The sequence below is a fragment of the Serratia sp. PAMC26656 genome (assembly GCF_016469055.2).
GTDB classification, from domain to species: Bacteria; Pseudomonadota; Gammaproteobacteria; order Enterobacterales; family Enterobacteriaceae; genus Serratia; species Serratia plymuthica.
On the sequence record NZ_CP150486.1, the window covers coordinates 1,718,281 to 1,774,636 of the forward strand.

The 56,356-nt window shown below is 53.5% G+C and carries 59 protein-coding genes, 1 pseudogene and 1 other annotated feature (2 of these 61 running past the window's edge); of the genes and pseudogenes, 29 read left to right on the top strand and 31 right to left on the bottom strand.

Annotation, left to right across the window (positions count from 1 at the left end; genetic code table 11):
• The 5 genes from glf to gndA all read left to right on the top strand — a co-directional run.
• Window positions 1-369 carry the 3' end of a UDP-galactopyranose mutase gene (gene glf, locus JEM67_RS08745; protein ID WP_199635201.1) on the top strand. Its footprint begins 786 nt before the window's first position, so the window shows 369 of its 1,155 coding nt (coding positions 787-1,155); its start codon lies beyond the left edge, outside the window; the stop codon is at window positions 367-369.
• The gene (locus JEM67_RS08750) at window positions 366-1,262 is read left to right on the top strand and encodes a glycosyltransferase (protein ID WP_199635200.1); all 897 of its coding nucleotides are present in this window, start codon (window positions 366-368) and stop codon (window positions 1,260-1,262) included. The genes glf and JEM67_RS08750 overlap by 4 nt, the downstream gene beginning before the upstream one ends.
• 14 nt (window positions 1,263-1,276) lie before the next feature.
• Window positions 1,277-2,419: a glycosyltransferase family 4 protein gene (locus JEM67_RS08755; protein ID WP_199635199.1), complete on the top strand. Its 1,143-nt coding sequence runs from the start codon at window positions 1,277-1,279 to the stop codon at window positions 2,417-2,419.
• A 28-nt stretch (window positions 2,420-2,447) separates the two neighbouring features.
• Entirely contained in the window at window positions 2,448-3,635 is a 1,188-nt protein-coding gene (locus tag JEM67_RS08760) for a polysaccharide pyruvyl transferase family protein (protein ID WP_199635198.1), read from the top strand.
• Between the two features lie 137 nt (window positions 3,636-3,772).
• Window positions 3,773-5,179, top strand: coding sequence for an NADP-dependent phosphogluconate dehydrogenase (gene gndA / locus JEM67_RS08765; protein WP_199635197.1), 1,407 nt, complete (start codon window positions 3,773-3,775; stop codon window positions 5,177-5,179).
• A 65-nt stretch (window positions 5,180-5,244) separates the two neighbouring features.
• Here the strand turns inward: gndA and JEM67_RS08770 are convergent, their stop codons facing one another.
• Window positions 5,245-6,057, bottom strand: a complete 813-nt coding sequence (locus tag JEM67_RS08770) for a polysaccharide pyruvyl transferase family protein (RefSeq protein WP_199635196.1) — start codon at window positions 6,055-6,057, stop codon at window positions 5,245-5,247.
• Between the two features lie 178 nt (window positions 6,058-6,235).
• On the opposite strand from JEM67_RS08770, the gene JEM67_RS08775 reads away from it, so the two are divergent.
• Window positions 6,236-8,446 carry a glycosyltransferase gene (locus tag JEM67_RS08775; RefSeq protein WP_199635195.1) on the top strand — a complete coding sequence of 737 codons (2,211 nt, stop codon included), beginning with the start codon at window positions 6,236-6,238 and terminating at the stop codon, window positions 8,444-8,446.
• Between the two features lie 78 nt (window positions 8,447-8,524).
• Here JEM67_RS08775 and JEM67_RS08780 read toward each other — a convergent pair whose 3' ends face one another.
• From JEM67_RS08780 to hisL, 10 genes are all read right to left on the bottom strand, one after another.
• The gene (locus tag JEM67_RS08780) at window positions 8,525-9,178 is read right to left on the bottom strand and encodes a hypothetical protein (RefSeq protein ID WP_199635194.1); all 654 of its coding nucleotides are present in this window, start codon (window positions 9,176-9,178) and stop codon (window positions 8,525-8,527) included.
• A 175-nt stretch (window positions 9,179-9,353) separates the two neighbouring features.
• Window positions 9,354-9,968, bottom strand: coding sequence for a bifunctional phosphoribosyl-AMP cyclohydrolase/phosphoribosyl-ATP diphosphatase HisIE (gene hisIE, locus JEM67_RS08785; protein WP_004942439.1), 615 nt, complete (start codon window positions 9,966-9,968; stop codon window positions 9,354-9,356).
• Window positions 9,962-10,738: an imidazole glycerol phosphate synthase subunit HisF gene (hisF, locus tag JEM67_RS08790; RefSeq protein WP_004942441.1), complete on the bottom strand. Its 777-nt coding sequence runs from the start codon at window positions 10,736-10,738 to the stop codon at window positions 9,962-9,964. Before hisF ends, hisIE begins: the two co-directional genes overlap by 7 nt.
• Window positions 10,720-11,457 (bottom strand): 1-(5-phosphoribosyl)-5-[(5-phosphoribosylamino)methylideneamino]imidazole-4-carboxamide isomerase, encoded by a 738-nt coding sequence (gene hisA / locus JEM67_RS08795; protein WP_013812219.1) that lies wholly within the window; start codon window positions 11,455-11,457, stop codon window positions 10,720-10,722. The genes hisF and hisA overlap by 19 nt, the downstream gene beginning before the upstream one ends.
• Before the next feature lie 5 nt (window positions 11,458-11,462).
• Window positions 11,463-12,053, bottom strand: a complete 591-nt coding sequence (gene hisH, locus JEM67_RS08800) for an imidazole glycerol phosphate synthase subunit HisH (protein ID WP_004942445.1) — start codon at window positions 12,051-12,053, stop codon at window positions 11,463-11,465.
• On the bottom strand, window positions 12,053-13,120 hold the full coding sequence (gene hisB / locus JEM67_RS08805) for a bifunctional histidinol-phosphatase/imidazoleglycerol-phosphate dehydratase HisB (RefSeq protein ID WP_199635193.1): 1,068 nt from the start codon (window positions 13,118-13,120) through the stop codon (window positions 12,053-12,055). The genes hisH and hisB overlap by 1 nt, the downstream gene beginning before the upstream one ends.
• Entirely contained in the window at window positions 13,117-14,205 is a 1,089-nt protein-coding gene (hisC, locus tag JEM67_RS08810) for a histidinol-phosphate transaminase (protein ID WP_013812221.1), read from the bottom strand. The genes hisB and hisC overlap by 4 nt, the downstream gene beginning before the upstream one ends.
• Entirely contained in the window at window positions 14,202-15,509 is a 1,308-nt protein-coding gene (hisD, locus tag JEM67_RS08815; protein ID WP_199635192.1) for a histidinol dehydrogenase, read from the bottom strand. The genes hisC and hisD overlap by 4 nt, the downstream gene beginning before the upstream one ends.
• 4 nt (window positions 15,510-15,513) lie before the next feature.
• Window positions 15,514-16,413: an ATP phosphoribosyltransferase gene (gene hisG / locus JEM67_RS08820; protein ID WP_004942454.1), complete on the bottom strand. Its 900-nt coding sequence runs from the start codon at window positions 16,411-16,413 to the stop codon at window positions 15,514-15,516.
• 70 nt (window positions 16,414-16,483) lie between these two features.
• Window positions 16,484-16,610: a sequence feature (His leader region), on the bottom strand.
• Window positions 16,586-16,633, bottom strand: a complete 48-nt coding sequence (gene hisL / locus JEM67_RS08825) for a his operon leader peptide (RefSeq protein WP_110605893.1) — start codon at window positions 16,631-16,633, stop codon at window positions 16,586-16,588. It overlaps the preceding feature by 25 nt.
• A 229-nt stretch (window positions 16,634-16,862) precedes the next feature.
• Here hisL and JEM67_RS08830 point away from each other — a divergent pair, with 229 nt between their 5' ends.
• A complete protein-coding gene (locus JEM67_RS08830) occupies window positions 16,863-17,687 on the top strand; it encodes an SDR family oxidoreductase (RefSeq protein WP_199635191.1) in 825 nt (274 codons plus the stop codon).
• A gap of 32 nt (window positions 17,688-17,719) precedes the next feature.
• On the opposite strand, the gene JEM67_RS08835 is transcribed toward JEM67_RS08830, so the two are convergent.
• Window positions 17,720-18,700: a magnesium and cobalt transport protein CorA gene (locus tag JEM67_RS08835; protein WP_199635190.1), complete on the bottom strand. Its 981-nt coding sequence runs from the start codon at window positions 18,698-18,700 to the stop codon at window positions 17,720-17,722.
• A gap of 11 nt (window positions 18,701-18,711) precedes the next feature.
• Complete coding sequence (locus JEM67_RS08840; protein ID WP_013812227.1) at window positions 18,712-19,131, bottom strand: GNAT family N-acetyltransferase; 420 nt, start codon at window positions 19,129-19,131, stop codon at window positions 18,712-18,714.
• Between the two features lie 131 nt (window positions 19,132-19,262).
• Between JEM67_RS08840 and JEM67_RS08845 the strand changes: the two genes are divergently transcribed.
• Entirely contained in the window at window positions 19,263-20,372 is a 1,110-nt protein-coding gene (locus JEM67_RS08845) for a PQQ-dependent sugar dehydrogenase (RefSeq protein WP_199635189.1), read from the top strand.
• A gap of 23 nt (window positions 20,373-20,395) precedes the next feature.
• Here the strand turns inward: JEM67_RS08845 and JEM67_RS08850 are convergent, their stop codons facing one another.
• Together JEM67_RS08850 and JEM67_RS08855 are read right to left on the bottom strand one after the other, a co-directional pair.
• A complete protein-coding gene (locus JEM67_RS08850) occupies window positions 20,396-21,016 on the bottom strand; it encodes a glutathione S-transferase family protein (RefSeq protein WP_199635188.1) in 621 nt (206 codons plus the stop codon).
• A gap of 101 nt (window positions 21,017-21,117) precedes the next feature.
• Window positions 21,118-21,774, bottom strand: a complete 657-nt coding sequence (locus JEM67_RS08855) for an HAD family hydrolase (protein ID WP_013812230.1) — start codon at window positions 21,772-21,774, stop codon at window positions 21,118-21,120.
• A 295-nt stretch (window positions 21,775-22,069) separates the two neighbouring features.
• Between JEM67_RS08855 and JEM67_RS08860 the strand changes: the two genes are divergently transcribed.
• Window positions 22,070-23,092, top strand: coding sequence for an isopenicillin N synthase family dioxygenase (locus JEM67_RS08860; RefSeq protein ID WP_199635187.1), 1,023 nt, complete (start codon window positions 22,070-22,072; stop codon window positions 23,090-23,092).
• Between the two features lie 64 nt (window positions 23,093-23,156).
• Here JEM67_RS08860 and JEM67_RS08865 read toward each other — a convergent pair whose 3' ends face one another.
• Window positions 23,157-24,302 (bottom strand): trans-sulfuration enzyme family protein, encoded by a 1,146-nt coding sequence (locus JEM67_RS08865; RefSeq protein WP_199635186.1) that lies wholly within the window; start codon window positions 24,300-24,302, stop codon window positions 23,157-23,159.
• Between the two features lie 13 nt (window positions 24,303-24,315).
• On the bottom strand, window positions 24,316-25,683 hold the full coding sequence (locus JEM67_RS08870; RefSeq protein ID WP_199635185.1) for a pyridoxal-phosphate dependent enzyme: 1,368 nt from the start codon (window positions 25,681-25,683) through the stop codon (window positions 24,316-24,318).
• 466 nt (window positions 25,684-26,149) lie between these two features.
• Between JEM67_RS08870 and JEM67_RS08875 the strand changes: the two genes are divergently transcribed.
• The gene (locus JEM67_RS08875; RefSeq protein WP_199635184.1) at window positions 26,150-27,355 is read left to right on the top strand and encodes a serine hydrolase; all 1,206 of its coding nucleotides are present in this window, start codon (window positions 26,150-26,152) and stop codon (window positions 27,353-27,355) included.
• Window positions 27,356-27,408: 53 nt separating this feature from the next.
• Here JEM67_RS08875 and JEM67_RS08880 read toward each other — a convergent pair whose 3' ends face one another.
• From JEM67_RS08880 to deoC, 4 genes are all read right to left on the bottom strand, one after another.
• Window positions 27,409-28,776: an L-serine ammonia-lyase gene (locus JEM67_RS08880; protein WP_199635183.1), complete on the bottom strand. Its 1,368-nt coding sequence runs from the start codon at window positions 28,774-28,776 to the stop codon at window positions 27,409-27,411.
• Window positions 28,777-28,990: 214 nt separating this feature from the next.
• Entirely contained in the window at window positions 28,991-30,286 is a 1,296-nt protein-coding gene (locus JEM67_RS08885) for an HAAAP family serine/threonine permease (protein ID WP_013812237.1), read from the bottom strand.
• Window positions 30,287-31,253: 967 nt separating this feature from the next.
• Window positions 31,254-32,018 (bottom strand): DNA-binding transcriptional repressor DeoR, encoded by a 765-nt coding sequence (gene deoR, locus JEM67_RS08890; RefSeq protein ID WP_013812238.1) that lies wholly within the window; start codon window positions 32,016-32,018, stop codon window positions 31,254-31,256.
• A 146-nt stretch (window positions 32,019-32,164) separates the two neighbouring features.
• Window positions 32,165-32,845 (bottom strand): deoxyribose-phosphate aldolase, encoded by a 681-nt coding sequence (gene deoC, locus JEM67_RS08895; RefSeq protein WP_004942500.1) that lies wholly within the window; start codon window positions 32,843-32,845, stop codon window positions 32,165-32,167.
• A 226-nt stretch (window positions 32,846-33,071) separates the two neighbouring features.
• Between deoC and JEM67_RS08900 the strand changes: the two genes are divergently transcribed.
• Window positions 33,072-33,905, top strand: coding sequence for a hypothetical protein (locus JEM67_RS08900; RefSeq protein WP_199635557.1), 834 nt, complete (start codon window positions 33,072-33,074; stop codon window positions 33,903-33,905).
• A gap of 36 nt (window positions 33,906-33,941) precedes the next feature.
• Here JEM67_RS08900 and ybjG read toward each other — a convergent pair whose 3' ends face one another.
• Complete coding sequence (ybjG, locus tag JEM67_RS08905; RefSeq protein WP_013812240.1) at window positions 33,942-34,547, bottom strand: undecaprenyl-diphosphate phosphatase; 606 nt, start codon at window positions 34,545-34,547, stop codon at window positions 33,942-33,944.
• A 5-nt stretch (window positions 34,548-34,552) separates the two neighbouring features.
• Window positions 34,553-35,287, bottom strand: a complete 735-nt coding sequence (locus JEM67_RS08910; RefSeq protein ID WP_013812241.1) for a phosphatase PAP2 family protein — start codon at window positions 35,285-35,287, stop codon at window positions 34,553-34,555.
• 152 nt (window positions 35,288-35,439) lie between these two features.
• On the opposite strand from JEM67_RS08910, the gene JEM67_RS08915 reads away from it, so the two are divergent.
• The 8 genes from JEM67_RS08915 (at window position 35,440) to JEM67_RS08950 (ending at window position 41,474) form a co-directional block, all read left to right on the top strand.
• Window positions 35,440-36,288: a 5'-methylthioadenosine/S-adenosylhomocysteine nucleosidase gene (locus JEM67_RS08915; protein ID WP_199635182.1), complete on the top strand. Its 849-nt coding sequence runs from the start codon at window positions 35,440-35,442 to the stop codon at window positions 36,286-36,288.
• A 140-nt stretch (window positions 36,289-36,428) separates the two neighbouring features.
• Window positions 36,429-36,941 carry a serine protease inhibitor ecotin gene (gene eco, locus JEM67_RS08920; RefSeq protein ID WP_013812243.1) on the top strand — a complete coding sequence of 171 codons (513 nt, stop codon included), beginning with the start codon at window positions 36,429-36,431 and terminating at the stop codon, window positions 36,939-36,941.
• 198 nt (window positions 36,942-37,139) lie between these two features.
• Entirely contained in the window at window positions 37,140-38,108 is a 969-nt protein-coding gene (locus JEM67_RS08925) for a threonine ammonia-lyase (RefSeq protein WP_199635181.1), read from the top strand.
• Between the two features lie 246 nt (window positions 38,109-38,354).
• Window positions 38,355-38,918 (top strand): DUF2975 domain-containing protein, encoded by a 564-nt coding sequence (locus JEM67_RS08930; RefSeq protein ID WP_013812245.1) that lies wholly within the window; start codon window positions 38,355-38,357, stop codon window positions 38,916-38,918.
• A 12-nt stretch (window positions 38,919-38,930) separates the two neighbouring features.
• Window positions 38,931-39,161, top strand: a complete 231-nt coding sequence (locus JEM67_RS08935) for a helix-turn-helix domain-containing protein (protein ID WP_006324462.1) — start codon at window positions 38,931-38,933, stop codon at window positions 39,159-39,161.
• A gap of 554 nt (window positions 39,162-39,715) precedes the next feature.
• Complete coding sequence (locus JEM67_RS08940; protein ID WP_199635180.1) at window positions 39,716-40,774, top strand: fucose-binding lectin II; 1,059 nt, start codon at window positions 39,716-39,718, stop codon at window positions 40,772-40,774.
• Between the two features lie 392 nt (window positions 40,775-41,166).
• Window positions 41,167-41,289, top strand: coding sequence for a toxin-antitoxin system HicB family antitoxin (locus JEM67_RS08945; protein ID WP_239440987.1), 123 nt, complete (start codon window positions 41,167-41,169; stop codon window positions 41,287-41,289).
• Window positions 41,290-41,348: 59 nt separating this feature from the next.
• Window positions 41,349-41,474 (top strand): hypothetical protein, encoded by a 126-nt coding sequence (locus tag JEM67_RS08950; RefSeq protein ID WP_255519931.1) that lies wholly within the window; start codon window positions 41,349-41,351, stop codon window positions 41,472-41,474.
• Between the two features lie 138 nt (window positions 41,475-41,612).
• On the opposite strand, the pseudogene JEM67_RS08955 reads toward JEM67_RS08950, so the two are convergent.
• Together JEM67_RS08955 and JEM67_RS08960 are read right to left on the bottom strand one after the other, a co-directional pair.
• Window positions 41,613-41,771 (bottom strand): annotated as a pseudogene (locus JEM67_RS08955) (phage portal protein); the annotation flags it as partial.
• A gap of 426 nt (window positions 41,772-42,197) precedes the next feature.
• The gene (locus JEM67_RS08960) at window positions 42,198-43,886 is read right to left on the bottom strand and encodes an aspartate:alanine antiporter (protein WP_006320902.1); all 1,689 of its coding nucleotides are present in this window, start codon (window positions 43,884-43,886) and stop codon (window positions 42,198-42,200) included.
• Window positions 43,887-44,201: 315 nt separating this feature from the next.
• Between JEM67_RS08960 and JEM67_RS08965 the strand changes: the two genes are divergently transcribed.
• A complete protein-coding gene (locus tag JEM67_RS08965; protein ID WP_013812247.1) occupies window positions 44,202-44,591 on the top strand; it encodes an inner membrane protein YbjM in 390 nt (129 codons plus the stop codon).
• Between the two features lie 43 nt (window positions 44,592-44,634).
• Here the strand turns inward: JEM67_RS08965 and JEM67_RS08970 are convergent, their stop codons facing one another.
• Entirely contained in the window at window positions 44,635-44,898 is a 264-nt protein-coding gene (locus JEM67_RS08970; protein ID WP_004942515.1) for a GrxA family glutaredoxin, read from the bottom strand.
• A gap of 239 nt (window positions 44,899-45,137) precedes the next feature.
• Between JEM67_RS08970 and JEM67_RS08975 the strand changes: the two genes are divergently transcribed.
• The 9 genes from JEM67_RS08975 to rlmC all read left to right on the top strand — a co-directional run bounded on the left by JEM67_RS08975 (window position 45,138) and on the right by rlmC (window position 53,464).
• Entirely contained in the window at window positions 45,138-45,452 is a 315-nt protein-coding gene (locus JEM67_RS08975; RefSeq protein WP_013812248.1) for a YbjC family protein, read from the top strand.
• A 56-nt stretch (window positions 45,453-45,508) separates the two neighbouring features.
• Entirely contained in the window at window positions 45,509-46,411 is a 903-nt protein-coding gene (gene rimK / locus JEM67_RS08980; RefSeq protein ID WP_199635179.1) for a 30S ribosomal protein S6--L-glutamate ligase, read from the top strand.
• Between the two features lie 163 nt (window positions 46,412-46,574).
• Window positions 46,575-47,054, top strand: a complete 480-nt coding sequence (locus JEM67_RS08985) for a YbjN domain-containing protein (protein ID WP_199635178.1) — start codon at window positions 46,575-46,577, stop codon at window positions 47,052-47,054.
• A 408-nt stretch (window positions 47,055-47,462) separates the two neighbouring features.
• Window positions 47,463-48,572, top strand: coding sequence for a spermidine/putrescine ABC transporter substrate-binding protein PotF (gene potF, locus JEM67_RS08990; RefSeq protein ID WP_199635177.1), 1,110 nt, complete (start codon window positions 47,463-47,465; stop codon window positions 48,570-48,572).
• A gap of 140 nt (window positions 48,573-48,712) precedes the next feature.
• On the top strand, window positions 48,713-49,846 hold the full coding sequence (potG, locus tag JEM67_RS08995) for a putrescine ABC transporter ATP-binding subunit PotG (RefSeq protein ID WP_013812251.1): 1,134 nt from the start codon (window positions 48,713-48,715) through the stop codon (window positions 49,844-49,846).
• A gap of 24 nt (window positions 49,847-49,870) precedes the next feature.
• Window positions 49,871-50,836, top strand: coding sequence for a putrescine ABC transporter permease PotH (potH, locus tag JEM67_RS09000; RefSeq protein WP_062792954.1), 966 nt, complete (start codon window positions 49,871-49,873; stop codon window positions 50,834-50,836).
• A complete protein-coding gene (potI, locus tag JEM67_RS09005; protein ID WP_013812253.1) occupies window positions 50,833-51,678 on the top strand; it encodes a putrescine ABC transporter permease PotI in 846 nt (281 codons plus the stop codon). Before potH ends, potI begins: the two co-directional genes overlap by 4 nt.
• Before the next feature lie 108 nt (window positions 51,679-51,786).
• Window positions 51,787-52,266, top strand: a complete 480-nt coding sequence (locus JEM67_RS09010; RefSeq protein ID WP_199635176.1) for a YbjO family protein — start codon at window positions 51,787-51,789, stop codon at window positions 52,264-52,266.
• 70 nt (window positions 52,267-52,336) lie between these two features.
• On the top strand, window positions 52,337-53,464 hold the full coding sequence (rlmC, locus tag JEM67_RS09015; RefSeq protein WP_199635175.1) for a 23S rRNA (uracil(747)-C(5))-methyltransferase RlmC: 1,128 nt from the start codon (window positions 52,337-52,339) through the stop codon (window positions 53,462-53,464).
• Here rlmC and JEM67_RS09020 read toward each other — a convergent pair.
• From JEM67_RS09020 to artQ, 5 genes are all read right to left on the bottom strand, one after another.
• Window positions 53,461-53,745, bottom strand: a complete 285-nt coding sequence (locus JEM67_RS09020) for a type II toxin-antitoxin system RelE family toxin (protein ID WP_199635174.1) — start codon at window positions 53,743-53,745, stop codon at window positions 53,461-53,463. The two genes, rlmC and JEM67_RS09020, sit on opposite strands and share 4 nt — an antisense overlap.
• Window positions 53,735-53,986: a type II toxin-antitoxin system Phd/YefM family antitoxin gene (locus tag JEM67_RS09025; RefSeq protein WP_063200072.1), complete on the bottom strand. Its 252-nt coding sequence runs from the start codon at window positions 53,984-53,986 to the stop codon at window positions 53,735-53,737. Before JEM67_RS09025 ends, JEM67_RS09020 begins: the two co-directional genes overlap by 11 nt.
• A gap of 106 nt (window positions 53,987-54,092) precedes the next feature.
• The gene (gene artJ, locus JEM67_RS09030) at window positions 54,093-54,827 is read right to left on the bottom strand and encodes an arginine ABC transporter substrate-binding protein (protein WP_004942526.1); all 735 of its coding nucleotides are present in this window, start codon (window positions 54,825-54,827) and stop codon (window positions 54,093-54,095) included.
• 206 nt (window positions 54,828-55,033) lie between these two features.
• Window positions 55,034-55,702 carry an arginine ABC transporter permease ArtM gene (gene artM, locus JEM67_RS09035; RefSeq protein ID WP_004942528.1) on the bottom strand — a complete coding sequence of 223 codons (669 nt, stop codon included), beginning with the start codon at window positions 55,700-55,702 and terminating at the stop codon, window positions 55,034-55,036.
• A protein-coding gene (gene artQ, locus JEM67_RS09040; protein WP_013812256.1) for an arginine ABC transporter permease ArtQ crosses the window boundary here: on the bottom strand, window positions 55,702-56,356 show its 3' portion. 62 nt of this gene lie beyond the right edge of the window; the window shows 655 of its 717 coding nt (coding positions 63-717); its start codon lies beyond the right edge, outside the window; it ends in the stop codon at window positions 55,702-55,704. The genes artM and artQ overlap by 1 nt, the downstream gene beginning before the upstream one ends.

A 56,356-nucleotide genomic window follows, 5' to 3' on the forward strand; every position in this document is an offset into this window, starting at 1 on the left:
TACCAGGGGTGCGCCGTAATGAACTATTGCGAGCAAGAAGTGCCTTATACTCGTATTACAGAGCATAAATACTTCTCACCATGGGAACAACATGACGGATCAGTATGCTACAAAGAGTTCAGTCGGGCCTGTGAGGCGGATGATATCCCTTATTATCCTATCCGTCAGGTTGGTGAGATGAGCCTGCTGGAGAAGTATGTTGATTTGGCTGAGCAAGAAAAAAACATCACTTTTATCGGTCGTTTGGGGACTTATCGCTACCTGGATATGGATGTGACTATTGCCGAGGCTTTGAAAACGGCTGAGACCTATCTGGAAAGTCTTGAAACAGCACACTCAATGCCAGTGTTTACGGTCAGCGTCAGATGAATGCAACGGCGTTAATTGTTACTTTCAACCGATTGGAAAAACTAAAACACTGCTGGGCAGCGACGGCAGTGTTGCCCTTTCAGCACATTGTCATCGTTGATAACGCCTCTACCGACAATACTTTTGAATGGTTGAACGCAATTGATGATACGCGCCTTCATGTTATACGTGCCAAAAGCAACGGCGGAGGGGCTGGTGGCTTTAAACTGGGAACCGAGTTTATTGCAGAGAACATAAACACCGACTGGGTGTTTATGTTTGATGATGATGCTTACCCAACGGCAGGGCTGATCGAGAAATTTTCTGCCGTAGTTCAATCAGGCTACGATGCTTATTGTTGCCGCGTGGTGGATATGCAGGGGGCGTTGTGTAAAATGAACGTACCCTATAGAACCATGCCTACCTCGCTGGTGCAGACTATAGAGTATATTCTCAGGCCAAAAAGTTACCTCCCTGATGAGCAACGTGCGTCTGAGGTGGTGACACTTTCGTTTGTTGGCGCAATAATTCGCAAAGACGTTTTAAGCGCTAATCGCGAATCAATTTGGCCTGAGCTTTTTATTTATTATGATGATCTTTACTTCTCTTACAGGTTGAGTCAACGAGGGTATCGTATCCGATACTCACCCGAGCTGACGTTCTTACACGATGTACCGACTGCGGGTGTGGGAGTCAATCCACCCTGGAAGGTCTACTATCTGGTAAGAAATCTGCTCCTTTCAAGGGCATTGTTCAGAAAAAATGAAAGACCATACTCAGTAGGTGCTATCGCACTACGTATTACAAAATATTTACTTTCTTTTACATTCCAAGAGCGTAAAGCGGAATATATTAGATACGTAGTTCGCGGTATTGTTGACGGTATATCAGGTAAAAATGGTAAACAACATTAGCCGGTAAGAGTTAAATGAAAAAGATTTGTTATTTTATCAACTCAGACTGGTATTTTGACCTGCACTGGGTTGAACGCGCTTTTGCTGCTAAAGCGGCAGGCTATGAAATACATGTTGTCAGTCACTTTGTAGGTGATGATATCCTGCAAAAACTGACAGAGAAAGGCTTTGTATGTCACAATTCTTCAGTTTCTGAGCAATCCATTAACCCGTTCCAGTTTGTCGGTTCACTTTTCAAAGTGTGGCGATTGCTCAAGAAGATCAACCCTGATGTGCTTCATTGCATCACTATCAAACCTTGTCTGATGGGGGGGTTCTTTGCTCGATTCTATAACAAACCCATTATCTTGGGCTTTGTCGGACTGGGACGGGTGTTTATGGAAGATAAATTATCTATGAACATCATTCGTTTGCTCACCTTGCGTTCCTACAAGCATATTTTTCAAAATAAAAAATCGTTGCTTGCCTTTGAACACGAGCACGATAGAGATCGTTTGATCGAGCTGACCCAGGTAAATAAGAATCAGACAGTAGTGATTGACGGTGCGGGCATCAACCCGGAAATCTACCACTATTCATTGGAAATAAATCGCGAAAAGCCGATAGTTCTGTTCGCCAGCCGTTTGCTCTGGAGTAAAGGGCTGGGCGATCTGGTTGAGGTGAAAAAACGCTTAGCGCTCAAAGGTGTCGATTTTGTGCTCAACGTGGCGGGTATTTCCATAGGCGACGATCAGGATGCGATACCTCTGTCGCAGATCGAAGAATGGCATCAGCAGGGTTTGATTAACTGGCTTGGCCGTTGCAGCGATGTGTACAGCTTGATTAAAGCTTCTAATGTGGTTGCGCTTCCATCGACCTATTCCGAAGGTATCCCACGCATCCTGTTGGAGGCTTCGTCAGTCGGACGCGCCTGCATCGCGTATGACGTTGGTGGTTGCCAAAGTTTGATTATCGACGAATACACTGGCAGCTTAGTTGAGAAACGCAATATCGCTCTGTTGGCGGAAAAACTGGAGCATTTGCTTACCAGCCCCAGTAAAAGAGTCGAGATGGGGGTGCGCGGCAGAAAGCGCATTGAAAACAAGTTCGCCTCGTCCTTAGTCATTGACGACACTCTAAAACTCTATCAAAGGGCTATTTCTGCTGAAGGTTACTAATTTTTGACTGAAATACAGGAGTCTCATTTTGGCTTTTTTCGCAAAGCGATGGACGAAAAGGCACAATAAGGACATTCCCGTTCAGCCCATTGAAACAAAAGTCTTTTATCTGATATCTGCTGCCGGCATGCCAAATTTTGGCGATGATATGTTGACGCGTTATTGGGTGGATTATCTCCAGGAAAAGTTTCCTGGTTGTACTATTTATCTTGATGCGGTTGATTCCGTAGTCGCCTCGGAATTATTTCCAACTGCCAGATGCGTGGATTATGTCTGGCGTCTGGCACAAGCTCTGGGTGATGAAGGATCGGTTGAGGAAAAGTTTGCCGATTCTTACACTCTTCCTTCTCGTGAACGTCTTATGGGAAAGATATTTGGTGGTGCACACAGCATCCATCTCTTAGGGGGAGGGTATATTAATGAGCTATGGGGTGCGAACGTTCGCCTTATGGAGCTTGCGGCCTACTTCGCAAAGAAACACGATTTGGTCTGTTACGCTACCGGCTTAGGATTGCAGCCATTGTCTGCCGACAATGCTAATAAACTTTCGCCCTTTATTCGTCAGTTCGATTACTTTGACGTGCGTGACCGAGCCAGTTTCGAAGTGCTGGAGCCGTTCGATATTCCTGCTTTGAGTTTCACCGGCGATGATTACTTCGTCTTCCCCGATCATCCGATAGGGCGCCTGATCGAGCGCGAACAGCCTATGTTGCACTTATGCATTCATACTGAGCTTTCTGAAAATGGCCTTTTGACACAGAATTTGTTGGCGATACTTCAGCAGGCAGTCTCTTTATTCAGTAAGCAGTATTCGGATACGTCGATCAGATTTTATGAATTCAGACCAGGTTCCGATGGTGTGTTCTTCCAACAGGTAAGGCAGTGTTTTCCGCAGGCTGAGTTCATTCGTTTCGAAGATATTTGGCGCGATGGTCTTCAATTTGCCGATAATGATTTCTGTATTAGTTCGCGTTTTCACTTTCAGGTCATTGCCGCCAGTTTGGGCGTCGCAGGCATCTCTTTGTCTTGGTCAGACTACTATGATAACAAATTTGCCAGTCTGCAGCAGATGTCTGATTGGCCGATGGCCAGACCTGAAGTTTCTGCGGATTCAATAGCGCAGTTACTGGTTGAAAGACACGCTGACCGCTCTGAAGGACGTGAGAAAATTTACCTGGCGAAGCGGAAATTATTAGCCAGGCTGTATGATTTTTGAGTGGTTATAGACTGTTGCAAAGCCTATCGCACCAATCACTACCCACGCTGCTCAATCCTGAGTTAACATGTGTGCCACATCACAAAACCTGTTGGCCAAAGTTGTTAACAGGGTCATCCTCAGACAGGAGTTCCTAAATGTCCAAGCAACAAATCGGCGTTGTCGGCATGGCGGTAATGGGCCGCAATCTGGCATTGAACATCGAAAGCCGTGGTTACACCGTTTCTATCTTTAACCGTTCAGGCGACAAGACTGACGAGGTTATCGCTGAGAACCCGGGTAAAAACCTGGCGCCGTTCTACACCGTCGAAGAGTTTGTCGAATCGCTGGAAAAACCACGCCGCATTTTGCTGATGGTAAAAGCGGGTGAAGCGACAGACAAAACCATTGCTTCCCTGACTCCACACCTGGATAAAGGTGACATTCTGATCGACGGTGGCAACACCTATTATCAGGACACCATCCGTCGTAACCGCGAACTGTCTGATCAAGGCTTCAACTTCATCGGTACCGGCGTTTCCGGTGGTGAAGAGGGTGCGTTGAAAGGGCCTTCAATCATGCCTGGCGGCCAGAAAGAAGCTTATGAGCTGGTGGCGCCAATCCTGAAGAAAATCGCTGCGGTTGCCGAAGGCGAGCCTTGCGTGACCTACATCGGCGCTGACGGTGCCGGCCATTACGTGAAGATGGTGCACAACGGCATCGAATACGGCGACATGCAGCTGATTGCCGAAGCCTATTCTCTGTTGAAACAGGCGCTGAACCTGAACAACGAAGAACTGGCTGACACCTTCGCCGAGTGGAACAAAGGCGAACTGAACAGCTACCTGATCGACATCACCAAAGACATCTTCACCAAGAAAGACGAAGAAGGTAAATACCTGGTTGACGTGATCCTGGACGAAGCGGCCAACAAGGGCACCGGCAAATGGACCAGCCAGAGCTCTCTGGATCTGGGCGAACCGCTGTCGCTGATCACCGAATCAGTTTTCGCACGTTACCTGTCCTCACTGAAAGACCAACGCGTTGCTGCGTCTAAAGTGCTGACCGGTCCTAAAGCTGCGCCAGTAAGCGGTGACAAAGCTGAGTTCATCGAGAAAGTGCGCCGTGCGCTTTACCTGGGCAAAATCGTTTCTTACGCGCAGGGCTTCTCTCAGTTGAAAGCGGCTTCTCAGGAAAATAACTGGGATCTGCACTACGGCGATATCGCCAAGATCTTCCGCGCCGGCTGCATCATCCGCGCTCAGTTCCTGCAGAAAATCACCGATGCTTACGCAGACAATGCCGACATCGCCAACCTGCTGCTGGCGCCATACTTCAAGCAGATCGCTGACGACTATCAGCAAGCGCTACGCGATGTGGTGTCCTACGCGGTGCAGAACGGTATCCCAACGCCGACTTTCTCTGCAGCTATCGCGTACTACGACAGCTACCGTTCAGCAGTACTGCCTGCCAACCTGATCCAGGCGCAGCGCGACTACTTCGGTGCCCACACTTATAAGCGTATCGACAAAGAAGGTGTATTCCATACCGAATGGATGGAGTAATTAACTGCATCTAGTAATAAAGCCGCCGGGGAAATCCGGCGGTTTCATATAAAATTTTATAAAAATTAAGAATTCTTCATAAAGTAAGTCTTGGGATAATAATTCAACAATGAGTTGTCATAAACAGCCTCGTTTTTATAATAAGAGTTAGGATGGAAGTTAACCTCCATACCAAGTAGTGAACCTAAGATAGCAATATGCAACCTGTCGGTATTCACAGTTTTATACTCTTGTAAGAAGCTGATCAGAGAACGCGTTGAGTTTCTGGCAAGGTGCACGTTATCCCAAAAGTCACCATTCCAAGTGAGCGATATATCGTAATTATTTTCCCGATGTTCTTTTGTTAATGACTCGGAGTCTGTTCTATAACAGGAAACTACCTTTTTTTTCGCAACGATTGAAGTTACGTAATTTTCTTTATTAAGATAAAACGCCATATCATGAGTCAATATAATTGATTCATTAGGGATGTAACCTAACTTCAATAATTTCGAATAAGATGTTTTCTCCCTGCAACAAATAAATAATGAGTTTTTGTTTGCTTCAAAAAAGTCTTCATATCCATTTATTGTTGATGGGAATATAATTGTTTTTGCAAATTTATGAATGTTGTCTCGTATGAAATCACGACCTTCTGCATAATAACCTTCAATAAGATTTCCGCCACCCCCAAAGAGTAAAATATCTCTTTCGGGTGTGTAATTTTCTGTGGCGTCATAAGGGGAAAATTTAAAATTATTTCCTTCAAGGAAATCATACGTCGCAGCAGCTATGACACCATCACCTGCATTTCCTGGATTAGCTTTGTAAATAAAACGATAATTTTCGCAATATGATTTTAACAATAGGGTCAGTGGATTTTCGTTTTTATGTAACATCTTGTAACTCCGCGTTTCGCAATAACATAATAGTTGAAAGTACTGTGAACACGCTCCTTCGCATAGATAGTATGTACCGTACTGAATTTTTGTTCTCATATCAACAACTATATATTTGTTACTAAATTATAATAATAATTAAATTAGACAATAAATGATTTAAAAGGATTAGTTTAGAATGAAGAAAGTTCTTATTGTTACTCCCGACATTGAAGGTCCAATTCGTAATGGGGGAATAGGCACAGCATTTACCTCTCTGGCAGTAAATATGGCCAAGGAGGGATTCGATATCGATGTTCTTTATACCTGTGGGGATTACTCTGAATCAGGTGATAAAAATATTGATTATTGGATTGATGTATACAGTGAGCATAACGTTAATCTTATGGTTCTTCCTTCATTGAGCGAAGTTAGTATTGACGCTCCTTATTTTAGAAGGAAAAGCTATACTGTATATAACTGGTTAAAAAATAATGATAAGTATGATGTTGTCATTAGTTGTGAATGGCAGGCTGATTTGTATTATTCGCTCCTGAGTAAGGAGCAGGGTTTGTTCTTTGAAAAAACAACCTTTATCGTTAATACTCATAGTTCGACGCTTTGGGCTGATGAGGGCAATTATCAATTGCCTTACGATCAGAATCACATGGAATTGTATTTCATGGAGCAGAAGGTCGTTGAGATGGCGGATCAGGTTATTAGCCCATCCCAATACCTTTTAGACTGGATGAAAGATAAAAAATGGGTTCTGCCGGAGCGCAGCCAGGTTATCTTTAACTGCGAACCCTTCTCTATACAAGAAGAAGATGATCAGCTTATTCGCCCCCGTAGTAAGAAAAATAATGCATCAGGGGCGGAGTTGGTTTTCTTCGGCCGTCTTGAAACGCGTAAAGGCCTGGACATTTTTCTGCGTGCCTTACAGAGTTTAAAAGATAATGAATTAGAAAAGGTATCTGCTGTTACGTTTCTAGGTAAAAGTGTGACGTCGGATAAATTTAATTCGATTGAACATATCCGTGAAAAAACGGATAAGATCAAAGTAAAAGTTAATATTATTACCGACTACGATCGCACCCAGGCTGACGCATATATAAAGAAAGAAAATGTTCTGGTAGTCATTCCCTCGTTGGTGGAGAACTCACCGTATACGGTTTATGAAAGTCTTATTGGTGGTGTTAACTTCATCGCTTCTTCCGTTGGTGGCATCAAAGAGTTAATCCCCGAGGAAAACCATCCTGATATTATCTTTAACCCAACACCTGGTGAACTTTATCTAAAAATAGCCTCTCGACTTGATAACTTGAGCATTGCTTCGCAGCTTTCAGAATCAGTCGAAGAGATTAAAGAAAAATGGGTGGCTAAACTTAAAGAAGATTTTAAGACGCGTGAAGTTGCCCCAGGCGTTAATCCTGAGCCATTAGTTACTGTTTGCTTGGTTCATCACGATCGGTGCCATTTGCTGCAGCAGGCGATAGCTTCCCTCAAGACACAAACCTATTCGAATTTTGAGGTTATTCTTGTCGACGATGGCAGCGTAAAAGAAGATTCTCATCGTTACCTGAACCTGATTAATAAAGAGTTCACAGATAGAGGCTGGAAGATCATTAAAAGCTCAAATAACTATTTGGGCGCAGCAAGGAATTTGGCTGCAAAACACGCAGCGGGTGAGTACCTGATTTTCATGGATGACGATAACGTCGCCAAACCTGACGAAATTGAGATGTTTGTTAAGGCGGCAATCCACTCAGGTAGCGATGTCTTAACAACGCCAAGCGATCTGATCTACGGTGATGAATTCCCGTCTCCATTTAGAAAAATGAAGGATTGCTGGCTGCCTTTGGGTGCTGACATCAACGTAGCCAGTTTTGCCAATTGCTTTGGCGATGCTAATGCTATGGTAAAAAAGGACGTTTTTGATAGTCTGCACGGATTTACGGAAGATTATGGTATTGGTCATGAGGACTGGGAGTTTTTCTGCCGTGTAGCGTTGGCAGGCCATAAAATGCAGGTTATTCCTGAACCGTTATTCTGGTATCGCGTTGCTAACACAGGCATGCTGATCAGTGGTAATAAATCAAAGAATAATTTCCGCAGTTATCGTCCATTCATGACTCCTGGTAATCAAGTCCAGTATACGATGGGATTGTTACCCTCTTTCATGGACAAGATTAATAAATTGGAACGCGATCTTGCCTTTTACCGGAATAATGGGAATATGGGGGATACTGGCACCCTCGGCACCATCAATGAAAAGCTGGAGTTTCTTATTTCTCAGCAACGAGATGGTTGGGCGCATGATCGCTTCAACGTGTTAATCGACGCAGTCAATAGAAAAAACATATTTTACCGTGCTTTGAGAAAATGTTACCGTATCCTTAAAGGCCGTTGATTTAACGCATGATAAAAAAGCGCCGTTTTTACGGCGCTTTTTTTATGTCTGCATTCAAGTTGCCGAGATATTTAATTATCATATCTCTGAGGGCAGTGCATGCAATACGTTATTTACGATTTTATCCCATCCCGCAACAGAGATGTCATCCGCTTTATTATATTCTGCAAAACGTTCGATGTAAGAAATAAGAACATTTTCGCCTGTATGCTCAATGATACCATGTTTACTACTGTCATCACTTTGGAAAACCACCAAAATCTTAGCCTTTCCTCTTCGATTCAGTTCATTAGCCAGTTGCGCTATTACGGCCATATCAATTTGGTTATTATTTTTCTTGATGACGAAAATCTTTTTTTTGTTTTGTAGACCATCAAGAAATTTTTTAACAAGATAATCTATTTTATTTTTTTCGATCAGGTATTTTTCTTTTCGCTCATTTTCGGCATCATCAAAAACCCAATTGTTATCAATTTGGCTGCTATAGAGATCGGTATGGAAGATAATACCGTTATCGTTATCAACGAGCATATTGCTCCAGGTGGGCTGCAAATTGTCGAACTGATAGAAGTTTACAAAATCACCTGTGACCAGGTTGAGCAGGTCTTGATGATCTTTGATCAATGACCAGCGAAAAAGACTACCATTTTCGAGACCTTTACTTCGCAGGTAGAAACCAAACTCACAGTTGTCACCCATGCTTTCAAAGCGTTCCAGATCATAATTGTTCATTTTTTAACCCTACTAGATATTGCCCATATGATTCTCCCATGTTGATTTTAAGTTACTTTGTTGTTTTTACATATGGATTTTATGTTAGTGCTTGTTGGGCTAATGTTATTTGGTTTCAATTAGATATAAAAAAACACGGACTAAGCCGTGCTTTTTTATTGCTTGGAAAATCAGGTTATTTCTGGTGCCGCTCGCGCAGCCGGCCAATCACCTTGCTCAAATCCAGATCCTGATCCTGCAGCAGCACCAGCAGGTGATAAATCAGATCGGAAGCCTCGTTGGTCAACTCTTCACGATCGTTCACCGTGGCGGCCAGCGCGGTCTCCACGCCTTCCTCACCTACCTTCTGCGCAATGCGCTTGGTACCGCTGGCGTACAGGCTGGCGGTGTAAGAGCTGTCCGGGCTGGCAGTCTTGCGTTCCGCCAACAGTTGCTCCAGCTGATACAGAAAACCCCAATCGCTGGCGGCCGGGTGGAAGCAACTGCTGTTGCCCAGGTGGCAGGTTGGGCCAATCGGGTTGGCCAGAATCAACAGCGTATCGTTGTCGCAATCCGGGGTGATGCTGACCACGTTCAGGAAATGGCCGGAGCTTTCACCCTTGGTCCACAGTCGCTGCTTGGTGCGAGAGAAAAAGGTGACCTTGCCGCTCTGTTCGGTGGTGGCCAGCGCTTCCTGGTTCATATAGCCGAGCATCAGCACTTCGCCGGATACGGCGTGCTGAACGATAACCGGCAGCAGGCTCCCGGTTTTTTCCCAGTCCAGCTGGTTTCTTTGTTGTTCTGTTAACACACGCGAATCTCCACGCCAAGGTCTGCCAGGAACTTTTTCAGTTCGCCGATATTAATGATTTGCTTGTGGAACACCGAAGCGGCCAGTGCGCCGTCGACGTCCGCATCGCGGAACGCTTCCAGAAAGTGTTCCATGGTACCCGCACCGCCGGAGGCGATCAGCGGCACTTTACACACTTCCCGCACCCGCCGAAGTTGTTCCAGATCGTAACCGTTGCGCACGCCGTCCTGATTCATCATGTTCAGCACAATCTCGCCGGCACCGCGTTTTTGCACTTCCTTGACCCAGTCCAGGGTTTCCCACTCTGTGACGCGGGTGCGGCTTTCGTCGCCGGTGTACTGATTAACGTGATACTTGCCGGTGTCGGCTTCGAACCAGGTATCAATCCCTACCACGATGCACTGCACGCCAAAGCGATCCGCCAGGCGGCTAATCAACGTCGGGTCGGCCAGCGCCGGTGAGTTAATGGAAATCTTGTCTGCGCCGAAAGAGAGGATCTGGCTGGCATCTTCCAGGCTTTTAATCCCGCCGGCGACGCAGAAGGGAATATCGATCACCTCCGCTACGCGCGACACCCAGCTCTTGTCTACCACCCGGCCATCGCTGGAGGCGGTAATATCGTAGAACACCAACTCGTCCGCGCCTTCTTGCGCATAGCGTTGCGCCAACGGCACGATATCGCCGATGATCTCATGGTTGCGGAACTGCACGCCTTTCACTACTTGCCCGTCTTTCACATCCAGACAGGGAATTATCCGTTTTGCCAGCATGCGATAGCCTCCTCAACGCTAAATTTACCTTCCAGCAGGGCGCGGCCTACGATGACGCCCTCAACCCCGCTACCGCGTAACTGGGCGATATCATCCAGATTGCCGATACCGCCGGATGCCTGGAAGGCGATCTGCGGATAGCGGCGGCTGATTTCCTGATACAGCGCCACGTTAGAGCCGGCCAACGTGCCGTCACGCGAAATGTCGGTGCACAGGACATGCTTCAGGCCGTAGGGCAGAAACTGCTCGACCACCTGTTCCAGCGTGGCGTCGGAGTTCTCCTGCCAGCCGCTAATTGCCACGTGCTTGGTACCTTCGGCGTCGATGCGTACATCCAGCGCCAGCACCAGGGCTTCCGCGCCGTAACGTTCGAACCAACTCTGTACCCGTTGTGGCTGCTTGACCGCCGTGGAGCCGATGACGACCCGGGTCGCGCCAGCCTCGAGCAGGGCCGAGACGTCCTGCTCGGTGCGAATACCGCCGCCGACCTGTACCGGTACGTCAACCCCTGCCAGCAGTTTGCGCAGCAGCGGGATCTGGCGCGCCGCCGGATCCTTGGCACCGGTCAAGTCGACCAGATGCAAGACTTGCGCGCCCTGTTGTTGGTAGTCCTGCAGACGTGAGCGCGGATCGTTGCCGTAGTCGCGCTGCTGACCATAATCGCCTTGATGCAAACGCACCACGTTACCGTCGATCAAATCCAAAGCCGGAATAATCATGCTGCCTACATCTCCAGAAAGTTTTTCAACAGCTGCGCGCCGGCCGCTCCAGATCGCTCTGGATGAAACTGCACGCCGAAGAAATTGTCTTTTTGCACGGCGGCGGTGAAGGGCTCGCCGTAGTTCGCCTGGGCGATGGTGCTTGAGCATATCGGCATCGCATAGCTGTGAACGAAGTAAAAGTAGGCACCGTCTTCGATACCGCGGAACAGATGGTGGCCTGCCTGCGCGGAAACCTGATTCCAGCCCATGTGCGGCAACGGCAGGCCGAAGTCGGTCATCTGCATCACCGGAGTGTCGATAATGCCCAGCGTATTGATGCCGCCGCTTTCTTCGCTGCTTTTCGCCAGCAGCTGCATGCCGAGGCAAATGCCCAGCACCGGCTGGGTGCAGGCTTTGATCAGATCAATCAGCTCGCGCTCTTTCAATTGATCCATTGCCGCCTGCGCAGTGCCGACGCCCGGCAGGAACAGCTTGTCGGCGCGCAGCACGATCTCCGGATCACGGCTCACCTCCGGCTGGTAACCCAACCGCTGCACCGCATAGGTGACAGACGAAAGGTTGGCGCAGCCGGTGTCCAGAATCACCACGTTCATCACAGCACTCCTTTCGAACTCGGGAGGGTGTTGCCCTCAACGCGGATCGCCTGGCGCAGCGTGCGGCCAAACACTTTGAACAGGCTTTCGACCCGGTGGTGGTCGTTTTTGCCTTTGGTTTTCAGGTGCAACGTGCAACCCATGGTGTACGACAGCGAACGAAAGAAGTGTTCGACCATTTCGGTGCTGAGATCGCCGACGCGCTGGTAGTTGAACTCGGCCTTATATTCCAGGTGCGGGCGACCGGAGATATCCAGCGCGCAGCGCGCCAGGCACTCGTCCATTGGCAGCACGAAGCCGAAACGGGCGATGCCGCGCTTGTCGCCCAGCGCTTTGTTCAAGGCTTCGCCGAGCGCCAGGCCGGTGTCTTCTACCGTGTGGTGATCGTCGATATACAGGTCGCCTTTCACGTCGATGTCCATGCGGAAGCCGCCGTGGGTGGCGATCTGATCCAGCATGTGGTCGAAGAAGCCGACGCCGGTCTTGATCTTGCTGCCGCCTTCGCGATCCAGCCAAACGTTGACGTCGATCTGCGTTTCTTTGGTGACGCGATTAACCCGCGCGTGGCGGTCACGTTGGGTCAATTGGCGCGTGATCTCTTTCCAGCCCAGCGTGTCGCGCTGATAGCGCAGCCCCTGAATGCCCATGTTTTCCGCCAACTGAACGTCGGTCGGACGATCGCCGATCACATAGCTGTGGGCGGTATCCATCACGCCCGGCTCCAGATAGCCTGTCACCAGCGCGGTCTTCGGCTTGCGGCAGTCGCAGTTGTCCGCCGGCAGGTGCGGGCAGATCAGGATATCTTCAAAGTGGACGCCCTGTGAGCTGAGGATCTGCATCATCAGGCCATGTGGCGCATCGAAGGTTTCCTGCGGGAAACTGGCGGTGCCGAGGCCATCCTGATTGGTGATCATCACCAGTTGATAACCCGCCTGCTGCAAACCCAGCAGCGAAGGGATCACGTCCGGCTCCAGCGCCAGCTTGTCCAGGCGATCGACCTGGAAGTCTTCCGGCGGTTCAGCAATCAGCGTACCGTCACGGTCAATAAAGAGGAATTTCTGGCTCACATTGGCTCCTGGCGAGTCTTGGTTGCTCCGGGCAGGGCTGACAGCGCATCGACGACACGCCGACATTCTTCGCGGGTGCCTATGGTGATGCGCAGGCAACCGGACAACCCAGGCTGTTTATTTTGGTCTCTTAAGATAATGCCCTGATCCCATAAGGTTTTAAACACATTACTTGAGGCAGTGAATCGTGCCAGCAGGTAATTGCTGTCGCTGGTGAAAACCTGTTCAACGCAGGCGCAGTTTTCCAGTTCGCGTTGCAGCCAGCTGCGGTTGGCCGAGATCTCGGTAACGCGCTGACGCATGGTGCGGATCCCTTCGGTGCTGAGCGCCTGAGCGGCTATGTCGGCCACCGGCGTCGACAGCGGGTAGGGGGCAATTACCTTCAGCAGCAGGGTAATGAGCTCTTCGTTAGCCAATGTAAAACCGCAGCGCAGGCCGGCCAGCGCGAAGGCCTTCGACAGAGTGCGCAGGATCGCCAGGTGCGGGTAGTCCTTTAACCAACCGGCACAGCTTGCCTGTGGGCAGAATTCGATATAGGCCTCGTCAATCGCGACGATCGCCTTGCCTTTGGCCATCTCCAGCAGCGTGCGCAGGTCATCGGGATCGATCAGATTGCCGGTCGGGTTGTTCGGGCTGCAGACATAAATCAGTTTCACGTTGTCCAGGCTGTCGGCAATAGCCGGCAAATCCAACTGCCAGTCTTGCTTGGCCGCTACGGTGCGGCGCTCCACGCCGAAGGTTTCGGCGCTGACGGCGTACATGCCGTAGGTCGGCGGACAGAACAAAATAGCGTCTTTGCCCGGCTCGCAGAACGCACGGATCAGCAGCTCAATGCCTTCATCCGCCCCACGGCTGACCAGCACCTGTTCTTTGTTAACCCCGGCGTAATCGGCGTAGCGCTCGATCACCAGCGCAGGCTGGCACTCCGGGTAACGGTTAAAAGTTTGGGCGGTCAGTTGGAATTCCGGCGCGGTCGGGTATTCGTTGGCATTCAGCCACACGTCGCCGTTGCCGCCCAGGCGGCGTGCCGATTGATAAGGGGTCAGCTCGCGAACGTTGGCGCGTGCCAGATTTTCTATGCTCATGCTTGCTCCTTCAGGGCGGCAACGCGCAGGGTGACGGCGTTTTTGTGGGCAATCAATTGCTCGGCGGTGGCCAGCGTTTCAATGGTGGCCGCCAGATTCATAAAGCCCTGCGGCGTCAGTTCCTGCACCGTCATGCGTTTCTGGAAATCCGCCAGGCCCAGGCTGGAACAGGTGGCGGTATAGCCATAGGTCGGCAATACGTGGTTGGTGCCGGAAGCGTAGTCACCGGCGGACTCCGGCGACCAGTCGCCAAGGAACACCGAGCCGGCACTGGTGATGCTGTCGACCAGCTCGCGGGCGTTACGGGTCTGAATGATCAGGTGTTCCGGACCATATTGGTTGCTGATGGCAATGCACTCGGCCAAATCTTTGGCGACGATCAGTCGGCTGCTGGCCAGCGCCTGACGGGCGGTTTCGGCGCGCGGCAACTGAGCTAACTGTTGCTCCACCGCAACGGCCACTGCTTGCGCCATGGCTGCGTCCGGGGTCAGCAGGATCACCTGGGAGTCTGGGCCGTGTTCCGCCTGCGACAGCAGGTCAGAGGCGACAAACGCCGGGGTGGCTCCGCTGTCGGCGATCACCAGTACTTCGGAAGGGCCGGCCGGCATATCGATAGCCGCACCGTCCAGCCGTTGGCTGATCTGGCGTTTGGCTTCGGTGACAAAGGCATTGCCCGGTCCGAAGATTTTCGCCACACGTGGCACGGAATCGGTGCCGAACGCCATGGCGGCAATCGCCTGTGCGCCACCCACCTGAAACACTTCCCGTACGCCGCACAACTGCGCGGCATAGAGAATTTCGTCGGCAATCGGCGGCGGCGAACAGAGCACTACGCGGCGGCAGCCGGCGATGCGCGCCGGGGTTGCCAGCATCAGCACGGTAGAAAACAGCGGTGCGGAACCGCCGGGAATATACAGACCGACGGAGTCGATCGGGCGGGTTACCTGCTGGCAACGTACGCCAGGTTGGGTTTCCACATCGACCGGCGGCAGTTGTTGCGCATTGTGGAAGGTTTCCACATTGGCCACCGCCACCGCCATCGCCTGCTTGACCTCGTTAGTCAGGCGGGGGCCGGCTGCGGCGATTTGTTCTGCGGTGACGCGCAACGCACCAACCTCGGTTTTATCAAATTTGGCGCTGTAGTCACGCAGCGCCTGGTCACCGTTGGCCTTCACGTTGTCGAGGATTTCGCGCACCGTGCGGGTGATGCTGTCTTCGGCTGCGATCGCCGGGCGCATCAGCAGTTCTGCCCGCTGTTGTTCGCTGCAGTCCGCCCAATTGACGAGAGTATTGAAGGTCGACATGGCGTTACTCCATCATCTTCTCAATTGGCAGCACCAGAATGGAGCTGGCACCGAGCGCTTTCAGTTTCTCCATGGTTTCCCAGAACAGGGTTTCACTGCTGACCATGTGCATTGCCACGCGGTTTTGCGCGCCGGCCAGCGGCAGAATGGTAGGGCGCTCGGCACCCGGCAGCAGCGCGACGATTTCGTCCAGGCGCTCGCTCGGCGCGTGCAGCATGATGTATTTGGATTCACGTGCCTGGATCACGCCCTGAATACGGGTCATCAGGCGATCTATCAGCTGTTGTTTCGCCTCCGGCATTTCGCCGTCGCGCTGGATCAGGCAGGCTTTGGAGCGGTAAATCACTTCGACTTCACGCAGGCCATTGGCTTCCAGCGTTGCGCCGGTAGAGACCAGGTCACAGATGGCGTCGGCCAGACCGGCACGCGGTGCCACTTCGACGGAACCGTTCAGCAGGCAAGATTTGAAACGCACACCCTGTTTGTCGAGGTATTGCTTCAGCAGGTGCGGGTAAGAGGTGGCGATACGGGAGTCTTGCAGGCTTTGCGGACCGTTGTATTCACTGTCGAGCGGTGCGGCCAGCGACAGGCGGCAGCCGCCGAAGTCCAGGCGGCGCAGGGTGAAGTAACGTGGATCTTCGCCCTGTGCGCGACGGGTCAGCAGCTCTTCCTCCAGCACGTTCTCACCGATGATGCCCAGATCAACCACGCCATCCATGACCAGCCCCGGGATATCGTCATCACGTACGCGCAGGATATCAATCGGCATATTCTCGGCGAAGGCAATCAGGCGTTGTTGTTGCAGGTTGATTTTGATCCCGCAACGCGCCAGCAGTTCCTGGGATTCATCACTCAGGCGGCCTGATTTCTGCATTGCTATCCGTAAACGTGTTTTGTCCAGCATGGTAACCTCTGTTTTAATCTGTAATTTTATGAATTTATTGTAAAAATTATTTTTCTGTCTGTCCGGAGCCAAAAAAAAACCCTCGGAAGAAATCTTCCGAGGGCTCTCTCTTGCATTCTGCGCGCCACTGGAAGATTAAGAAACCGTCTCCCAGCACACATCGCCTGAAAGACTAGTCAGGATGATGGTGATGATGGTGGTTGAACTGAATGCGTGTCATGGTGTTTTCTCTGTAAAATGTCGGTACAAACCGAATTGCTAATTAACCTAAACTATCCGCTGTCTGTCGCGCAACCCTTTTTTACAGTCATAAATTTAATTTATTGAAACAGGGTGGGTTATTAGCTAGACACGGTTTTACCTAAGCTTAAGCAGGGTGGATTGTATCACCTCACGGAGTGGCGTAGCCTTAATGGGCAGAGCGCTGCGATCTTCAAGAGAGGAAGATAATGAAAAAGGTAGCCATTATTGGTCTGGGCTGGCTGGGGATGCCGCTGGCCCTGTCGCTGATGAGCCGTGGGTTTGACGTGGTCGGCAGTAAAACTACGCCGGATGGCGTCGAGGCCGCGCGCATGAGCGGGATTGAATGTTATCGGCTGGAAATGACGCCTGATCTGATTTGCGATCCGGACGATCTGGAGCCGTTGCTGGGTGTCGATGCGCTGGTGGTGACGCTGCCCGCTCGCCGTACCGTAGAAGGCAGCGAAAACTACTTCAATGCGGTTCGCATGCTGGTGGACAGTGCGATGGCCTTTGGCGTGTCGCGCATCATTTTTACCAGTTCAACCTCGGTGTATGGCGAAACTGCTGGCACGGTGCGTGAAGATTCGCCTCTGAGGCCGGTGACGCCCTCCGGGCGTGTGTTGGCGGAGCTCGAGCGCTGGTTGCATGAACTGCCTAACACCTCGGTGGATATTTTGCGTCTGGCGGGGCTGGTTGGCGCGGATCGTCACCCAGGCCGTTTCCTGGCCGGCAAAGTCGACGTCAAGGGCGGCTCGCAAGGGGTTAATTTGGTACATCAGGATGATGTGATTGCCGCCATTCAACTGCTGCTGAAGCTGCCGAAAGGCGGCCACGTTTATAATCTGTGCGCGCCGGCCCATCCGACCAAACGCGAGTTCTACCCGGCGTTGGCGGAGCAGTTGCATCTGGCCCCGCCACAGTTTGCCGCCGAAAGCGAGCAGGGCGGTCGGCTGGTGGACGGCAGCCGCATCTGCAACGAACTGGGGTTTGAGTACCAGTACCCGGATCCTGCACGTATGCCGGTCAACTAAACGAGGTTGCCGAGCGCAACCCCTGTTGCCCTTTACAACCAGCCGGATTTCTTCAGTTTCTGATACAGGAAGAAACAGCCGGCGACGGTCACCCCGAGGGTGGCGTGGTAGGCCCAGGGGAGTTTCAGTTCAGGCATGTCGGCAAAGTTCATGCCGTACAGGCTGAAAACCACGGTCGGGATCGCCAGGATTGCCCCCCAGCCCGCCAGCCGTTTCACCACTTCGTTCTGTTTAACGGTGACCAGCGCCAGGTTCACGTGCATCGCATTGGTCAGCATTTCGCGCATATCGTCGATGTTGCTGACCACCTGACGTGCATGATCCTGAACGTCCCGCACGTAGGCACGCAGCTCCTTCGGGATCACCTCTTCATGCAGGCGAATGAGTTGATTACAGATTTCGTCCATCGGCCATGCGGCATTGCGCAGCGCCAGCAAGTGCCGCCGCAGGGTATAGACGTTTTCAATGGCGGCTTGATCAAACTCCGATTTGAACATGTTGGCTTCGATGCCCTCGATGCTCGCCTCGAATTTGGCCACTACGGTGCGGTAGTTATCCACCACAAAGTCCAGTACCGAATACAGCGCAAAGCCGGGTCCGTGGCACAGCTGCTTCTGGTTCTCCTCCGCTTTGGCTCTGATAGGCGCATAGCTGGGTGACGCGCCGTGACGCACCGTGACCAAAAAGTTTTTACCCACGAAGAAGTGGGTTTCACCGTACTCGACTTCGTTCTCGCCCCATTGCGCGGTTTTGACCACGATAAACAGCGAATCGCCGTAGGCTTCGAGCTTGGGCCGTTGGTGGGCGCACAGCGCATCCTCAATCGCCAGATCATGCAGGCCAAACTCTTCCTGCACCTTGCGCATAAAGGCGTCCTCCGGCTGCCAAAGCCCGAGCCAGACGAAGGTGTCCGGCTGTTTGACCACGTCGCTGATGTCATCAATGGTCACTTCACCCAGCCGTTTACCGGCTTTGTACGCCACGCTGTTCACAACCATGGTTGTGGTTTCCATCAGGCCACCTGTTATTCAATAAGGGTTTTGGTGAGCAAATAACATTCATGCTCCACCGGGTAATTCTGTAGCGTCATCTGGAGTTGGTAGCCAAGTTTCTCGTAGAACGGCCGCGCCTGGAAACTGAAGGTATCTAAACGAACGTAACGACAGCCACGGGCGATAGCTTCCTGTTCGGCGGCCAGCAGTACTTTGCGGCCCAGCCCGGTGCCACGCTGCGAATCCGCCACCCATAGCCAGTCGACACTGAGCCAGTTGCCCCAGGTCTCTGCGGTCAGCCCGGCGACAACCTGACCGGAAGCATCCCGGGTATAGACGCCAAGCGGTTTGCGCTGGCTGGCATCAATGTACGGGCTGTTATGGGCCCTCAGACCTTGTCGGATGGCGTCAAGGGTGTCTTCATTGAGTGTATCGGTTACGGTGATATCCATATTTCCTCCTGAGTAATCCGTTAACTTAAGCTCAGTTTGGCTAAAATTCAACATATTGAAATTTAAAACAAACGTCGGAATCGACCTGCTGGGCTACACTGAATGGGTCGTTTTTTGTCCAGGAGGATGCCATGCACCGATTGACCATGATGGCCGGTTTGCTGTTATTCAGTGGCCTGCTGCAGGCCGCACCGGCGGTAACGCTATTGCAAGACAAGCTGGAACACCCGTGGTCGCTGGCGTTTTTGCCCGGTGAACAAGGGATGTTAATTACCGAACGGCCGGGGCGTTTGCGGTTATGGCAGCAGGGCAAAGAGCTGTCAGCGCCGATTACCGGTGTGCCGCAGGTGTATGCCGAAGGGCAGGGCGGCCTGTTGGAAGTGCTGTTGGCGCCAGATTTTTCCGACAGCCGAAGGATCTATCTCAGCTTTGTCGAAGCGGGCGATAACGGCAAGGCGGGCACTGCAGTGGGCTATGGACGGCTGAGCGCCGACAACCGGCGGCTGGACGGTTTCAAGGTGATTTTCCGCCAGCAGCCGAAGCTGTCGGTCGGCAACCATTTTGGCGGCAAGTTGGCGTTCGATCGTCAGGGCTATCTGTTTATCGCGTTGGGTGAAAATAACCAACGGCCGACGGCACAAGATTTGGACAAGCTGCAGGGCAAGGTGGTGCGCTTAACTGCCGATGGCGCGGTGCCGCCGGATAATCCGTTTGTCGGCCAGGCCGGCAAGCGGCCGGAAATCTGGTCTTATGGTCACCGTAACCCGCAAGGACTGGCGCTGAACCCGTGGAGCGGGGCACTTTGGGAGCACGAGCACGGCCCGCGCGGCGGCGATGAGATCAATCTTCCTCGGGCGGGCAAAAACTACGGCTGGCCTATCGCCACCTACGGTATCAATTACTCCGGTCTGGCGATCCCGGAGGCGAAAGGGCAGAAAGTGGCCGGCACTGAACAGCCGTTGCATTATTGGCAAGTATCGCCGGGCATCAGCGGCATGGCGTTCTACAACGGCAGCCGTTTCCCAGAGTGGCAGGGTTCGCTGTTTATCGGCGCGCTTGCGCAGGAGGCATTGATTCGTTTGACGTTGCAGGGCGACAAGGTGATCGCCGAACAGAGGTTGCTGGAGGAGAGGAGGGAAAGGATCCGCGAGGTACGGACAGGGCCGGATGGCTATATTTATCTGTTAACCGATGCGGATAACGGCAAGCTGTTGCGTGTCGGGCTGACGGAGAAATCATAGCGCCCCAAAGGGGCGCGCAACACTCAGGTTAATTCGCTCATCACGGCGCGTTGGTAGGCTGGGCGTTCGGTCAACCGCTGGTACCAACGCTCCATGTTCGGGCGCGGACGGTGCTCAATCGGCATGGAGAACCAGGCGTAAGCAAAGCTGCCGAGCGTAATGTCGCCGAAACCGAAGGCTTTGCCGGACAGATAAGGCTGGCTGCCCAGAGTGGCTTCCACCACATCGAAATGTTTTTCCAGCGTGGCGATCGCCGCTTCGATTTTCGCCATGTCGCGCAGTTCCGGTTTAGTGCGCACCAGTCCCCAGAACACGATGGAGAAGGACGCGACGATAGTGGAGGTTGTCCAGTCCATCCACTTCTCTGCGCTGGCTCGCGCCTGCAGATCCTGCGGGTAGAACGGCTCGCTGCCAAACTTCGCCGCCAGATAACGCACGATGCTATTCGATTCCCACAGCACGAAGTCATCGTCCTGCAGCAGCGGCACCAGGCCATTCGGGTTTAACGAACGATAGAGCTCTTCGTTCACCTTACCGAATGCGCCGCCGGCATTGATATGGGTGTAGCTTAACTCCAGCTCTGCGGCGCACCACAGCACTTTCCTGACATTGTTTGAATTCTCACGACCCCAGATGGTCAGCATAGCGCGCCTCTTTAAGCTTCAGCGGATTAAAAAACCTAAGTGATTATTCTTACGCCATAATTTTGTTTTTGTCACATCCGGATGGCATTTTTTGCCTGCTTTCAGCGTTCCCAGCGGCACACTTCCCAGCCGTGTTCGACCGCCAACGCATGCAGCTCGCTGTCTGGGTTAATCACCGTAGCGCTGTCGACATATTCCAGCATCGCCTTGTCGTTCAGCGAGTCGCTGTAACCGTGGCTGTGTTCGAAACTCAGCTCCGGGTGTTCCGCCAGCCACTGTTTCAGGCGGATCACCTTGCCTTTTTGATAAGTCATGGTGCCGTAGGTGTCACCGGTGAAGCGTCCGTCTTCAATGGAGACGCCAATCGCCAGCGCACCATCGGCGCCGAGCTGTTCGGCTATCGGCGCGACCAGATGTTCGCCGGTGGCGGAAATGACCAGAATGCAGTCGCCGCGTTCGCGGTGCCACAGCAATCGCTCACGTGCAGCGGGATAAACCCGCGGCAGGATATCGCGTCGGATATAGCGCTGTACCCAACCGGCCACCGTCTGGGTGCTTAAGCCGGTCAGCGGCGTCAGGGTGGCCTGCATGTAGTCCTCCATGGACAGCTTACCCTGATAATAGAGCTGCATCAGCTGTTGTTCCTGCTGTTCCAGTTCCGCCGGCGCGAACCCTTCCGCCACCAGCCAACGGATCCACAGGCTGGCGCTGTCATCATCAATTAGGGTCTCATCCAGGTCGAACAAGGCTAAATCCATCAGTATTTCTCCGGCAGGCAGGGAGGGAAACGGGGGGGTGAATACAACAATAGCGGATACCCTATGCCGCCAGCCAGCGGCGGCGACGAAATTGCGCAGAGCATAAGAAACATTGATGACAGTTTTACGTCATTTTGTTGAACCTTTGCATATCTTAGAACGCAACAATATTGGCTCGCCCATCAGGCCGGATGGTAACTATAGGGGCATGCACAGGCCATTCAGGAGCTGAAAATGTTGATAATTCGCCTTTATACCGGCCCGGTTTTTGTTGGGGATGACGAGGAACAGGACAATGACACCACCACTGACGCTGAAGACGCTGCCGCTGTTGGATCTTTCGCAGCTTGACGGTGATGCGCAGCAGCGGCAGACGTTTCTCGACGGCTTGCGTGCGGCTGCGCGTGACGTAGGTTTCTTTTATCTGCGCGGACACGGCGTTGATACCCGGCTGAATGCGCAATTGCAGCAGCGGGCAAGGCAATTTTTCGCGTTACCGGAAACGGACAAGCTGGCTGTGCAGATGGTCCATTCGCCGCATTTTCGCGGCTACAACCGTGCGGCAGCGGAGTTGACCCGCGGCCAGCCGGACTGGCGTGAGCAGTTTGATATCGGCGCGGAACGCCCGGCGTTGCAACTGGCCGAGGAAACGCCGCGTTGGGCACGATTGCAGGGGCCGAATCAATGGCCAGAGGCGCTGCCCGAGCTGAAACCGCTGCTGTTGCAATGGCAGCAAGCGATGACCGGCATGTCGTTGCGGTTACTGCGCGCTTTTGCGCTGGCGCTTTCGTTGCCGGAGCAGGCGTTTGACCCGCTCTACGGCGAGAAGCCGAATGAACACATCAAGCTGATCCGTTACCCGGGGCGCGAAGCGACCGCCAGCGGGCAGGGGGTGGGTGCCCATAAGGATTCCGGTTTCCTCAGCTTCCTGCTGCAAGACCGGCAAAAAGGTTTGCAGGTCGAAGTCAGCGAGGGGAACTGGGTCGACGCCGAGCCGCGGGAGGAGACCTTCGTGGTCAACATCGGCGAGCTGCTGGAACTGGCGACCAATGGTTATTTGCGCGCTACGGTGCATCGGGTGGAGACGCCGCCGGCGGGAAGCGACAGGCTGTCGATCGCTTTCTTCCTGGGGGCGCGGTTAGACGCCGTGGTGCCGTTGTATCAACTGCCTGCGCAACTGGCGGCAGAGGCGCGCGGCCCGGCCAGCGATCCGCATAATCCGCTGTTCCGCGACGTGGGCTTTAACTATCTGAAGGGGCGGATCCGCTCCCACCCCGATGTGGCGCAGCGCCACTATCAGGATGTCGTCGGCGTTTGACTGCGGATAACAAAAAGGCCTGGCGGTAAGCCAGGCCTTTTTATCTCATGTTCATGACGGGGGATTATTCCGCCAGTGCATGTTGCAGATCGGCGATCAAATCTTCCACATCCTCAATCCCCACCGACAGGCGCAGCAGCTGCGGCGTGATGCCGGTTTTCAGCCGCTGCTCCAGCGGGATCGACGCATGGGTCATGCTGAATGGCTGGCTGATCAGGCTTTCAACGCCGCCCAGGCTTTCCGCCAGGGTGAACAGTTGCGAACGCTTGATGACCCGGCGCGCAAAGGCATCATCACCTTTCAGCCGGACCGAAATCATGCCCCCGAAGCTGCTCATTTGCTTCGCCGCCAGTGCGTGCTGCGGGTGGCTCGGCAGGCCTGGGTAATAAACATCCTGCACCTGCGGCTGGGTTTCCAGCCACTGGGCGATACGCAATGCACTGTTGCTGTGGCGCTCCATGCGCAGCGCCAGCGTACGGATGCCGCGTAGCGTCAGGAAGCTGCTGAAGGGATCGAGGATGCCGCCCACGGCGTTCTGCAGGAAGCCCAGCTGTTCCGCCAACTCTGCGTTATCGCCCACGGCGGCAACCCCGGCCACCACGTCGGAATGTCCATTAAGGTATTTGGTGGCGGAATGCACCACCACATCGAATCCCAGCTCCAGCGGGCGCTGAATATACGGCGAGGCGAAAGTGTTGTCCGCCACGCTGATCAACCCGTGTTTTTTGGCGATAGCGGCAATCGCGCTCAGATCGGCCAGCTTCAACAGCGGGTTGGTGGGCGTTTCTACCCAGATCATTTTGGTCTCCGGCTCTATCGCCTGTTCCAGCGCGGTGATGTCCGCCGGGGAAACATAAGTGACGCGTAAACCGGCGGTGCGGCTGCGCACTTTTTCTAGCAGGCGGTAGGTGCCGCCGTACAGGTCGTCGACCGCCACCAGATGGCTGCCCTGATCGAGCAGCTCCAGCACCGTTGAGCAGGCCGCCAGGCCGGAGGCAAAGGCGTAGCCGCGGCTGCCGCCTTCCAGCTCGGCGATGGCGCTTTCCAGCGCGGTGCGCGTCGGGTTGGCGCTGCGTGAATATTCGTAGCCGGTGTGCTCGCCCGGCGCCGGTTGGGCGTAGGTCGAGGTGGCGTAGATAGCCGGCATCACTGCGCCGGTGGCGTCCGGGGTGTATCCGGCATGAACGGTCAACGTATCGAACTTGGCCATACAATAATCCTTATTAACGTAATTTTTGGCGCCAGGCGTTAAGCACGTCTGTCCGGGTAATCAGGCCGAGGAAGCGCTCGCCGTCGAGCACCACCGCAACGTGGCCGTGATTGAAGGTGGCGAGCAAATCCTGATAGCTGGCCTCTTTTTGCAAGGTGTTGACCGACTGGGTCATGGCGCGGGTGGCCGGCAGACTAAAGTGGCTGGCGTCTGCCTGAACCGCATTGAGCAGATCCCACTCATCGATCAGACCGACCACGCGATCGCCCTCCAATACCGGCAGTTGCGAAATGTCATACAGCCGCATGCGGGCATGGACGATCGCCAGAGTATCTTCCGGCACGACCGACACCGCAGCGCCCTCGTCGTGACGGTAGGCGATCAGATCGCGCAGATCGTCGTGCTGCGGTTTGCTCAACAGGCCCTGTTCCAGCATCCAGTGATCGTTATACATTTTGGACAGGTATTTGTTGCCGCTGTCGCAAACGAAGGTGACCACGCGTTTTGGTTCGGTCTGTGCCCGGCAATAGCGCAGCGCGGCGGCTAAAAGGGTGCCGGTGGATGAACCGGCCAGCACGCCTTCTTTGCGCAGCAGATCGCGTGCGGTGGTGAAGGCTTCGGCATCACCGATGCGGTAAGCGTTACGCACCTGATTGAAGTCACTCAGTGGCGGAATGAAATCTTCGCCGATGCCTTCCACCAGCCAACTGCCGGCTTCGCCGATCTGGCCGTTATCGAGATAGTCCGCCAGGATCGAGCCTGCAGGGTCGGCCAACACAAACTCGGTTTGCGGCGACACGTCGGCAAAATACCGGCTCAGGCCGCCCAGCGTACCGCCGGAACCGACGCCGACCACGATGGCGTCCACCTGATTCTCCATCTGCTGCCACAGCTCAGGCGCAGTGGTGCGGGTATGGGCCGCTGGGTTGGCCGGATTGTTGAACTGATCGATATAGAACGCACCGGGGATCTCATCCGCCAGCCGTTTGGCGTAATCCTGATAGTAAGCCGGGTGGCCTTTGCCCACGTCCGAACGCGTCAGCACCACCTCAACCCCCAGCGCACGCAGATGGAAAATCTTCTCGCGGCTCATCTTGTCCGGCACCACCAGCAGCAGTTTATAGCCCTTCAGGGCTGCCACCAGCGCCAGCCCCAGGCCGGTATTGCCGGCGGTGGCTTCAATGATGGTGCCGCCGGGTTGCAGGCTGCCGTCACGTTCGGCCTGCTCGATCATCGACAGCGCTACGCGATCCTTGATCGAGCCACCGGGGTTTTGGTTTTCCAGTTTGACGAACAGCCGGCAGGGGCCGGTATCGAACTGGGTCAGTTCCAGTATCGGGGTATTGCCGATCATGTCGATGACGGAGTGCGGTATTGCCATGGGTAATCTCCAGGATAATTCGGTTTAAAAACCGTTATCTGGATGATAGCGCTGTAAATAAGCGCATTAAAAAGAACAAATAACCGTTCAATATGCATTTTTGGAATATATTAGTCTGATTTAGACGTATGGAAGCGCAGATGTGCGGCGGTTCAGATGTGCAGCCGTATAGCCGTTAGTGGTATAAAAAAACATCCGATGGCTGGCTTTTCATCCAAATTGCGCGACAGAGCGTACAGTTATGTAAAAATGATGAAAATTCATGCTAAACCCTGCAAAAATAAGATAAATCTAATAAACTCACAGCAAGGGCATTTTTGGTGCGCCGCTCACCCCGTTGGGGGGCCGCAGGGAGTCTGCGGTTGGCAAACGCGCGCCGAGCCACTCTCGCTGGTTGGCTGAAAACGTGAACATGTTTGAAAGTTAACGCTATTTCAATGATTTGAATGGACACTCTGGCGACGTCATGATGAAAAAAAACTTATCCACCTCCCTGAAGAAATTGACCTTTAGCGTCAGCATTTTGTTGCTGGCTACACCTGCGCTCCAGGCAGCCGAAGCGCCGGCGGCCCCGCAGGTTGACGCCAAGGCGTTTGTGCTGATGGATTACAACAGCGGCAAAATCCTGACGGAGGGCAATGCCGATACCCGGCTCGATCCCGCCAGCCTGACCAAGATCATGTCCAGCTATGTGATTGGCCAGGCGATCAAGGCCGGCAAGATCAAGCCGGAGGATATGGTTACCGTCGGTAAGGACGCCTGGGCAACCGGCAATCCGGCGCTGCGTGGCTCTTCGCTGATGTTTATCAAACCGGGCGATCAGGTGCCGGTAATGGAACTGAACAAGGGCATCGTCATTCAGTCGGGCAATGATGCCAGCATCGCGCTGGCCGATTATGTCGCAGGCAGCCAGGATTCGTTCGTCGGCCTGATGAACAACTACGCCAAATCACTGGGCTTGCAGAATACCCATTTCCTGACGGTGCATGGCCTGGATGCGGAAGGGCAGTACAGCACCGCACGTGATATGGCGCTGCTGAGCCAGGCGCTGATCCGTGACGTGCCGGATGAGTATGCGCTGCATAAGGAAAAAGATTTCACCTTCAACAAGATCCGTCAGGTTAACCGCAACCGCCTGCTGTGGAGCTCCAATTTGAATGTCGATGGCATCAAAACCGGCTACACCGGCGGTGCCGGCCATAACCTGGTCGCATCCGCTACCGACGGCCCGATGCGCCTGATCTCGGTGGTGCTGGGCGCGCCGAGTGACCGTATTCGTTTCAGCGAAAGTGAAAAACTGCTGACCTGGGGTTTCCGCTTCTACGAAACGGCCACGCCGATCAAGATCGACAAGCCGTTTGTCACCCAGCGCGTGTGGTTCGGTGAAATCAACGACGTGCCGCTGGGCGTCGCCAAAGATGCGGCGGTCACTATCCCGAAAGGGCAGATGAAAAATCTGAAAGCCAGTTACAAACTGAATCAGCCCACGCTGGAAGCGCCGCTGGCGAAAAACCAGGTGGTGGGCACCATTGACTTCCAGCTTGACGGTAAAACCATTGAGCAATACCCGCTGGTGGTGATGCAGGAAGTGAAAGAAGGCAACTTCTTCAGCCGCATTTGGGACATGGTGATGATGAAGCTGACCCAGTGGTTCGGTAGCGTCTTCGGTTAACGGCAATAATAATGAAAGAGGGTGCAATGGAAAACATTGCGCCCTCGCTTTTATCAGTTACAGGCCACGACCTTGATTGCCAGGCCGCCTTGCGACGTTTCGCGGTATTTGGCGTTCATGTCTTTGCCCGTCTCATACATGGTTTCAATCACCTTATCCAGGCACACGCGCGGCTCGCTGGTGCGACGCAGCGCCATGCGTGCGGCATTGACCGCCTTTACCGCAGAAATCGCGTTACGTTCGATACAAGGCACCTGAACCTGGCCGGCCAGCGGATCGCAGGTCAACCCCAGATGGTGCTCCATGGCGATCTCCGCCGCGATGCAAACCTGCGCCGGGCTACCGCCCATCAGCTCCGCCAATCCCGCAGCCGCCATTGAGCAGGCGACGCCCACTTCCCCCTGGCAACCCACTTCTGCGCCGGAAATCGACGCATTCATCTTGTACAGCGCGCCAATCACGCCCGAGGCCAGGAAATAACGGGTATAGGAATTCGGATTCACCGGGCGAATAAACTGGTCGTAATAGGCCAGCACCGCCGGGATGATGCCGCAGGCACCGTTGGTCGGCGCAGTCACCACGCGGCCGCCGGCGGCGTTCTCTTCGTTCACGGCGAAGGCGAACATGTTGATCCAGTCAACCACGTTCATCGGGTCGATATTGTTTTTGTCGCCGGTGACCAGCATGCGGCGCAGGGCGGCGGCGCGGCGCTGGACTTTCATCGGGCCGGGCAACAGGCCTTCGCTGTTCATGCCGCGTTCGATGCCGGCGCGCATCACCTGCCAGACGTCGGCGAAGTGGGCGTCGATCTCGGCCTTGCTGTGCAGCGCCAGTTCGTTTTGCATCACCATACCGGACAACGACAGGCCGGCGTCCTTGCAGTGCTGCTGCAGGTCACGTGCCGATCGGAACGGGTAGGGCACCTGAACCTGATTTGTCGCGGGTTGGCCGAAATGTTCTTCATCGACGATAAAGCCGCCGCCGGTCGAGTAATAGGTTTTACTGTGCAGCAGTTGTTCACCGGCAAAGGCGCGAATCCGCATGCCATTTTCGTGCAGCGGCAGGTTATCGCTGTGGAAGTTCATGCCGCCTTGCAACGGGAAATCCACCTCATGGCGGCCGTTAGCCAGCAGCAGGCGACCACGTTGTTCTACGTCGCGGATAAAACCGGCGATGCCGTCAATGTCCACGTCATGCGGCAGGCTGCCCGCCAGCCCCATGATAATCGCGATGTCGGTGTGGTGACCCTTGCCGGTCAGCGACAGCGAACCGTACACATCCACTACCACGCGGGTGGTATCCATCAACTGCTGATGGGCGATCAAATCCTCGGTGAACAGCTTGCCGGCTTTCATCGGGCCGACGGTGTGGGAGCTGGATGGACCAATACCAATTTTGAAAATATCGAAAACGCTGACCATGGTCTAGCCTCCTTCTTCAGGTGTTATCCCCTTAATCTTTCAAGCCACAGCGTTGTTGCCTGCACGCACTCACCCCACTCACTTACCTAAGTAAGCTCTTGGGGACTCCTGCGTTTGCCGCCTGGCTGTAACTTGAAAGCTATAGCGTATAGGCGCTTTTAATGAAGGGGGGCAGTGCAGAGAAGCCGGCGCACGGGGCGCCGGCGGAGCTTGATTAGAGGCTGTACAAGATAGCGGAGATGGCAATCAGGCCCATCGCGACGACGAATACGTTGCTGATGTGGCCGCTGTATTTGCGCATTGCAGGCACTTTGCGGATAGCGTACATCGGCATCAGGAACAGCAGCATGGCGATGATTGGGCCACCCATGTTTTCGATCATACCCAGGATGCTTGGGTTCAGGGTCGCGACAATCCAGGTGGTGATCAGCATGAAGATGGCAGTGATGCGGTTCAGCTTGTTGGTGCTGATGGTTTTGCCACGGCTCTTCATCGATTTGGCAATCAGGCCGTTAAAACCTTCACGTGCGCCCAGGTAGTGACCGAGGAACGACTTGGTGATGGCGATAAAGGCGATAACCGGCGCGATGTAGGCGATCATCGGGTTGTTAAAGTGGTTGGCCAGGTAAGACAGAATCGAGATGTTCTGCGCCTTGGCTTCCGCCAGGTTCTCTGGAGACAGGCTCAGTACGCAGCTGAACACGAAGAACATGACGGTCAGCACCATCATGATGTGGGCGTAACCCAGAATGCGAGAACATTTTTTCTCGGCAACTTCCTGGCCATACTCTTCACGCTTGGCTACGGCAAAGGCGGAGATGATCGGCGAATGGTTAAAGGAGAACACCATGACCGGGATCGCCAGCCACAGGGTAATCACCAGACCGTGGCCCATACCGGTGCCTGCACCGGAAAGAGAGACGTTCTCGAAAATGGCACCAGTCCAGTTCGGGATCAAATACACGGCCAGCAGCATCAGCACGGCGACAAACGGGAACACCAGGATGCTCATGGTTTTCACGATCGCTTGCTCACCGAAACGCACGATGGTCATCAAGCCGACGATCAGAATCAGCGACAGAATGGCGCGCGGTGGCGAGGTCATGCCCAACTGGTGGGTAATGAAGCTGTCGACGGTATTGGTGATCGCCACGCTGTAAACCAGCAAGATTGGGTAGATAGCGAAGAAGTAGAGCAGGGTGATCAGCTTACCGGCGCTGATGCCGAAGTGTTCTTCAACGACTTCGGTGATGTCTTCACCGGCATTTTTGCCGGAGAGTACGAAACGGCACAGGCCACGGTGGGCGAAGAAGGTCATCGGGAAAGCAATGATGGCCATGATGATCAAAGGAATCAAACCGCCGATACCGGCGTTAATTGGCAGGAACAAAACGCCCGCGCCGATGGCGGTGCCATACAGGCCCAACATCCACATGGTGTCCGTTTTACGCCAGGTACTGGTGGAGCCAGAAGCCGCAGAGGCAATAGTGCCGGTCTGTGTAGTGTCCATAAATATCTCCGAAGTGAACACGATAATTTAAAATTAAAGGCAAAACTTAAGGTTAAAACCGAATGGCGTAATTCAGATACGGCATCGGTAAGAATCGGGTGTTGCTTGCGGGGATAACTGGCGTCCCCCTGGTTGTTTATTATGCTAATTATCTTTTTGCGCAGGCGTCGGATAACTAACCAAATGACGTTCCGCCGAATCGGGGCATTACGTCGGTACTGCTGCCGGAAGGTCCGTGCCTGCCGATTTTGTTGGCGGCAAGATAACGATTTACAGTTGAAACAACCGTGATCATGCTCTCAAATGCGTAATGTGTGCGTGTAACTGCTTTTTTATTGGGTTTTCACGCATGTGTTGCGCAGTTGTGTAAGATTTCGCGCTGAGAACGCTCTCAAGTGTATTTCAACGTTTATTCGGTTCGAACAATATTTAACCAGATAAAACGCTATTGTTGCCAGCAAGCCGAGCAATATATTTTAAGCGCAGGTTTGGATCTAGCTAAAAACCCGCATTAAGCAGTTTTAGTGACGCAGATCACATTGTATTTTTAAGTAAAATCCTAATTAAATTTATGATTTTTATCAATTTTATTGAAAATACCCCGCTAGTAACGCAGGTAAACTAGTTAACCGGATAGCGAATAAAAATGCTTAACCATTCATCATATAAATAAATTAATTTGGGCATATTTAGAGCGTTATGGTTGCATGTTTGTTGATATTTATCGCATCGACGTTGCCGCTATTTATCATATAAAAGCGCGTCAAGCCGGATGATTCGTCGATATTTCGTCGGATTTTGCTGAAGTGGGGGAATATGCCGGATAGGTTGTTGCGATTTATTAACCTGATCTAGAGTGCGGTTAAAAAAATAAATGCATCAACTGCGCATTATTTGTCCTGTTTGCGGAGGCGCTGAACCGGCCAATGAAGAGCACCGTCGGTCGGGGCCGACGGTATGAGGCGGTTTAAAAACGAATGGCGATGGCGTTTTCGTTGAAAAAATCGACAAATAGCGGGTCGGGCTGACGATCGGTAATCACCCGATCGAACTGGGTCAGCGGGCCGATGCACGCAGGCTTGGTTTTACCGAACTTGCTGTGGTCAGCGACCAGGATCTTTTGCTGCGCCATCGCCATCGCTCGGTGCTTCATCTCCAGTTCGTCGAAGTTAAAACAGGTGGCGCCATGTTGAAGGCTTAGGCCGGCTGCGGAGATAAAGGCGACATTCGGGCAGATATGATCCAGTTCGTTGTGCCTGCCGACGGCGGTGAAAATATAGTTGTTCGGTTTGAATTCGCCACCGCACAGGATCACTTTGCAGTTCGGTTTGTCCTGCAATGCCAGGAAGGTATTCAGCGAGTGGCACACCGCCGTGAAGGGCAATTCATCGGAAATAGCGTCGATAATCGCCGGGGTGGTGGTGCCGCAATCGAAAAATACCGTGTCGTTTTCGCCGATCAGCGCAGCGGCGAGCAGGCCGATACGCCGCTTCTCCGTGACTTGCTTGGCTTTTTGATCGGAAACAAAATAGTGAGTCACGCCGTTACTGCGTGGATCGGCCACCACATAGCCGCCGAGCAACACCACGGCGGCCGGCTCCGCGCTGAGATCGCGGCGAATGGTCATTTCTGAAACGCCTAACAACACGGCGGCTTCTTTTAAGTGGATTTTGTCAGAGCGCTTTAACGCCTGCACTAACCGGTTTATACGTTCTTCGCGCCGCGTTTCCATTAGTCTGTCTTCCCACAGGGTTAATAGCCAATCTCTAGGGCCGAACACACAAATGCGGGGCAATACGCACTCAGCCTATTGGCTGGACGTATTGCCCCGCATCAGATTATCACGGCGTGCGCCCGGTACTGGGGCGCCTCAGGTTATCAGTAACTGCCGGCGGCAGCCTGATCACCGGAAACGATTGCTACGCCAGAGCTGGTGCCGATACGAGTGGCACCTGCTTTGATCATCTTCTCGGCGGTTGCGCGATCGCGCACGGCGCCGGATGCTTTCACACCCATTTCACTGCCCACAGTGGCTCGCATCAGTTTAACGTGCTCTTCCCGAGCGCCGCCGGTGCTGAAGCCGGTTGAGGTTTTGACGAAGGCCACATCGAGTTCGCGACACATTTCACAAACCTGAACGATCTGAGCATCGCTGAGCAGGCAGGTTTCCAATATTACCTTCAACGGGATCGCCGCGCAAACCTCGCGCACTGCGGCGATGTCGGCTTTGACTTCATCCAGCAGGCCGCTTTTCAGCCAACCTACGTTGATCACCATGTCAATTTCCTGCGCGCCGGCCGCAATCGCCGCTTTAGCTTCGAAGGCTTTCGTTACGGTCAGGCCGGCACCCAGAGGGAAACCGATCACGGAACAAATTTTTACTTCGCTTTCTTGCAGCAGGTGTGCCGCCAGCGGTACGTAACCGGAGTTTACGCACACGGCGTAAAAATTGTGCTGCTGCGCTTCTTCACAGAGTTTGGCGATTTGCGCTTCGGTCGCGTCCATGGCCAGCAGGGTGTGATCGACATAACGGGCGTAATCAATGTTTTCGGTAGTCATCTCTATTCCTTATTGAGGTTTAAACAAAGCAAGATGTGAATAATGTTAGAATAATAACATTGCGCGAGCGGTAAACCTAGCGAGATTTTAAAAATGACGTGGAGATCATCGTTTTTTGGGCTGTTAGGTGTATAACATAAGGAAGGGTGTTATGTTATTTAAGTAACATTTAGAGTGCGAGCTGCGCGTTTACGAGCGAAACACCCAGGGGAAAAGGAGGAACATGATGATAAATCTGGCACCTGAGCAGTTTGGGATGCAACCGGATGAAGTTTTCCGCAATGCGGATTTTGTGGTCACGGCTTTTACCTGTGAAGAGGCCGGCCAGGTGCTGACGCTGGCGAACCGCCGTGGCACTCTGACGGTATTGCCTTACCGCGGCCTGACGATTTGGGATGCCGAGTTTGACGGTTATTCGCTGAAATCGGGGCGTCGCAGCGCCCGAGCGGGCAAGGGTAAACCGGTTGGCGGCGTTGCTTTTCATTCACCCTGGCTGCAGCAAGACAGTTTGTTGGCAGGCATGCAACGGATAGGGTTGCAGGTGGAAGGCGATACATTGGCGCTTTACGGTAGCGGAGAACTTTCTCACCCACGTTGCCGGGTACGTCCGGCATTGCGTTTAACGGCGGACAGCGCACAATTTGCCATCGAGATGCAAATCACCAACCTTGCTGATGAGCCGCTGCCGCTGAACTACGTTTGCCACCTTAACTATGGTTGCATTCCGGATGCGGTCTTCCGTCAGAATCTGCCGGCTCCGGCGTTGGCCCCGCACGGGAACGTGGCCGAACAAGAGATGCTGTGCTCAGACGATCTGTCACTGTATGTCGATCAGGCCGAGTTCTTTATGTTGGCGTCAAAGGGCAGGCGGTACGTAACACGTTTTTCTACCGCCCAGTTCAATTACGGCCTGCGGCCCATCACGCAACAAGGCAGTCAACGCTTGTTCAGGTTTGTTCAGCCGGCTACCTGCAGCCCATATACGCCCGACGGGGCTGCGGTGAAGATGTTGGGGGGAGGAAAGATGCGGGAGTTTCGTGTCACCACCGGGGTGGTGTAATGGCAGGGACGGTGCCGCCCCTGCCATTATGCGCGATTATTCTTTTACCCAGCCCCTGCGGATCGCAAAGGCGAACAGGAAATGGTACAGGCGCGTCAGTGTAGCGGCGATGGCATCGCCAAACAGGTTCCACACCAGTTGCGCGAATAAACAGCCGACAAGGCCGAGCAGGAAGCCGCCGACCATATCCAGCGGCCAGTGCACGCCAAGGTACACGCGTGACCAGGCGATGCCGGCCGCGACGATCAGCAATAAAATGCCGGACCAAACCCGGTGCCAGAACAGGAAGGACAGGGCAAAGGTAAAGATGGCGGTACCGTGATCGCTGGGGAATGAGCTGTCCGGCGCATGGGCCAGGAAGGTGTAACCGATACCGGCGACGAACGGCCGCTCGTGCGGCAGCAACATGCCGATGGTCGCGGCAGAAAGCATGGCGAATAGCAGAGCAATCGTCGTCTTGGCCACCACTTCACGTTGCGATACCAGTTGGCTCTGCGGCCCCCACAGCCATAGCCCGACGATCAGCACAGGCACGATGGCGATCAGATCGCGCGCCAGGAAGGTCGCGACATCGATTAACCACTCGGGGGACGCCGGGGTCGCGTTGATCCAGGCGAAAAGAAGATAATTCAATTGCTCCATAATATTTACCTTGTCTTGCGGCGGAAATACCCGCTCACCATCCAATAAACAGCCAGTTGGCTGAGCCAAACCCACCAACCTGCCCACAGGTTATGGGTAAGAAAATGTGCGCCGCGCATGACCTGACCAAACCCCATCAGCATGCCGAGCATAATGCCGCCGAACCAGCACCAGTAAGCCAGGCGCGGGCGTTGCGGATAAAACAGGAAAAACAGCGCCATCACCGCAAAACCGCTGGAAGCATGGCCGCCGGGGAAGCAACGGCCCGGCCCCGGTTCGGCCGGCACCACGCCGAACAGTGGGTAGGACATCGCTTTACCGCCGTATTCGATCAGATCCCACGGGCACGAATGCGCGCTGGTGGCTTTGAGGATCCCGACCACCAACGGCCCGATACCGATCAGCAGCATGGTGACGATCATGCGCGGGTTGCGGCGGTAAATCCCATAAAACAGCGCCAGCACCGCACCGCTAATCACGCTGATTTTCAGCAAACGATGGTTGATCAGATCCAGCCAGTGATTGTTCTGCCAGGGGAAATGGCCGCTGGCGGCGTCGAACCAGTAATTGCTGATTGCCCAATCCAACTGTTCATTGCGTGACAGCCAAAGGAACAACAACCCACTGACTATCAACCCAAAAACCTGCCAAAGGTAAAAGGATGCCGGTAGGGAGTAAAGGGCGTTAGTCTGAATTTGTGGTGTCGTTGAGGATTGATTTAATGAAGGTTTTGGGTTCACGCGCAGGCTCGGTGGCAGTGAGGAATTATGCCACTGTAATAATTCTGTCTTAAGAAAACCTTAACCCTTCGGCAGACCCGCGAGAAAGCGATAGGCGGGATTTCGCCTTTCGGCTAAGGTAATCCTTTGCTTTTTATCGGGATGCTGTGGTGATGACGAAAAAACTGAGCTTTATGCTGTTGGCCGCCTGTGGCGTGACATTTCCCCCGTTAGCACTGGCGCAGCAAGGCCATACCGCCGGGCCGATTGTGGTGCAAGGCGCAATGCCGGTGGAGGCGGAACGCTTCGCCCAACGCCTGGATAACCCGCGTGAGGAACAGATTGGCGGCTGGCGTTTCTGGCATGGCACCGTGGACGGCTATCCGGTGGTGGTATCTGAAACCCTGAAAGGCATGTCCAATGCCGCGGCGGCCACGGCGATTGCCGCCACCCGATTCCAGCCGGTGGCGATTATCAACCAGGGAACCGCAGGCGGCCACGATCCGGCGCTCAAGGTCTACGATATCGTGCTGGGCAAATATTCGGTGAGCCTGGGCGCGTTTAAAACACCGAAGAAGGCGGCAGGGGAAGGCAGCGACTCACGGCAATGGCAACCCATGGACCTGCTGGCTTCGAAGGGCAGTGCGGGTGAGGATAAAAATGTCCACAGCATTCGCCAGTTCCCGGCAGACGCCAAACTGCTGGCGATAGCGGAAGGCGCTAAAGCAAGCTACACCCGGGGCAATGTGGTTGAGGGCGTGATTGGTTCCGCCGACGTGTGGAACAGCGAACTGGACCGTATTAGCCATTTCCGGGCAAGTTATCACACCTCGGTTGAAGAGATGGAAACGGCTTCTGCTGCGCAGATCGCCGCTTCTTTCGCTATTCCGTTTATCGGCATCCGGGTGCTGTCCAACAATATTACCAATCAGGGCAAATACGACCCGCAAACCGGGCTGGCATGCCAGGACTATGTTTATCAGGTGGTGAAGGCCTATATCGCCAAAACCGCAACCCACTGAGGTTTTATTCCGTTCAATGGCTGGTGATTGGTTTTTGTACCTGAATACTGGCTATTGTAAAGAAGATTAAACCTATAGCCAGGCTGGCGGTAGTGTATTAGTTTATGGCCGGAGCATCTTATAAATTGTAGGGATAAAACATGAACAAGGCATCCGTTGTATTTTCCGGCCTGCTGATGGCCGTTTCCGCCAGCGCTATTGCTGCCACCCCGGCCTCTGACGCCGATATCAGCAAACAGCCGCTGGAAAAGATCGCGCCATATCCGAAAGCGGAAAAAGGTATGAGCCGCCAGGTAATTTATCTGCCGAAGCAGGAGCAGGAAGAAAACTTCAAGGTTGAGCTGCTGATCGGGAAAACGCTGGAAGTGGACTGTAACCGCCACATGATGGGCGGCACGCTGGAGAGCAAAACCCTTTCCGGTTGGGGCTACGACTACCTGGTGCTGGATAAACTGTCTGCACCGGCCTCCACCATGATGGCTTGCCCGGACGGTGCCAAGCAGCAGAAGTTCATCGCCGCTAACCTGGGCGATGCCGCCATGCAGCGCTACAACAGCCGCCTGCCGATCGTGGTTTACGTGCCGAAAGACGTGGAAGTGAAATACCGCGTGTGGAAAGCCGAAGACACCCTGAGCAGCGCCGAACAAAAGTAATGCAGCACGGCTAGGCCATTAAACGAAACGAACCCGTCTGGAGAGTGGATTGCGCAGTTGGCAATCGCCCGCAGGCGGGTTTTTTTGTGGCTAAAACCCATATGTACGCCTGTTGCAACCCTGCCCGCAGAACTCTATTCTCAGTCGGGATAATTTGCCAAACACTTGATTCAACAACATCTACCTGACTGGGCAAAAATGACAACATTAATTGAATTTAACGCGGTTATCGCGGCGGCAGAGCGGTTAGCAGGGAAGGTCATCCGTACGCCAACCATTGCTGGTTCGAGATTGGCCGAACAGATTCAGAGGCCGGTTTTCCTGAAGCTTGAAAATACTCAGCTTGGCGGTTCCTTTAAAGCGCGTGGGGTACTTAACAAGTTTCTGAGCCTGAAAGGCGATTTCAAAAAGACCCGATTTGTCGCGGTGAGCGGCGGTAATTTTGGTATCGCTATTGCCGAGGCTGCGAAGATCTTTGGTGCCAACGTCACTATTATCATGCCCCCGAACGCGCCGGCGACCTCTGTCGACCGGGTCCGGGACTTGGGCAGTTCAGTCATCATCGAATCCGATGTCCACGCTGCATTTGAGCGCGCCAAAGTGATGGCTGACGAGGGATATGTCGTCATCGACGACTGCAACGATTCGCTGATAGCTGAAGGGCATGGAACCCTGGCGCTTGAGTTTATTGCCGATTGCCCGGAGTTAACCGATGTTTTCATTGCCGTGGGTGGCGGTGGAATGTTGGCAGGTGCGGCTACGGCGCTAAAGGCCATTAAGCCGGATATCCGAATCTGGGGCGTTGAGACCGCAGGTGCCAGTTCAATGCATCAGGCGTTGCGTGCCGGAAAGCCGGTAAATATTGATGTCACCTCGATCATCTCTACCCTTGGGGTGCCGCTTATTGATGAAATGATGCTGGCCCATGCTCAAGCCTATGCCGAGGACATAGTTGTTGTCTCGGATAAGGAGGCGATTGGCGGCATGCTCGCCTTTGGCGAACAGGCAAAATTATGGGTTGAACTCGCCTCCGGGGCGCTTATACCTGCAGTCATTGCCACCGCACCTAGGTTGCCCGCTGATGCCGTTATCGGGATAGTGGTGTGCGGCGGGAATATCTCGCATCACGACATGGCCAAATGGGTAGCTTACTCGCAAGAGCAGTGATTTAGGCCTGCGGGCACGGTGACGGATGCCTGATAAAATCCGCAGCCTTCCCGTTGTCATCGTCGGCATTCGGGCTTCACGGCCGTCTTCATTGGCGGGCCGTGAGGCTTCGACCTCAATCGCTGCTGAGTCAATAATCATCGCAATGTAACAATAAATTATCGTAAAACGATAAAAAATTGTTGTTTCGTGTTGTTTTGCGCGGTAGGATTCTTCCGTTTTCTACTCTTAAGAATCGAGGTCACTATGTCTACCGAACGGATTTCAATCCTGAGCCAGCGCATGGCCACAATCACACTTATGTTTCTAATCATAATCATATTACTGAATGTCGCTGGGTGGCTTTTCCCCGTGATGATTTCACGCGAAGGGGGATATGGTTTCAGCTTCTCGCTTACTGCACAATTTGTTAAAGAAAGTGCAGCTGACTTGAGTTTATTCCCTTGGTGGCAAATTGCTGGCGCGATTATTCTGACCTGTATCCCGCTCCTGGCTCTCGCTTTTGGCCTTTACCATTTACGTTTGCTCTTTCAAACCTATGCGAAACGAGCTTACTTCTCTGCCGCGGCCAGTATACATCTCGGGAAAACTGGCCGTTCAATTGCCATTTGGACTTTGCTAAATCTGATATGTGGCCCATTACTCAGTATCTGGGGAACGATGCGGGAGCCTTATGAACATAGAATGGTCACTTTCAGTTTCACGCCGCAAGATGTTATGTCTTTATTTATCGCAGCTTGTGTCATGGTAATTGCACACATACTGAAACAGGCCAGCGATCTACATGAAGAAAATCAGCAGTTTGTTTAAGGTTATTTTGATATGTCGATTATCGTAAAGCTAGATGTGGTTTTAGCTAGTCGTAAAATTAAATCAAAAGATTTGGCTTCGGCCATTGGTATTACCGAGCAAAATCTTTCGTTATTTAAACAGGGAAAAATAAAGGGATTGCGTTTCTCCACGTTAAATGCAATTTGCCACTATCTTGAATGTCAGCCCGGTGACATATTAATTTACTGTCAAGATGAGTTTTTTCACGAAGATTCAGTGTGAGACTTTCTATTTTAAGATGAAGTGCCTTTACGTTAGGTAAAGAGAAACAGCTCAATGAATGAAGGCGTATCTCTGGTTGCATTTTAACCGTCCGGGCGCATGCACAACGCATGAGACTGGAAGTGTAGAAAGTTAATAAGAAAAAGCCCGCAGCAATGCGGGTTTTGTGTTTGCGGCTTTCCCTGATGTTGCCGCATTTTTTTATTGACCCTACCCCGCCCGACTAAACTCCGTCCCATTGATTGCGTAGATCAATGAGCCATTATTGATCGGTGAAAACGATCGTCATTTCCTCAAAACCGCCCCGGCAGGTATCACTTGTTGTCTGGCCTGTCTTCCTCAACGCCATATTTACCATAACGTCGAGAATCTAGCACAAGAAAATATTTAATTATTATATTTTTACATATTGGCGTGAATGTCACATTTTAATAAAAATAAAAGTTAAACACAGGCTGATATGTGTAAAGTCCTTGTGTATTGCATGGGTATTAATGGTTAATCTCCGAATAACATAATTTGTTTAAAAATATCAAGACAAAAAGAGGCTGCACATGAGCAATCTGGTAATTAAGTATGGCGATGCAATTTCATTACAAAATCATTGTCAAAACTGGTCGGGTGGTTATTTGGCTACTTCCAACCCTGATAAAACGCCTGGATCACGCTTTAATACTGTCACAGTGACGACTCCTTCTCTTCGTGGCGAGAAAGTTCTGAAGAGTGCGGTTGGATTTTGGCGAGTGTTGTCTTGTGAGGGGAAATCAGCGGGCACAGAAGTTAAGAATAATGACACTGTTGTTTTAAAGGGATTGAATGAGTGTGATAGTGGCCTGTTAGCTGTGTATGGTGATGTTAACCAGTGTGAGACCCCGCATGTATATTATAGAGCAAATACCTCTAATCTTGATCCCTCAGCGGCACCAGCTCTTCGTTGGAAAATAGTAATGCAAACCGCCTCTCAAGATGGAAAAATCAGAGAGAGTGACCCCATTGTTCTTATCAACCAATATACACCGGGTACAAGTTTCCTTGATACTGCTTATAATGCCCATTATGACGGTGAGTTATACTTAGTATACACTTCAATTGAGGAGAGCAGAAAATACAACACCGGGTTGTGGAGAATGAATCACGTAACGGATCCGTGCCTGGTACCTTCGCCACAGCCAGATCCGTGTCATAAAGATGACCCATGTCACAAAGATGATCCAAACTGTGGCTGCAAAGGTTCATGCGGTGAAGATAATTCTGGCAAGCATTGTTTCAAACTACCACCAAATACCACCTTTGGCCTGACAGTATACGCCAATACCGACGCCCACAAACAAACCGTCAAACTGTATATCGACGACAATTTGGTTGATACCTATAACGGTAAGGGCTTGAACAACACGCCGATGAATAACAGTGATGGTAAAAATACCAAGGTTTACCATTCAGGCGTGGGCAATGTTTGTGTTCAGGTTGAGGGAGACGGTAAGCCGTGCAAGCTGCGCTATTCAGATAACACACTTGATGGGAAGCCTGGTTTTGCGACCATAGGTGCAGAGAGTGGTAGTGACGACGATTACAATGATAGCGTTGTCGTTCTGAATTGGCCGTTGACCTAATAAAGTAAGTATCTCCCGTAAAAACGAGCTTATATTCCTTAAGTGAACGGCATTACAGCCATAATGCCGGTTTTTGATGCCATTATTGCGCTGTTTTTACGTTTTCAGGCCATGTGCGAATTTGCATGATGATCCGGTGTGAGTTTTACTCCCGCAGCGCCAACCCTGGCGCGGATCGCGCCGGATCATGCACCTGCATGAAAAGCGACACATGAAGGGGGCAGGCGAGGCGGGGATAGCAAGCGGTGTTAAACCATTTCCATTATCACAGCCAGCGGCCTGTCACGACGATTAACCACGATAACTAAACATCCACCTAGTTTTAGATCTTGATGCTGTAGCGGCTCTCAGGCGTTTACAGCGTTGTATAATTCATCTCATACAGCGGCAAAGTGACCACCCGCCTGTCGCCAGAACGTCATCAGGCGTTAGCGATAGCGGCACAGGCCACCGGGCAGTCAATCAATGAGCTACTGAATGAAGGCGTTGATTTGGTTATCGAAAAACATTCTTAAATGTATCTATGCAGGCCGCTTTTAACAGGCGGCTTGCCAATAATGCTATGGGGGTGTAAATGAGCTGCATCGCAACCATCATCAATGCTGTTTCTTACTTGTTGGGGCATGCGGGGCAATTATTGCTTGGTGGCCCGGCCGCAATGAAGGCGGCGGTTTCACTCCTTATGCTAACAACCAACTAATTCAGGAAATGAAAGAGCGCGGATTTAAGAGCAGAAAAGTAAAAGATATTGCTATGTTGCTGGTTGGTATTTCATTTATTTTGCAGTTTATTGCATTATTCTTTTAACAAAATGCCGCCAATTACTGGCGGTTCTTGCTTATTCGCCCGGTAGCTCATATGGCGAGAATTTAATCACTTTCTCCCCGAGCCACTCGTTCACCTCCTTCATGCGTTCCTGCAGCGGCGTCAGTTCGTTGCACACAAACACCTGAGCGGTCTTTTTCACGTCACCGAAACCGCCGGTGTTGTTCGGGATAAACCGACATGAACAGTGTTAGATACCTTGACATGAGCCGTGATATCCAACGGCAGATTGTATCACCGGGTAAAATTGATATTGCTCCACCGCATCCAACAAGGAACAATCAGGGATCTCTTTGGATTTAACAAGAAGCCTGCGAAAACAGGTTTTTTGTTCCTGCCAAATGGCTGTCGCCACTTTGTCGCCATCAGCGAAACAGGGCCGTGCGGGAGGGCCCGTATTGTAAGGGCGGAGGATTTTAGGCAACAAAAAACCCGATAGTCTTGAACCTAAAAAGGCGGGACTAACGGGCTCCACAAAATGGGGACATCAAAGAAAAGCAGTGGCACTAATTCAGACTACCCCCGGAAAGGAAAGTTCTCGCCGGCGATAAAAATTTCAAAATATATTTGCCACTGATTCATCTTTGCTACTTATCGGTTAGCCGAGTATCCCCGGCCACAATACCACAATCAACGAGCCTGCCAGGGTTAACAACACGTTAGCTATGGCGTAGGTTCCGGCGTAGCCCAGCGCAGGGATGTTACTGCGTGCAGTGTCGCTGATGATTTCCATTGCTGGCGCACAGGTACGCGCCCCCATAATCGCGCCGAACAGCAGGGCGCGGTTCATGCGCAATACATAGGCGCCAAACAGGAAGCAGATCACCACCGGCACCAGGCTGACGATCAACCCGGCGATCAGCATCTGGCCACCGACGGCGCCGAGGCTGTGGCCGATGCCCGCACCGGCGCTCAGGCCTACGCCGGCCATAAACACCATCAGGCCAAACTCTTTCACCATGTTCAACGCGCCCTGCGGGATATAACCGAAAGTCGGGTGGTTGGCGCGCAGGAAGCCCAGCATGATGCCGGACATCAGCAGGCCGGCGGCGTTGCCGATGCCGAACGAGAAATTGCTGAACTGGATGGTGATCTGGCCAATCATCAACCCGATGATGAAGAAGGAGCAGAAGGCCAACAGATCGGTCACCTGGCTGTGGATAGAGATAAAGCCGATCTTCTCCGCCACGCTTTTCACCCGGCGTGCGTCGCCGCTGACTTGCAGCACGTCGCCTTTGTTGAGCACTATGCTGTCGTCAATGGGCATTTCAATCTGGCTGCGGATCACCCGGTTGAGGAAGCAGCCGTGATCGGTCAGCTTTAACTGGCTCAGGCGCTTGTTTACCGCATTGCTGTTCTTGACCACGATCTCTTCGGTGACGATGCGCATGTCCAGCAGATCCCGGTCGAACACTTCTTTACCGTTGCGGAAGCTGGGGTCCAGCCGTGCATGGGCGTCCGGGTAGCCGACCAATGAAATCTCGTCGCCCACCTGCAGCACGGCGTCACCGTCCGGATTCGCCAGAATACCGTTGCGGCGAATGCGTTCTATATAGCAACCGGTCTGGCGATAAATGCCCAGCTCACGCAGGTTTTTGCCATCTGCCCAGGCCACCAGCTCCTGGCCAACGCGGTAGGCGCGAATGACCGGCAGGTAAACCTTGCGCTGGCTGTCGGTGTCCAGACCGCGCTCGCGGGCGATCTGCTGGGCGGAGGTGGAGAGATCCTGATGTTGCAGCTTGGGCAGGTAGCGCGCGCCGAAGATCAGGCTCACCAGGCCAATCAGGTAGGTCAGGGCATAGCCGAGGCTCAGATGGTCCTGCGCCGCCAGCAGCGCCGGGCCGTTGACGATGGTGTTACGCAGCGTATCGCCTGCGCCCACCAGCACCGGGGTCGAGGTCATCGATCCGGCCAGCATGCCGGCGGTTAGCCCGATGTCCCAATGGAACAACTTGCCAAGACCGATAGCGATCACCATCGCGGAACCGACCATCACCAACGCCAGCATCAGGTAATTTTTGCCATCGCGGAAAAAAATTGAGAAAAAGTTTGGCCCGGCTTCCACGCCGACGCAGAAAATAAACAGCATAAAGCCGAGATTCAGCGCTTCGGTGTTAATGGCGAAATGTTGTTGGCCCAGCAGCAGCGAAACCACCAAAACGCCAATGGAATTACCGAGTTGAACGGAGCCCAGACGAACTTTACCGAGGCACAGCCCCAGTGCGAGTACCACAAACAGTAACAGGATGTAGTTACCGTTTAACAAACTAGCGACGTTTATGTTCACGGAGGATAACTTATTGTTTACCAGTAAGTGCTTGATGTAGATGACTATAAGATATAAATTCAGTCGGAAAATGACGTCATAAATAACTAACCAGCGGAAGGCGATCCGAACCATCGATCGGCGGCGTATATTCTAGTCGCTATGGCGCGTGACAGCCAGCATTAAGCTGTGTTCCTGCGCTGCCGAACGCATTTAACTCTCTTTAGACCAAGGAAAAAGTTCAGCTCAGCGTTGTCGTTTACGGCAAGGCGTCACCTGTTTCGTGACACGGCTGATTTCTACGGGGTAGTGACGACGCTAAAGGGGAGTCTCCGCATGGCGAATTATCGGTATTGGGTGGGCATTTTAAGCTGTTCTCTGCTGTTCAGCCTGGTGTTTCTCGGCCAGCAGAGCGGGGCGTTCGGCAGCACGGATCACGAGCATCACGGTGAAACCGGCCTGCTGCTGTTTGTGATACCCGGCATGATCGCCAGCTATTTGTCGAGCAAAAAGCGGATCCTCTGCCCGTTGTTGGGCGCGCTGTATGCACTGCCGCTGTGCCTGACGATCCGCCATTTTTGGCTGACGCCGTTTTATTCGTTCTGGCAGGAACTGGCTTATGCCACCAGCGCGGTGTTTTGGTGCGTATTCGGTGCCATGCTGGCGCTGTTTGCGCGCAGCCTGCTGCAGGCGTTTCAGCAATGCCACCGTCGCGAACGGCAATAAAAAAAGGCGCTCTAAGCGCCTTTTCGTCGTTAAACCTGAGGGGTTACTGGAACAGATTCAGGTTTTCTTTGGCGTAGGCTTCGAAATCGGTGAAGCCGCCAACGTGTTTTTCATCAAGGAAGATCTGCGGTACGGTTTCTACCGGCTTGCCGACGGTTTTTTCCAGGTCGGCCTTGGTGATGCCTTCAGCGTGGATATCAATGTAACGGAAGTTGAAATCGTCACGGTCTTCAGTCAGTTTTTCCGCCAACTCTTTCGCACGGACACAATAAGGACAGCCTGGGCGCCCGAAGATCACTGCAAACATGCATCACTCCTTAGTTGATATTCAATTATTTAATCGCTACTGCAACGACATTCTGTCAGCCAAAAAAGCCTTAGTCTGCGCATTACCTGCGTTGATACCGGTTACTATGCCCGTTGGCTTGGCGAAAAAAAAGCAGGAATTACCTGTTAATCTGATTCACGTAACCGATTAAGCCACCGGGGCTGTCGCCGTCGTGGGGAATTCACTACACTGGAGGCAGTGCCTCTGGAGAAAAAAATATGCGTTCGTTCGGTGACTTACCGCGCCCGGTGCTGGTATTGGAAGGCCTGGGTATGGTGCTGTTGGTGCTGGCCTATCTGAGTATTCACGATCATGTCCACCTGCCGGGTTGGCTGGCTTCACAGCAGGCGGCGGTGGCGATGATCTTTCTCGGTGTGGCGTTGATGGTGCCGGCGGCGGCGTTTTTGGTCTGGCGTGTGGCACAGGGCTTTGGCCCGTTGATGCGTGGCGGTCTGCCGCCGGAAAACGATCGGCACAAGCCCGATCCGAAAAACGCACCGGACGATAAAAATGACCGTGAGCCGCGCGCCTGAGCGCCGGCCGCCGATAATATGCCTGCCTGGCAGGTAATTGCTTTTTGGGGTGACGAGTGAAAATTGCCATTCTTTCGCGCGATGGAACGCTGTATTCGTGCAAACGTCTGCTGGAAGCGGCGGAACAGCGCGGGCACAGTATTGATATTATCGATCCGCTCTCCTGTTATATGAACATCAACCCCGCCGCGCCGACTATCCACTATCGCGGTCGTCAGTTGGACCGTTATGACGCGGTGATCCCGCGTATCGGTTCCGCCATCACTTTTTACGGCACTGCAGTGCTGCGGCAGTTTGAGCTGCTGGGTAGTTACCCGCTGAATGAGTCGGTGGCGATTACCCGGGCGCGCGATAAGCTGCGCTCACTGCAATTGCTGGCGCGCCAGGGGATAGACCTGCCGATCACCGGTTTCGCCCATTCACCGGACGATACCGGCGATCTGATCGAGCTGGTGGGCGGTGCGCCGCTGGTGGTCAAACTGGTCGAAGGCACTCAGGGTATCGGCGTGGTATTGGCGGAAACGCGCCAGGCGGCGGAGAGCGTGATTGACGCCTTCCGTGGCCTCAACGCCCACATTCTGGTGCAGGAGTTCATTCGCGAGGCGCAGGGCAGAGACGTGCGCTGTCTGGTGGTGGGGGGCAAGGTGGTGGCCGCTATCGAGCGGCAGGCCAAGGCCGGGGAGTTCCGTTCCAATCTGCACCGTGGCGGTACCGCCCGTAAAGTGAGTATAACCGCCAAAGAACGCGCGGTTGCGGTGAAGGCAGCGACTACGCTGGGGTTGGCTGTCGCAGGGGTGGATATCCTGCGCGCGGCGCGCGGCCCGCTGGTGATGGAAGTCAATGCTTCACCGGGACTGGAAGGGGTGGAGAAAACCACCGGGCTGGATATCGCCGGCATGATGATCGAATACATTGAACAGCGCGCGCGGCCGGGGTTTCGCCTGAAATCGGGCGGCTGAATGCCCGGCGGCAAAGATTCCGGCTTTGCGGCTGGTGCTGTGACCTTTTCTCACCCATATTTACCCTAATAGCGAATTAAGCGGCTTTGATCGTGGCGTATTGGGGCAATATTCCGTAAGCTATGCGCCTTTTTCGCGTTTTGAATATTGTGAGGCTGGTAATATGGATTCACTCATTGTCCCTGATTTGGCGTTGTTGCGACGTTGGCTGGATCAATCGGGCATTTCATTCTTTGAGTGCGATTCCTGTCAGGCGCTGCACCTGCCGCACATGCAAAACTTCGACGGCGTGTTCGACGCCAAGATCGATTTGGTAGACAACGTGATCTTGTTCTCCGCATTAGCCGAGGTGAAGCCGACCGCGCTGATCCCGCTGGTGGCCGATCTCAGCCAGATCAACGCCAGTTCGCTGACCATCAAGGCGTTTGTCGATATCCAGGACGACAACCTGCCGAAACTGATCGTCTGTCAATCGCTGAGCATCGCCGTGGGCGTGACGCTGGAGCAGTTCACCCACTTTATGCAGCAGGGTGAAGAACAGATCTCGATGGTGATCCTCGAGGCGCGGGCGAACGATCTGCTGTTTATGGGTGACGAAGAAGAGAACCCGGCTGCCACTGACCGCCAGCCAATGTTGCACTGATCGCCGCTGTAGATGATGCATGCCGCACCTCCGTCGGCATGCTGCCCTTATTTCCTTCCGCAATAATATATTCTGCGTTTTACCCTCTGTTGCCAGATATTTCTCGCCGTTTATGCCATTAATGGCGTATCACATAGAGAGAAACTGCATAAAAAATCGATAAAAGGCGTTTTTGGCCCTGAAGGCTGGTGCGTTCCGGCAACACCGGTTATGCTGCTGATTCTGCTAAGGGCTTGCGATTCCCCTTGTAATCACGTGAGCTGGACAGATGAAAAAGGCGTATGCAATCAAATGCATAGCCATTCAATTCGCGGTTGCAACGATTGCGCTCGATCAGGAAAGGTTTTGTATCATTTTGGGATACAAGTTCAATTCTATGATTCACCCCTGTTTTGGAGGAAGTTACGGATGGTCACCCAACGTAAAAAGTGGTTATCGGGTGTTGTTGCCGGCCTGCTGATGGCCGCGTCCGTCACCGCGTCAGCCGATGATAAAACGCTGCACGTCTATAACTGGTCCGACTATATTGCGCCGGACACCTTAGCTAAATTCCAAAAAGAAACCGGCATCAAAGTGGTGTACGACGTCTTTGACTCCAACGAAGTGCTGGAAGGCAAATTGATGGCGGGCAGCACCGGTTATGACCTGGTGGTACCTTCGTCCAACTTCCTTGAGCGCCAGTCGAAGGCCGGTATCTTTGAGCCGCTCGACAAGAGCAAAATGCCGAATTACAAAAACCTTGATCCCGATATGCTGAAACTGGTGGCGCATAACGACAAGGACAACAAGTACGGCATTCCATACCTGATGGTGACCACCGGCATCGGCTACAACGTCGACAAGGTGAAAGCGGTACTGGGTAAAGATGCGCCGGTCGACAGTTGGGATCTGATCCTCAAACCGGAAAACCTTGAAAAGCTGAAGAGCTGTGGCGTTTCCTTCCTGGATGCACCTAGCGAAGTCTACGCGACCGTGTTGCATTACCTGGGCAAAGATCCCAACAGCACCAACGCGGCAGATTACACCGGCGCAGCGAACGATCTGCTGCTCAAACTGCGGCCGAACATCCGTTATTTCCACTCTTCCCAGTACATCAACGATCTGGCGAACGGTGATATCTGCGTGGCGATCGGCTGGTCCGGCGACGTGATGCAGGCGGCTAACCGCGCCAAAGAAGCGAAGAACGGGGTGAACGTGGCCTATGCGATCCCGAAAGAAGGGGCGCTGACCTATTTTGACATGTTCGCCATGCCGGCGGATGCCAAAAACAAGGACGCTGCTTACCAGTTCCTGAACTTCCTGCTCAAGCCGGACGTGATGGCAGGCATCAGCAACTTCGTGTATTACGCCAACGCGGTGAAGGATTCTACCCCGCTGGTGAACGCTGACATTCGCAACAACCCGAACGTGTATCCACCGGCCGATCTGCGCGCCAAGCTGTTCACGCTGAACGTGCAATCGCCGAAGCTGGACCGTGTCATTACCCGTGCCTGGACTAAAGTTAAAAGCGGGAAGTAATGCGGAAGGGCTCAGCTTGCTGAGCCCGGTTTTCAGTCGTGTTCTGACCAGCAGGCGGGTGATCCCCGCCTGCGTTGCCATTTTGGGCCATGGCAATCGCCGTGGTTTTTTGCACTGCTTTACACCGGAGAGCACCCCGATTGAACGACGTCATTCCTCGTCCTCAAGCCAAGTCGCAGAAGGTTTTCACCCCTCTGCTGGAAATCCGTAACCTCACTAAAACCTTTGACGGCCAAAACGCGGTCGAAGACGTCAGTCTGACTATCTACAAGGGCGAAATCTTTGCGCTGCTGGGGCCGTCCGGCTGCGGCAAGTCTACGTTGTTGCGCATGCTGGCCGGCTTTGAACAGCCAACGGAAGGGCAGATTATGCTCGACGGGCAGGACATGTCGCATGTGCCGCCTTACCAGCGGCCAATCAATATGATGTTCCAGTCTTACGCGTTGTTCCCGCACATGACGGTTGAGCAGAATATCGCTTTCGGCCTTAAGCAGGACAAGATGCCGCGTGCGGAAATCGCCGAGCGGGTGGCGGAAATGCTGTCGCTGGTGCACATGCAAGAGTTCGCCAAACGCAAGCCGCATCAGTTGTCCGGCGGCCAGCGTCAGCGTGTGGCGCTGGCGCGTAGCCTGGCCAAGCGGCCGAAGCTGTTGCTGCTCGATGAACCTATGGGCGCGCTGGATAAAAAACTGCGTGACCGCATGCAGCTTGAAGTGACGGATATTCTTGAGCGTGTAGGCGTGACCTGCGTAATGGTCACCCACGATCAGGAAGAAGCGATGACCATGGCGGGACGCATCGCCATCATGAACCGCGGTAAGTTTGTGCAAATCGGTGAGCCGGAAGAGATCTACGAGCATCCGAACAGCCGCTTCAGCGCCGAATTTATCGGCTCGGTCAACGTCTTTGACTGCGTGCTGCAGGAACGTCATGACGATGCGCTGATCCTGCAAAGCCCCGGCCTGCGTCATGCGCTAAAAGTGGATCCGGATTCGTCGGTGGTGGACGGCGTGCCGATCCAGGTTGCGCTGCGGCCGGAAAAAATCATGCTGTGCGAAGAGGTGCCGCAAGACGGCTGCAACTTTGCGGTGGGGGAAGTGGTGCATATCGCTTACCTCGGCGATTTGTCGATCTACCACGTGAAACTGCTCAGCGGCCAGATGCTCAGCGCCCAGTTGCAGAACGGCCACCGTTTCCGCAAAGGGATGCCGACCTGGGGCGATGAAGTGCGCCTGTGTTGGGAAGCCGACAGCTGCGTAGTGTTGACGGTGTAGTTGAGAAGGTGAGGAGTACTTGTTATGACAATGCTTTCTGAACGCACGCCGCCGGAACCGCCGGCCAACGGCCCCGGCCCGCTCAAAGCGTTTTTCCAGCGCCTGCAAATGGCCCACGGCCGCAAGCTGGTGATTGCGGTGCCGCTGCTGTGGCTGATGTTGCTGTTCCTGCTGCCGTTCTTGATTGTGTTCAAGATCAGCCTGTCGGAGCTGGCGTTGGCCGTTCCGCCATACACCGATCTGATGAGCTGGGCGGAAGGCAAGCTGGATATCGCGCTCAACTTTGCCAACTACCTGCAATTGACCGACGATCCGCTGTATCTGGATGCCTATCTGCAATCGTTGCAGGTGGCGGCGGTATCGACGATTTGCTGTCTGATCATCGGTTACCCGTTGGCCTGGGCGGTGGCGCACAGCAAATCTTCAACCCGCAACATTTTGCTGCTGCTGGTGATCCTGCCGTCGTGGACCTCGTTCCTGATCCGCGTTTACGCCTGGATGGGTATCCTGAAAAACAACGGTATCCTCAACAACTTTCTGCTGTGGTTGGGGGTTATCGATCATCCGTTGGTGATCCTGCATACCAATCTGGCGGTGTATATCGGCGTGGTGTATTCCTACCTGCCGTTTATGGTATTGCCCATTTATACCGCACTGACGCGGCTGGATTACTCGCTGGTTGAGGCTTCGCTGGATCTGGGCGCCAAACCGTTGAAAACCTTCTTTAGCGTGATAGTGCCGCTGACGCGCGGCGGTATCATCGCCGGTTCGATGCTGGTATTTATCCCGGCGGTGGGCGAGTTTGTGATCCCGGAACTGCTGGGCGGGCCGGACAGTATCATGATCGGCCGCGTGCTGTGGCAGGAGTTCTTCAATAATCGCGACTGGCCGGTGGCCTCGGCGGTTGCCACCGTCATGCTGCTGTTGTTGATCGTACCGATTCTCTGGTTCCACAAGCACCAGAACAAGGAAATGGGGGGGCAGGGATGAACAACTTGCCGGTAGTGCGTTCACCGTGGCGTATCGCCATTCTGGTGATAGGTTTCACCTTCCTGTATGCGCCGATGCTGATGCTGGTCATTTACTCGTTCAACAGCTCCAAGCTGGTGACGGTATGGGCCGGTTGGTCGACGCGCTGGTATTCCGAGCTGTTCCATGATTCGGCGATGATCAGCGCCGTTGGGCTAAGCCTGACGATAGCGGCCGCTTCGGCGACCGCCGCAGTGGTGCTGGGGGCGATTGCCGCCGTGGTGATGGTGCGTTTCGGCCGTTTCCGCGGGTCAACGGGGTTTGCCTTTATGCTGACCGCGCCGCTGGTCATGCCGGACGTGATCACCGGCCTGTCGCTGCTGCTGCTGTTTGTGGCGATGGGGCACGCGTTTGGCTGGCCGTCGGAGCGCGGGATGTTCACCATCTGGTTGGCGCACGTCACCTTCTGTACCGCCTATGTCTCGGTGGTGATCAGTTCGCGCCTGCGTGAGCTGGACCGCTCGATCGAAGAGGCGGCAATGGATCTGGGCGCGACGCCGCTGAAAGTGTTCTTCGTGATCACGCTGCCGATGATTGCCCCGGCGCTGGTTGCCGGCTGGATGCTGGCATTCACGCTGTCGTTGGATGATCTGGTGATTGCCAGCTTCGTTGCCGGGCCGGGCGCGACGACCTTGCCGATGCTGGTGTTCTCCAGCGTACGGATGGGGGTGAATCCGGAAATCAACGCCCTGGCGAGTTTGATTCTGCTGGTGGTGGGAGTTATCGGCTTGATTGCCTGGTGGTTTATGGCGCGCTCGGAAAAACAGCGATCGCGCGAATTACAAAAGGCCGCCCGTAGCTGATTCGGTTCAAACCTGCTATTTTTGCAATTATTGGTATTGCAATTGCAATTGATTACCTGACTTTATATATGCCGCCTGAATAGGCGGCGTTTGGTTGTATACACGGATATGTCAGACATGCTGAACAGCAGGCAGGGAATGAGATCGACTTCAGATGCGCCAGTACCGGTGATGGTGGCCGGAACGGCAATGGTGGCTATCAAATGCATCAGCGTGCTGTTGCTGTTGGGGGAACTGGGTGTCGATGGCACTCAGGAGTTTGTCAGTACCAGCGCTCAGGCCTGGGATTCCACGTTTATTTTTCTGGCCGGCCTGCTGTTGCTGTGCCTGCAAATCAGTTGTGGATTTGCGGTGATGCGCGGCCGTAACTGGGGGCGCTGGGGCTACGTGATTTGCCAGTGTCTGGTGGTCGGTTATTTGCTGTTGGCGACCATCGGCAGCTTTCTGCCGGAGGTTTTTACCGTTGAAGGGGAAACCAGCAGCCAGATCCTGCATGTCCTGATCCTGCAAAAAATTCCCGACGTGGTTATCCTGGCATTACTGTTTGTTCCCGTCACCAGCCGCCGGTATTTCGCCGCGCGCGATTAAGACTTTAAGGGCGCAGAGTGATAAACTCTGCGCCCTTAATTATTCACCCCGAACTTACAGGGTCATCTTTATGCATTGCGCTTTGTATACGGCGGGAACCTGCCGTTCCTGTCAGTGGCTGGAAAAACCTTACCCGCAGCAACTGACGGACAAACAGCATCACCTGCAATCGCTGCTGGCCGGGCGTGATGTCGCCCAGTGGCTGGAGCCGTTTGCCGGCGAGCAGAGCGCGTTTCGCAATAAAGCCAAAATGGTGGTTAGCGGCAGCGTAGAGCGCCCGCTGCTCGGCATGCTGCATCGCGACGGCACGCCGGTCGATCTGGGTGCTTGCCCGTTGTATCCCGCCAGTTTTGAACCCATGTTCGTGGTGTTGAAAAGTTTTATCGCCCGCGCCGGCCTGACACCGTATAACGTGGCGCGCAAACGCGGCGAATTGAAGTACCTGTTGTTGACCGAAAGTACCCACAGCGGCGGCGTAATGCTGCGCTTTGTACTGCGTTCGGATAGCAAACTGGCGCAACTTCGCGCCGCGTTGCCGTGGTTGCAGCAACAGTTACCGCAGCTCAGGGTGATTTCCGCCAATATTCAGCCGGTGCATATGGCGATTATGGAAGGGGAGCGCGAGATCCCGCTGACCGAGCAACAGGCGCTGGAGGAGCAGTTTAATCAGGTGCCGCTGTATATCCGCCCGCAAAGCTTCTTCCAGACCAATCCTCTGGTGGCAGGCAAATTGTACGCGACCGCCCGCGACTGGGTTCGAGCGCTGGGTATCGACAGCATGTGGGATCTGTTCTGCGGCGTGGGTGGGTTTGGCCTGCACTGCGCGCAGCCGGAAACCCGGCTCACCGGCATTGAAATCAGCGCCGAAGCCATCGCTTGCGCACGCCAGTCGGCGGAAACGCTGGGTTTGCAGCACGTCAGTTTCCAGGCGCTGGACTCCACGCGTTTTGCCACCGCTGAAGGTAGTGTGCCGCAGCTGGTGCTGGTCAATCCGCCACGGCGCGGTATCGGCCAGGCGCTGTGCGACTACCTGAACCAGATGGCGCCAGGCTACATTCTGTATTCAAGCTGCAATGCCGAGAGCATGGCGAAAGACATTGAAGGGCTGCCGGATTATCGCATCGAGCGTGTGCAGCTGTTCGATATGTTCCCGCATACCGCCCATTACGAAGTATTGACGCTGCTGGTGCGTCATTAAAGGCGTTTTTTGGCAGCCGTATAGGCTTCTGAGCGTTCACGCTTACCTATCGAAAGTACCAGCACCACGATCTCCTCGTCGATGACGCGATAGACCAGACGGTACCCGGAAGCCTTAAGCTTTATTTTATAACAATCCGGTAGGCCAGAGAGCTTATTGGCGGGAATACAGGGGTTTTCTAATACTGCTGTCAGTTTTTTCTTGAATTGATCCCGAAGTCCCGGGGCCAGTTTCTTAAATTCCTTTAGTGCATGTTCTTCGAATTCAAGGTTATAAGTCATCCAGATTGACCTTAATACGTTTGCCGCTCATCCGTGAGCGGGCTGTTTTTACGAGTTCAATATCCTCCAGATATTCAGAGATTGCTTCCCACGTTTCCGGAGAGACGTAATAGCCGGAGATCTTTCCATTGGTAAGTACTGCCACAGGTTGCCCGTTGGCTTCTTTGAGCGCAGTGTTAGGCGATTTTTTAAAATCACTGATGCTGACGGCTGAATTCGCGAGGATAGGTTGAACGATCATGGTATTGCCTTTGGTATCAAATTTAGTATCAAATTTAACACCAAAGGCAATTGTTGAAAAGCAACAAAGCAGGGCAGGGCATTCCATGCCCTGGTCGTCTTTCGTCTTACTGCGGGAACCACTTGTCGTTGATGGCCTTGTATGTCCCGTCGGCTTTGATGGCGTCCAGCGCGGCGTTCAGCTTGGCCAGCAGCGCCTTATTGTCTGGACGCACCGCAATGCCCAGACCGGTGCCGAAGTACTGCGCGTCGGTGACATGCTCGCCTACCGGCGCCAACTGAGGGTTATTCTTCAGCCATTCGTTCACCACGGCGGTATCGCCGAATACGCCGTCAATACGGCCATTTTTCAGCTCGAGAATGGCATTCTGGTAGCTGTCGTAAGAGACGGTGTTAATCTCCGGGTGCTTGTCCTGCATGTATTTCTGGTGAGTAGTACCGTTCTCCATACCCACTTTCTTGCCTTTCAGATCGGCCAGCGAGCTGAATTTTCCTTTCTCGGCGATCACAATCGCCGAGTTGGCGTAGTACGGCTGGGTGAAGGCGACCTGCTTGCTGCGCTCCGGCGTAATATCCATACCTGAGATCACCGCATCGTATTTTTTGAATTTCAGCGCGGCGATCAGGCTGTCGAACGCCTGGTTGGTGAAGGTGCATTCCGCTTTCATTTGTTTGCACAGCGCGTTAGCCAGATCGATATCAAAACCGACGATTTTATTGCTGGCATCCAGTGATTCGAACGGCGGATAGGTGGCGGAAGCGGCGAAGCGAATGGTGTCGGCAGCGCCGGCGTTGAAGGCGATCCCGGCCAGCACCGTCGCGGCAAGTAATAGTTTTTTCATGCGTAAAGCTCCTGTCTGCAAGTCTGCGTGTTTTTATCTCGCCACCGCTTGATTTTACTGACAATAACCCAAAGGTTCTCGCGGTGGTCGCTGGCGTTTACCCTGCCATTTAATGAATTGATATGCAATATAAATGATTAAAAAAGTACAACGGAAATAAAAAGCCCTGCGCGAAGGCAGGGCTTTTAGACTGACTGGCCGATCACTTAGTTGCGGCGTTCGAACGCCAGCGCACGCCGCTCGACGATACGCATCAACAACGTCAGCAGGCCATTGACGCACAAATACACCAGACCGGCGGCGCCAAATACCATCACGTCATAGGTACGGCCGTACATCAGTTGGCTGTAGCCCATCACTTCCATCAAGGTAATGGTATAAGCCAGCGAGGTGCTTTTGAACACCAGAACCACTTCGTTGGAGTATGACGACAGCGCACGCTTGAAGGCGAAAGGCAGCAGAATGCGCAGCGATTGTGAGCGTGACATGCCCAGCGCTTCGCAGGATTGCCATTGACCGGCCGGGATCGCCCGCACCGCACCGTAAAATAGCTGGGTGGTGTAGGCCGCGCTGTTCAGCGCCAGCGCGATCATCGCGCACAGCCACGGCTGCGACAGCAGGTTCCATAACCACGGATACTCACGGATCGCCGGGAACTGGCCGGGGCCATAGTAGATCAGGAATATCTGCACCAGCAGCGGGGTACCGGTGAACAGCGTGATATAGATCTTCACGAGCGGCGTCAGGATCGGCGTTTTCAGCGTCAGGATCACCGTCAGCAGCAGCGACAACACCAACGCCACAATTAGTGCGGTGATGGTCAGCGTCAGGCTGGTGTGCAATCCTTTGATAATTTCCGGCAAGAACTCAAGCATCAGACAGGCCCCCGCTCAAAACGCGTGGTACGCAGTTCGATACGTTTGAGAGCGTACTGGCTGAACAGGGTGACGACCAGGTAGATAGCCGCCGCAATGACATACCAGGTAAAAGGCTCCTGGGTGCGGGTGGCGATACTTTTGGTTTGCAACATCAGATCGTTAACGCTGATCAATGACACTAACGCGGTATCTTTCAGCAATACCAGCCATTGGTTGCCGAGGCCGGGCAGTGCATGGCGCCACATCTGCGGCATGATCAGGCGGAAGAAAATGGCTGCCGTACTCATCCCGAGCGCCTGCCCGGATTCCCATTGGCCCTGCGGCACGGCCTTCAATGCCCCACGCAGCGTCTGCGATGCATAAGCCGAATAGAGCAGGGCGAGCGCGATCACGCCGCACAGGAACGGGCTGACTTCGAAGTTATCGATCGCCAGTTGGATAGGCAGTTGGAACAGGCCGAAATTCAGGGTGAAGCCGTCGGACAGCATCAACAGCAACTGCGACGAACCGAAATAGATAAACAGCACCACCAGAATTTCCGGCAGGCCACGCAGAAGCGTCACCCAGGCAGTGCCGAGCCAGCTGACCACTTTCCAGCGTGACGACTCCCAGACGGCAAACAGCATCGCCAGGATCAGCCCGAGGATAAGG

Bases quoted from the DNA above. Each gene is read 5' to 3' on its own strand.
- JEM67_RS08750 (WP_199635200.1), top strand. From the start codon at position 366: ATGAATGCAACGGCGTTAATTGTTACTTTCAACCGATTGGAAAAACTA.
- JEM67_RS08755 (WP_199635199.1), top strand. From the start codon at position 1,277: ATGAAAAAGATTTGTTATTTTATCAACTCAGACTGGTATTTTGACCTG.
- gndA (WP_199635197.1), top strand. From the start codon at position 3,773: ATGTCCAAGCAACAAATCGGCGTTGTCGGCATGGCGGTAATGGGCCGC.
- JEM67_RS08770 (WP_199635196.1), bottom strand. From the start codon at position 6,057: ATGTTACATAAAAACGAAAATCCACTGACCCTATTGTTAAAATCATAT.
- JEM67_RS08775 (WP_199635195.1), top strand. From the start codon at position 6,236: ATGAAGAAAGTTCTTATTGTTACTCCCGACATTGAAGGTCCAATTCGT.
- JEM67_RS08780 (WP_199635194.1), bottom strand. From the start codon at position 9,178: ATGAACAATTATGATCTGGAACGCTTTGAAAGCATGGGTGACAACTGT.
- hisF (WP_004942441.1), bottom strand. From the start codon at position 10,738: ATGCTGGCAAAACGGATAATTCCCTGTCTGGATGTGAAAGACGGGCAA.
- hisA (WP_013812219.1), bottom strand. From the start codon at position 11,457: ATGATTATTCCGGCTTTGGATTTGATCGACGGTAACGTGGTGCGTTTG.
- hisH (WP_004942445.1), bottom strand. From the start codon at position 12,053: ATGAACGTGGTGATTCTGGACACCGGCTGCGCCAACCTTTCGTCTGTC.
- hisC (WP_013812221.1), bottom strand. From the start codon at position 14,205: ATGAGCATAGAAAATCTGGCACGCGCCAACGTTCGCGAGCTGACCCCT.
- hisD (WP_199635192.1), bottom strand. From the start codon at position 15,509: ATGTCGACCTTCAATACTCTCGTCAATTGGGCGGACTGCAGCGAACAA.
- hisG (WP_004942454.1), bottom strand. From the start codon at position 16,413: ATGCTGGACAAAACACGTTTACGGATAGCAATGCAGAAATCAGGCCGC.
- JEM67_RS08830 (WP_199635191.1), top strand. From the start codon at position 16,863: ATGAAAAAGGTAGCCATTATTGGTCTGGGCTGGCTGGGGATGCCGCTG.
- JEM67_RS08835 (WP_199635190.1), bottom strand. From the start codon at position 18,700: ATGGAAACCACAACCATGGTTGTGAACAGCGTGGCGTACAAAGCCGGT.
- JEM67_RS08840 (WP_013812227.1), bottom strand. From the start codon at position 19,131: ATGGATATCACCGTAACCGATACACTCAATGAAGACACCCTTGACGCC.
- JEM67_RS08845 (WP_199635189.1), top strand. From the start codon at position 19,263: ATGCACCGATTGACCATGATGGCCGGTTTGCTGTTATTCAGTGGCCTG.
- JEM67_RS08850 (WP_199635188.1), bottom strand. From the start codon at position 21,016: ATGCTGACCATCTGGGGTCGTGAGAATTCAAACAATGTCAGGAAAGTG.
- JEM67_RS08855 (WP_013812230.1), bottom strand. From the start codon at position 21,774: ATGGATTTAGCCTTGTTCGACCTGGATGAGACCCTAATTGATGATGAC.
- JEM67_RS08860 (WP_199635187.1), top strand. From the start codon at position 22,070: ATGACACCACCACTGACGCTGAAGACGCTGCCGCTGTTGGATCTTTCG.
- JEM67_RS08865 (WP_199635186.1), bottom strand. From the start codon at position 24,302: ATGGCCAAGTTCGATACGTTGACCGTTCATGCCGGATACACCCCGGAC.
- JEM67_RS08870 (WP_199635185.1), bottom strand. From the start codon at position 25,683: ATGGCAATACCGCACTCCGTCATCGACATGATCGGCAATACCCCGATA.
- JEM67_RS08875 (WP_199635184.1), top strand. From the start codon at position 26,150: ATGATGAAAAAAAACTTATCCACCTCCCTGAAGAAATTGACCTTTAGC.
- JEM67_RS08880 (WP_199635183.1), bottom strand. From the start codon at position 28,776: ATGGTCAGCGTTTTCGATATTTTCAAAATTGGTATTGGTCCATCCAGC.
- JEM67_RS08885 (WP_013812237.1), bottom strand. From the start codon at position 30,286: ATGGACACTACACAGACCGGCACTATTGCCTCTGCGGCTTCTGGCTCC.
- deoR (WP_013812238.1), bottom strand. From the start codon at position 32,018: ATGGAAACGCGGCGCGAAGAACGTATAAACCGGTTAGTGCAGGCGTTA.
- deoC (WP_004942500.1), bottom strand. From the start codon at position 32,845: ATGACTACCGAAAACATTGATTACGCCCGTTATGTCGATCACACCCTG.
- JEM67_RS08900 (WP_199635557.1), top strand. From the start codon at position 33,072: ATGATAAATCTGGCACCTGAGCAGTTTGGGATGCAACCGGATGAAGTT.
- ybjG (WP_013812240.1), bottom strand. From the start codon at position 34,547: ATGGAGCAATTGAATTATCTTCTTTTCGCCTGGATCAACGCGACCCCG.
- JEM67_RS08915 (WP_199635182.1), top strand. From the start codon at position 35,440: ATGACGAAAAAACTGAGCTTTATGCTGTTGGCCGCCTGTGGCGTGACA.
- eco (WP_013812243.1), top strand. From the start codon at position 36,429: ATGAACAAGGCATCCGTTGTATTTTCCGGCCTGCTGATGGCCGTTTCC.
- JEM67_RS08925 (WP_199635181.1), top strand. From the start codon at position 37,140: ATGACAACATTAATTGAATTTAACGCGGTTATCGCGGCGGCAGAGCGG.
- JEM67_RS08930 (WP_013812245.1), top strand. From the start codon at position 38,355: ATGTCTACCGAACGGATTTCAATCCTGAGCCAGCGCATGGCCACAATC.
- JEM67_RS08935 (WP_006324462.1), top strand. From the start codon at position 38,931: ATGTCGATTATCGTAAAGCTAGATGTGGTTTTAGCTAGTCGTAAAATT.
- JEM67_RS08940 (WP_199635180.1), top strand. From the start codon at position 39,716: ATGAGCAATCTGGTAATTAAGTATGGCGATGCAATTTCATTACAAAAT.
- JEM67_RS08950 (WP_255519931.1), top strand. From the start codon at position 41,349: ATGAGCTGCATCGCAACCATCATCAATGCTGTTTCTTACTTGTTGGGG.
- JEM67_RS08965 (WP_013812247.1), top strand. From the start codon at position 44,202: ATGGCGAATTATCGGTATTGGGTGGGCATTTTAAGCTGTTCTCTGCTG.
- JEM67_RS08970 (WP_004942515.1), bottom strand. From the start codon at position 44,898: ATGTTTGCAGTGATCTTCGGGCGCCCAGGCTGTCCTTATTGTGTCCGT.
- JEM67_RS08975 (WP_013812248.1), top strand. From the start codon at position 45,138: ATGCGTTCGTTCGGTGACTTACCGCGCCCGGTGCTGGTATTGGAAGGC.
- JEM67_RS08985 (WP_199635178.1), top strand. From the start codon at position 46,575: ATGGATTCACTCATTGTCCCTGATTTGGCGTTGTTGCGACGTTGGCTG.
- potF (WP_199635177.1), top strand. From the start codon at position 47,463: ATGGTCACCCAACGTAAAAAGTGGTTATCGGGTGTTGTTGCCGGCCTG.
- potH (WP_062792954.1), top strand. From the start codon at position 49,871: ATGACAATGCTTTCTGAACGCACGCCGCCGGAACCGCCGGCCAACGGC.
- potI (WP_013812253.1), top strand. From the start codon at position 50,833: ATGAACAACTTGCCGGTAGTGCGTTCACCGTGGCGTATCGCCATTCTG.
- JEM67_RS09010 (WP_199635176.1), top strand. From the start codon at position 51,787: ATGTCAGACATGCTGAACAGCAGGCAGGGAATGAGATCGACTTCAGAT.
- rlmC (WP_199635175.1), top strand. From the start codon at position 52,337: ATGCATTGCGCTTTGTATACGGCGGGAACCTGCCGTTCCTGTCAGTGG.
- JEM67_RS09020 (WP_199635174.1), bottom strand. From the start codon at position 53,745: ATGACTTATAACCTTGAATTCGAAGAACATGCACTAAAGGAATTTAAG.
- JEM67_RS09025 (WP_063200072.1), bottom strand. From the start codon at position 53,986: ATGATCGTTCAACCTATCCTCGCGAATTCAGCCGTCAGCATCAGTGAT.
- artJ (WP_004942526.1), bottom strand. From the start codon at position 54,827: ATGAAAAAACTATTACTTGCCGCGACGGTGCTGGCCGGGATCGCCTTC.
- artM (WP_004942528.1), bottom strand. From the start codon at position 55,702: ATGCTTGAGTTCTTGCCGGAAATTATCAAAGGATTGCACACCAGCCTG.